This is a genomic window from Candidatus Schekmanbacteria bacterium (assembly GCA_016219965.1).
Lineage (GTDB): Bacteria > Schekmanbacteria > GWA2-38-11 > GWA2-38-11 > J061 > JACRJM01.
Genome location: JACRJM010000001.1, coordinates 1 through 57671 on the forward strand (window position 1 = coordinate 1; position 57671 = coordinate 57671).

Genomic DNA, 57671 nt, shown 5'->3' on the forward strand with positions numbered 1-57671 from the left:
CACAATTCCTTCTGGCATATCAGGGAACTACTACATAATAGCCAAAGCAGATGCGGATACCGCTAATCCTGTCGGCCCCGGAACTATTGGAGAAACCAATGAGAATAATAACGCGAAGTACAAGACCATAAAGATAAACCCGTGATTGTGAATTCGATTAAATAAAAATTGCCGGTGGAAGTAAATTGGCGTAGTGGATAAAATAATATGAAACAAAGAAGAATTATTCCACCGGTATATTTTTTGATTTCACTTTTATTGATGTTCCTTTTGCACTATCTTTTCCCCATTGCAGACATAATTCCCAGACCATATAATTATTCAGGGATTGTTTTTATAATTGTTGGAATTATTTTTGGTGCAACACCTCCGCGGCTTTTTATTAAAGCCAAAACAACACTCCATCCATTTGAGGAGCCGGAGCAATTGGTAACAGAGGGAGTTTACAGATACAGCCGCAATCCTATGTATTTGGCACTTGCACTTGTCCTTATTGGGACATCTCTCCTGCAGGGTTGTTTATCTTCTTTTTTCATTATTCCTTTTTTTGTATGGACAATTACGAACCGGTTTATAATCAATGAAGAGAAAAAACTGGAAAGAAGGTTTGGGGGAGATTATCTGAGGTACAAACAAAAAGTGCGAAGATGGATATGATGTTGTTCTGATTGAATTTTTTAACTGAGGAGGATGTCATGATGAGAATGATGAGAAAAACTTTAATCCTGTTGTTGTTGTGCATGTTTGTTTTTGCAGTAAATTATTCATATTCATCTGATGAAGTTATGGAGAATGCACAAAAGACATTTAAACCTATACCAAAGACTCCATCTGCAATTTCGGGAAATCCTGCTTCCCCTGCTAAGATTGAACTTGGTAAAGCGCTTTATATTGACCCAAGGCTTTCGGCGAGTGGAGTCTTCAGTTGTAATTCCTGCCACAACATCGGTCTTGCCGGGACAGATTTTCAGGAGACATCTACAGGACACGGCTGGAAGAGAGGTCCGAGAAATGCACCGACAGTCCTTAATTCAGTTTTTAATCTGACTCAATTCTGGGATGGAAGGGCAAAGGATTTAAAGGAACAGGCAAAAGGACCTGTGCAGGCTTCGGTTGAAATGAACAATAATCCTGACATGGTCGTAAAAACTCTAAACAGCATGCCGCGTTATATTGAGATGTTTAAAAAAGCATTTCCCGAACAGAAAGAACCGGTAACATTTGAAAATATGGCGAATGCCATTGAAGTATTTGAGGCTACACTCCTTACTCCTGATTCAGCTTTTGACAAATTTTTAAAAGGTGATGCAAAAGCGCTGAATTCCGCAGAGAAGGAAGGCTTGGGATTATTCATGGACAAGGGATGTTCAGGATGTCATGGCGGAATAAACATGGGAGGTGAGGGTTATTTCCCATTCGGCGTTGTCCAGCGCCCTGCGGCTGAAATTATGGCAGGCGATAAAGGCAGGTTTAAGGTGACAAATACCGAGGCTGATGAGTATGTATTCAAATCTCCTTCGCTTCGTAATATAGCTCTTACTCCTCCCTATTTCCACTCAGGGAAAGTCTGGAAACTTAAAGAAGCGGTAGGCATTATGGGCTCCGCACAATTGGGAGCTAACCTTACTGGTTCTGAAATAGATAAGATTGATGCCTTTTTACGGAGCACTACCGGAACTCAGCCCAAAATAGAGTATCCGATACTTCCAGCTCCGACAGATGAAACACCGAAACCTAAATTAGATTAAGAAAACTCTAGTGGGAGTTTGTACTTTGCACTTTAAAGGTGCTTCCGTGCAAACTCCCGCTGTTTATTTCAACCTTTAACAATCCCGCCTTCCCTGTATGCAAGAGCGCGGTAGGTTTTTTCAATCCTGTCCCAGTTTTCTTCGCGGTCAAGAGACCAGAAACGTCCTATAACATCCACAACTTTTCCTACGCCAAGCATTTTTGCTTTTTCCTCTACCTGCTTTATATAGATGCTTCCGCTTTCGGGGCGTTCTCCGCGCCGTCCAAGGAAGGAATGAATATAGACTTCATTTAATCCGTTCTCCTTTGCCATTTCCATTAAGGCAAAGAGATGTTTGATTGAACCATGTGAGCTGTAAAAAGAAACTATGCCGAGCAGATGGAGAGGTTTTTTATTTTCCTTTGATTCCTTCATTGCCTTCAAAAATGCAGGGTTCTTAAAAAAAGCTCGGTCTTCTATTGACTTATCTATCCTCAAACGATCTGAATAGAGTCTTCTTCCTGCGCCTATGTGAAGATGCCCCACTTCCGAATTTCCCACTGTTCCGTCAGGCATCCCAACTGCTTCCCCCGCAGCCTTTAGAGTTGTGAAGGGGTAATTGCTGATTAGATTGTCCATGTTTGGAGTGTTGCTTGCGGCAATTAAATTTCCATGCTTTTCATCCTTATGCCCCCAGCCATCAACAATAAGAAGGAGTACACGGTTTTTATTTTTCCCGGCATTTAAGCTTTTTCCCGCAATGATTGATTTTCCCGTCATTGATGGTGGAGTTTCAATTCCCATTATATCGAGTATGGTCGGGGCAATGTCTGTGAGTTCGCATCCTTCCCTCAATTTTATGTCATTTAAAGATTCATCTGATGGAGGAACCAGGATAAACGGTACTGGGCTGTCGGTATGTCCTGTGTCCACAGTACCTTCCGGATAAAACCATTTTTCTACTGTGCCGTGGTCAGCGGTTATGATGCAGTGATAGCCAGCCGAGCGCGCCGCCCTTATTACTCTCTCGATATTATGGTCAACTGCTTCTACTGCTTTCTTAACTGCATCTTCATTCTCAATGTGACCTACAACGTCAATGTTTGCAAAATTGATTATAAGGAGGTCAAACTTTTTCTCTCCAAGTCTTTTTTCTGCTTCAGATGCAACCTCGTCTATGGACATTTCAGGGCATGCATCGTAATTAGTGATATCTTTGCGGGATTGTATGAATATCCTTTCCTCGCCGGGGAAAGGCTCATTTCTTTTTCCGTTTAAAAAAAAGCTGAGGTGGACTGCCTTTTCCGATTCAACGATTTTGCCGACTTTTAAACCCTTGCCGCATATCACCTCGCACAATGTATCTCCAATTTTTTCTTCAGGAGGGAATGCCACATCTGCTTTGAGATTTCTGTCATACTCGACCATGGTGACAAACTTTGCCGTGCGGTTGTCAATGCGTTTGAATTCATGGAAGCCTTTTTCAGTGAAGCTTTTTGTGAGTTCTATCTCCCTCTCTCCCCTTATGTCATAAAATATGACGTATTCGCCGTCCCCGATTGCACCGGGCCTTGCGCCATTGACTTCAAGGACAAGAGGCTCTAATGCTTCATCTTCCTCACCGCGGTTGTATGCACCACGGACCGCTTCGCCCATCGGAAATTCTTTGGAATTATTGCCGTCACCCATCTTCCCTTATCTCCTGTTCTGATTATTGTTAAAAAATGTTACGGCCAATATGATATATTTAAAATGCTTTGTCAAAAGGGGTCTAAAGATGGATGTTGCTTTTGGTTAGATTAGCCTAAATATTGGTTGTTTTAGCTTAATTGATACTCTGATAGTTATATGAATTTCAGATTGTTAATTTTAATAAATTTAAAATTTTTTGTTGACAATAATTTCTTGTCAAGCTATTTTCTGTATAAAATAATCATTGAGGTGCAAACTTGGCTTTAATATTGCAATCAATCAATCAATCAATCAAATTTTCTATCTTACAATAGCTTCTTCTTTCCTTTTCAAAACCACAGTAATACGGAAAAATTCTGCTACATGTCATTTAAGGTATTTTATTACACTGGATACTTTATAATTAAGGAGGGTGTTGAATGAATATTTATAAACGTTTAAGCTTCTGTTTGCTGACCTGTTTAATGTTTCTATCATCTTATATTAATATTTCTCATGCAGACATCACTTGTGAAAGTTTTCAAGACAATGCAATAGTGCCTAAGCCTGACAGGCTTACAATAATGCACTTAGCGCTTACTCACGAGACTCAAAAAGGTCAATCAACTTTAATAGTAGGTCCAACAGGTATTACTGCGCTTATGGATGTTGCAGGTGATGCTAATAATAATGATGAGGATTACATTGTAAGTAAAATAAGTGCTGTAAATACAATTATAAATAATGATTTTAGAGATGAAAACAATAATACTATTGATAAAGATTTAAATGAAGTTGATTATGTTATTATCACCCACATGCATGGGGATCATATGGCGAACTTCGATGATTTGTTTGGTGGTGCAAATCCACGCCTGAAAATATCTAATACTGTTCCCGGAAAAACATATAAAGGGAAATTAGTTTATCGAGGATTTTATGATTGGTATGATGATTCAGCAGAAAGCGCAAAGTGGGAAATAATGTATGACACTGTTTACGGAGGTAATTTCACAGATAAGATTTTCAAATTATGCTCTGGAACGGAAGGAGAGTCTCCATCAAGCTCTGCCCGGTATCCTGCAACCAATTGTTATAATTTAGAAAGAGGAGATATTCAGCTTCCAGATGATACTGAAAGCTCAACAAACTTAACAAGTTTTATTGACTTGGGAATGACTAATACGGTGCAGTCAAAACTTTACATTTATGGTGCAGACCGTTGGATAAGGACAACAGCTACGAACAATAGCGATTGGCCACATGCCCCTTCAGCAGGGACTAATAAAGAGAATGAAGCAAGTATTGTAGGCATACTTAACTATGGAAATTTTCGATATGCTTTTGGAGGTGATTTGTTGGGCAATGGTGCCGGTGCCAATACCGAGCAATACATTGTTAACAATATTGCAGATTTAAGAGAAGAGGGGACCAGCTCGACCTCTCTTATTGGGTATGACAATGCATGTTATGGAGTTGATGTATATTTGGCGCATCACTACGGGAAGGATTCAAGTTCTCAAGAAAGTTTTGTTGATATGCTCTTGCCAGATAATACAAGCTCAAAACAAGTCATAGTAGGACTAAAGAAAGGATATGATGATGCCCCAGAACGAGCAGCAATATGGAGATTATTGGGTTATTCAGAAACAAATTGCAATGGACTACCAACGAATCCTGATAGATCTACTGGACCGAGAGTAGATACTTCTGGAAGAGTATGGTTAACGAGAGATGGTGGGAACACAACAGATTGTACTGGAAAACCTTATGTCGACTATGGCTCTATTGTGTGCGCCGAAAACGCTAGCGGAAATGGAGCAGACACAATAATTCAAACCGAGCCACCGACATCGTATGGTGGAACAAATAACGTGAAAAAATATGTTACTAAGTACTATGTAAGTTCTACAAAAAAAGCCTGCAAGGAGACTGTGACAGTTGAGCCGTAAAATTAAACAATATCTTTTCTTTTTTATTGTTATGTCGGTTGTTAGTATTCTTTATACGGAAGCTTCAAATGAATATCTAACCTGTTACTGGGATGAACTTTATCAGGGTTCAGGCTTAACAATCAAATATGGTTGTGAACTATGCCATACCTTGAAAATGCCGGCGAGAAATCCTTATGGCAAGGATATTGAAATAGAGATGCTTAAAACATTAGCTCGCCTCCAAAAGGAAAAAAAGGAAGACGTAAAAGACATAGTAGTGGAGGCTTTGTTTAAAGTTGAAGGCAAGGACTCTGATGGAGATGATGTTTTAAATATTGCAGAAATCCAGTCTGGAACAAATCCCGGCGAGGGTGAAAAGGCAGAAACTGATAAGTTTACAGAAGACTGGTTTGAGCCTGCCGGTTTCATGAATGTGCCGCGATATATGTTTTCTATGGAAAAATTGAATGATGGGATGGTCTTGATAACAGGAGGCATTTCCGGCAGGCTTGCCCCTCTTTCAACTGCTGAACTCTTTGACTCACGTAATGGGAAATTTCTTCCTACAGGCAAGTTAAATTCTGTGAGATGGGGACACACTTCTGTTTTATTACATGATGGAAGAGTGTTAATTGTTGGGGGTAGGGGAGACGAGAGTAAGAAAGAAGAGAAAGCTCTTAATTCTGTTGAAATATATGATCCGGTAAAAGGAGTTTTCAGTTTAACCGGGAAAATGCACTATGGCAGAAGAGGATGCACGGCAAATCTTTTACCAGACGGAAGAGTTTTGGTAACTGGTGGAATGGGTTATTCTGATGACGGGAATTTTACCACTCTAAAATCTGCAGAAATATTTGATTCTAAAACCAACAACTTCCAGATTTGTGGAGAGATGACTTCAAAGAGAGTTTTTCATAGAGCAATAACTCTTGATGACGGGAGGATATTAATTACCGGTGGCACGTCTAAATGGGGTGCTGAAGGGATAGATGTATTAAAAAGCTCTGAAATTTATGATCCCAAAACAGGTAAATTTATTGAATCAGCTATGATGAAGAATATGAGAATTTCACATGGAATTTCAAAACTCTCTAATGGGAATGTCATGGTTTTTGGGGCAATGAATAATCCATTGGTAAACAGACAGGCATTATCAGTGTGTGAGATTTTTGATGTGAAGAAAGGCGAGTTTGAAGATGCACCATCAATGAATGTTCCACGCGACCATTTTAAGCCAGAAGTCCTTGATGACGGACGAGTGCTGGCAGCAGGAGGCTCAAATCTTTATGATTTCCATTCGTCTGCGGAAATATTTAATCCTGAAAAGAAGCAATTCAACCTTACAGGAAGAATGTCGGTATGCAGGGATGATCCGGAGCTTGTCTTGCTTGATGACGGAAGGGTGCTGATGGCAGGAGGTATGAGCGCAGATTACTATATCCTACCACATGCGGATTATTTTAATCCGTCGTTTCTATCGCGAATCAATGGTTTAAAAGAAAAACTGTCAGAAATTAAAGATGACGAGTTTTCGAATGTTCCAATTCAGGGGAATATTTTTAAGAAATTATTGTCATGGATTTCCTCCTCTGTGCAGAAAAAATCAGCAAGAGAAATGATAAATGTAAAACTTGATGAGCTGGCCTTAAGCATAAAAAATCATAAGTCAGAAGAAACAAAAAACCTGATTCAGGGTACATTGAGTTTACTTGATAGAAAAGAAGGGACATTACTTGCATCTTTATTTATTCCACAATTAACTCTTATAAAAAACCAGCTAGAAAAGTTACCTGAGGAAACAAATATAGCTTTTGATATTAATTCAGAAACTTCCAATGAGATAGATAATAGGTATTCTTTTAAAATTGCTCCTGACAATAATCTTCCAGCCATAAAATCTATTCTCTGGGATTTTGGTGATGGCTCTTTTTCATCTCAGTTAAATCCCGAACATGAATTCTGTTCCGGAAAGCATGTTGTTATGACAACTGTTATTTTTGATGATGGAAGAAAATCAATTAATCGGGAATTAGTAAAAGTTCCTGGTGGCGAAGCGGGCGTTTCATATCAATGTGATATTCAGCCTCTATTTGATCGCAATTGCATTGGATGTCACGGGACTCTTGGAGGAATATCTTTAACCTCTTATGAAGGATTAAAAAAAGGAAGTTACAGGCATAAAGATGTTGTTTCAGCAACCAAGCCGGAAGAAAGCCCTTTGATAGACAGTCTGGTAGGCAAGAGCTACCTTATGCCACCATGGGCTAAATGGGATGATGAAAAAATAGAATTAATAAAAGAATGGATAGAAAATGGAGCAGAAAAGAATTAAATATTCCATCACTAAGGGGGTAATTATGAAAAAAAGAATATCAATATTTGAAATTTTGATTTTATTAATAGTCTTTTCTAATATTAATTATAAATGTATGGCGGCGGGGGAAGACCTCATCCCATATCAGGCAGGACCAATTAAAGAAGAAGATATACAGGGGTATGTAGAAGATGAAGGATTTATGCAGCCCATTATAACTCAGGATGCAAGAGATAGAATGGAAAATGAAAACATTGCATTTATTAAGAATCAAATTATAGATAAGTTTCAATGGAAATCTAACACAATCAAGGAAGATTTTATAAAGATTTCAGACGTGATCCCAAAGGCATATAAAGTTTCTTTTATGAAGGTAATGTATGAGTACTTGAAGAATGAACTAAAAAACAGCGATTATAAATATGTGGATGAGCAAAAATTAACAGGTTCAGTTGAGTATTTATTCAAATACTTTCATACATCCCCTGAGAGAGTTGCAAGACATAAGGCTGACATTGAGAAAGCCTTGGGTAGAAGCATTTTTTCAACAAACTAAAATGTGTATATATTTTTGAATTATACCGGAGGGTATAAGATGAACAAAAGAAAAAGTCTTCTTATCCTTTTAATATTTCCCATAAGCTTGTTTCTCTTAGGGTTTGATTATTCAACAGATAATATAACAGAACTATCTTCAAAGAAACTAATAGGGTCTTATAGTTATAAAGAGAAATACAATTCGTTTGGTACATTTGTTATGGTAAACAATATTGCTTATATATCAACTTGGCGCGATGGATTGCTAATTTTAGATATTTCAGACCAAACAAAACCTAAACGTGTGGGAATGTATATAGAAAACGATACTAGTATACAAGATGTCTATGTTGAGAATGGGATTGCTTATATTGCAGATTGGAATAATGGACTTCAGATTATTGATGTGTCAAATCCTTCAAAACTCATCCTTTTAGGAAGTTATAATACGGGAAATGCGAGCCATGTTTATGTCTCAAATAACATTGCATTTGTGACATTTGGAAGTAATTTAGAACTTATAGATATTTCAGATCCATCATTGCCATCTTTGTTTGGTAGCATTAATATTGGCAATGAGCCTAGTGGAATATATGTTTCCGGGAATTACGCATATGTTGGGGACAAAGCAGATTCCGGTAAAGGTTTTCAGGTAATAGATGTATCAGACCCTTCAAACCCTGTATTAGTGGGGCAAAAAATCCCTGCTGTCTGCCGCCAGTTGATGTATGTGGATGGCTATATATATGCTTTAATAGGTGTTGATGTATATAAAATTGATATAAGTAATCCAGCAGCGCCATCTTATGAGGCTCTTTTTGGCGGCGAATCAACTGGTCCTTTCTATATTGCAGATAATAAGGCGTATGTAAATGGAGATTGGGCAGGTGGCATAGACAAGGATGGAATACTTGTTGTTGATCTAATCTCAATGAAAATCATAGAATTATATACAACGGCAGGGGGAAATTTTCATTTTGAGGATATAAAATTTTCTAATGGGACTCTGTATATGTCCTTAGCAGGTCGTGGTTTTTATATGTATGATCCGAGCAAACCTGCTGTTATTTCTTCTTTAAGCAAAAGGAAAAGCGAGCCAGGAGGAGTGCTTGCGGTAAATGGCAAAAACTTCGGGGAATATCAGGGAGTAGTGCTTATCAAACAGAACGACAAAAACCAAAAGGCTGATATCGTTTCCTGGAGTGATGAAAAAATAGATATAACATTACCGACAAAACTTAAATCCGGCAGTGCAGTTGTCAGGGTAAAAAAATCTACAGATTTGAAATCCAGGAATTACAAGACTATTCAAATTAAAAAAAGTAATTGAAATTACTGTTAGTAGTATTGATATCAAGAAATTTAAAATAAAAGATGTTTAGTGCAGTAGGAGAAGGTGTGGTTCTTTATGCTGCGTAGCTTTAATAGTAACTAGCACACTGAATAAGTCGGAAAAGGAAATATGATTCTGTAACCTCGATTATAAGTTGCAGGCAAGATGCAATAAGTAAAATTTCAACTTACCTTCTTAACAAAGAAATAAATCCTGAATTATTAATTACTGTAAGAGAATGCTTTCCCCTGTTTTTTTCAAGTTGACAATGGTGCCTTTTAGACTGTAATCTCCGCTATCTTGAGCTATTTATTATTCTTATTATTTGTTCTTAATGAAATGATTGGGTGCGACTATGGATAATCTTGAAGGTTTGGCAAGAACTCATTACTGCGGTGATCTTCGCGGCAGTGATAAGGAAAAGAATGTTACCCTTATGGGGTGGGTGCAGAGAAGGCGTGATCATGGCGGTGTGATATTCGTTGATGTCCGCGACAGGACCGGGATTACACAAATGGTTTTTAATCCGGAAGCATGTGCACAGGCCCATGAGAAGGCAGGCAACCTCCGCTCTGAATATGTAATTGCAGTTAAAGGCAAAGTCAGGCCCCGGCCTGAAGGGACTGTGAACGCGTCAATGCCTACCGGAGAAATAGAGGTTATCGCCGATGAGCTGAGGATATTGAATACGGCACAGACTCCGCCGTTCCTTATAGAAGATGATTCGACGGTAAATGAAGATGTAAGGCTTAAATACCGCTATCTTGATCTTAGAAGACCATCGCTTCAAAAGAAAATAATACAGCGTTACAACATCACAAAAGTCGTGCGCGAGTATCTTGACAAGGAAGGTTTCCTTGATATTGAAACCCCGTTCCTTACAAAGAGTACTCCTGAAGGGGCCCGTGATTATCTTGTTCCAAGCCGGGTTAACCCGGGAAAGTTCTTTGCTCTGCCGCAGTCTCCTCAGCTTTTTAAGCAGATATTAATGGTGGCGGGATTTGAAAGATATTACCAGATAGTAAAATGTTTCAGGGATGAAGATCTGAGAGCAGACCGCCAGCCTGAGTTCACACAGATAGATATCGAGATGTCATTCATTGACAGGGAAGACATTTACCGGGTTATGGAAGGACTTTTCAAAGATATATTCAAGAGAGTTATGGGAATAGACATAAATACGCCATTCCCTAGACTTTCATACGCAGACGCCATGAGCCGTTACGGCAACGACAAGCCTGACACAAGGTTTGAAATGGAGCTTAAAAGCCTGACCGACATCTTCAAAGGTTCTGGCTTCAAGGTTTTTAACCAGACGGTTGAATCTGGAGGCATAATCTGCGGGCTCAATGCAAAGGGTTGTTCCGGCATGACACGTAAGGAACTTGATGACCTTACGGCATTTGCGATATCTGAGGGAGCCAAGGGACTTGTGTGGATGAAGGTTCTTGAAAATGAACTTCAGTCCCCTGTGACCAAATTTTTAAATGCTGAAGAGATTGCGAAACTGAGGGAAAGGCTTGATGCAAAGCCGGGCGATGTGCTTTTTATCGAGGCTGATTCGTCTGGCATTGTTTATCCCTCCATGTCATCGCTTCGTCTTAAGATTGCGAAGGACAAGGGTATGATTGACAGCTCAAAGTACAGCTTCCTCTGGGTAACGGATTTCCCTCTGCTCGAATACAGCCCTGAGGAGAAAAGATATATGGCGATGCATCATCCTTTTACATCTCCCGTTGACGCGGATATCGAATTGTTTAGCTCCGATCCCTCAAAGATAAGAGCCAAGGCTTATGATATGGTCCTTAACGGCTCCGAGGTCGGAGGAGGAAGTATCAGGATCCACCGCAGGGATGTGCAGGAAAAGATGTTCGATGCTTTAGGCATAGGACCTGATGAAGCGCGGCTGAAATTCGGATTTCTCCTTGATGCACTTCAATACGGCGCCCCGCCTCATGGCGGTATAGCCTTCGGGCTTGACAGGATAGCCATGATCCTCTCCGGGGCAAATTCAATAAGAGAGGTAATCCCATTCCCGAAAACTCAGAAGGCAACGTGTCTTATGACAGACGCACCGTCCGATGTGGACAAGAAACAGCTTGATGAACTTGGAATAAAAATAATATCGAGGAGTACAAAGTAAATGCTTGATTTAATGCGAAAGCACCGCAGATGGATTTCACCTGTTTTCTTTATAATAATAGTTTCTTTCGTTGCATATTACGGCTTGAGCAGTAAGGATGCTGCTAAAGGGGGCATGGTAGCTGAAGTCAATGGGAAGATAATTTCCTATGATGCATACAGACAACAGCTCGCACAGACTGAAAATTATTTTCGCAGCCAGCTTAAAGATAAAGCTGATGAATTCCTTGCACGCATGGATCTCAAAAAGATGGTACTTAACAATATAATAAACAAAGAGGTAATGGATCAGGCAGCCGTTGATATGGGCATTAAGGCAAGCGATTCAGAACTTGTTGAGAAACTTAAATCCTATGAAGTGTTCAGGGATTCTTCGGGCAATATAGATAAAAACCAGATGATAGCTATTTTAAAAAGAAACCGCATTGATCCCAAGAGCTTTATCGAGGATCAGAAAAAAGAGATAGCTTCTGAAAAGCTAAAAAGGATGGTTGAAGATTCCGCTGTGGTAAGCGATACCGAGCTGTGGGAAGAATATGTTAAGGAGAATGAAAAGGCGGAAGCCCAATACTGTTATTATCCACCTGATTTTTATATGGCTTCCCAGACTGTTCCCGAGAATGAACTGAAGAAATATTTTCAAGATAACGTGAGCAAATATAAACTTCCAGACGGCGCTGATATTGAATACGTTCTGGTAACGCCCAAAGATATAAACAGCAAAATATCAGTCACGGAACAGCAGGCAAGAGAATATTATAACTCCAATCAGAATGATTATAGCTCTGAAGATGAACAGATAAAAGCAAGTCATATTCTTTTCATTGTAAAGCCGGGAACAAAACCTGATGAAGAGGAGATGATCAAGCGCAGAGCGCAAAAGGTTCTTGATGAAGCAAAAAAAGGAAAGGATTTCAAAGCACTTGCCCAGTTACATTCCGAGGAGCCTCTTGCAACAGCAACCGGCGGTGATTTGGGATTTTTTGGAAAAGGAGAGATGGATCCTGAATTTGAGAAATCAGCTTTTTCATTGGCGGAAGGGGAAATAAGCGGCCTTGTAAAATCATCGTTCGGGTACCACATAATAAAGGTAGAAAAGAAAATTAAACCCGGGGAAGCTGAACCTTTTGAATATGTCAAAGATGAAGTAATAGACAGAATGAAAAGAGAAAAGGGTAAAGATGAGGTGCTTGCAAAGGCTTCTGAAATAAGGAAAGAATGGACTGGAGGTAAATCAGAAGCATCGCTTGAAATCAGACCGGTACGGACCAAGATCTATCAGGATGAAGATATCGAGGGGATAGAAAATGCGAAGAAATTTTACACTACAGCTTATGCCCTTAAAGATGGAGAAATAAGCGAGCCTGTAAGGCTAGGTGCATCATGCGCTGTTATAAAGCTTATTAAGAAAGAAAGCGCCCATGACCCCAAGTTTGAAGAGGTAAGGGTAAGGGTCGAGAAAAGATATAAGAGTGAGAGAGGAATGGCAAGCCTTGATTCCCATATAAAGGAGATAGTGTCGCGAATTAACAAAGGAGAGTCGGTTAATGATATTGCCTCCGCTGACAAGGTAACTGTAGAGACAACTGGAATGGTTTTGAGAAGCAATGTTTCTTCTGATATAAAGAATAGAGGTGCTTTTACAGCAGCGATGTTTGCTCTTAATAGTACAAAGAGAGCAGGATATGTAATTGATAAAAACGGAGCATACGTTATTGTTCTGAATAATAAACTCCCTGTAAGCCGGTCGGACTTTGAATCTCGCAAGAGCTCTATGAGAGCGTCTGTAATCCAGAATCAGACTGAGATGATTTTAAACAGGATTGTGGAGAACTATAAAAAGAAGGGCAGCATCACAGTCAGCAAAGAGTTTGAACAGCTTCTTTAAAACCTGAGTTACGAAAAAAATGCAGAGTTGGATACGCAATTTTTTTTGCCTTTTAATTTGCTATTTTTATATAATATTGGTTAATTATAACATCTATGGCGCAACGGCTGCCGGCATATTGCTTGGTTTTAATGGTGTCGTGACTATAAAAGGTGCCAATGGAGGGATGATTTTGAAGCCTGCATTAAGACAAAGGCTTTATAGCGGAGATAAAATAACCACAGGCAATGGAGGAAGCGCGAGGGCACTTATACGTAACGGCGATGTTGTAATGATTGCTGAAAACTCTCAATTCACATTCAGGGAGTCATTCAGAGATTCAGGGGATGGAGAAATAAAGCACCCTGATATGCTGGAGCTTGTTGCCGGGAAGGTCAGGATAATTGTGAAAAAAATTTCCGGAGAAGAATCGGATTTCGAGATTGTTACTCCTACTGCTCTATGCGGGGTAAGAGGGACTGATTTTATAGTATTGGTCCGGAATCCTCAGGAAACTGATGTGCTGGTTATCGAAGGCAATGTTGAAGTCAGGAATAGAGGGGCAACAGGGCCCGGAGAACCTGTCTATGCATCAGCTGGAGAGATGGCAGTAGTTAAAGAAGATATGAATGTGCCGGAGATTAGAAAAACAGATAAATCAGACATTGAGCAGTTCCTCGAAGGTGTTGAGCTTTTGAATTTCCGGAGAGAAACAGAAAATCCGGATATGATCTTTCCTGATAACACTCTCTACAAAGGTCTGGCAAAGGCCTCTGAAAGGGAGTCTCAACATGACGAACAACTTTATATGTATGGACCGTCCAAAGATATGCTTTTGCCCGGGCTCGTAGAGATGATATCGCTTAAAAAAAAGCTTAAGGCTCCTCCGCCAATTTCACCGCCTCCACCTCCGTAAATTTCACTATGACAATAACTAGTAAAAACAAGTTTAACATTTATGCTTCATGCCTCTTGTTAGTGCTGTTACTGTTTATTATTTTCTCCGTTCAATCATACGGCAGAACCCAAAGCTTAACAGAAAATAAATTATGCGGTTCAGCCGGAAGTTTAAGCGGCAAAACAATTAAGCTTGGCACATTCAGCATAACATTGCCGCGTGGATGGAAAAAAGAATCAGGAGGCGATGACTCCTCTGTCATGTTCATAAAGAAAAAAGGAACGTCTGTAATATCTCTTTCATTGATGAAGACTACAGAAGAGGGGACAAGCCTTTTGGAGACTGTGAAATTCCTGCGGCATACTGAGCTTGATTCAGGAAAAATATCCGTGTCATCTATAAGAAAATTTAATACGTGCAATGGAGAATGGGGCTACAGGTTTGCCCTTAGATGCAGTTTGGGAAAAGATGATAAGTTCTTTGAATGGCATATATATCTTGAAGGGAGTGACGGAAATCTCTTCCACATCATCTTCAGTACAATGTCAAAAAAGAATTTTTACAGGAGGGATTATGCTCGCATATTAAAGAGCATTAAATCTTTATGACCGGATTTTTTCAAAATCAGATAAAACTGAAACTTGCTGCGGCAATCTTTTTTCTTGTCATGATTTTTAATAGTGAAGCCTTTCCATGGACAGGCTTTAACAGATGGACAAATGCGAATCCTCCGGGGCAGGGTTACATCGTATCAGTTGACGTGGATATAAGAGGGGAGTCTGTATATGCAGCAGATGCGACTGAGGGGCTTTTCAAGAGCTGTGACAGGGGAAAGACATGGGATAATATATTTTACGGAGATACCGGGATAAAGAACCGCTCATGTACGGTTAGAACTTCAATCAATGCAGCAGGACTTCTCTATTATTCAACTGAGAGAGCGATTTTTAAAAGCACTGACGCAGGTGCTTCATGGGAAGAAATATTTTCTTCAGGAAAAGATAAAATCAAATCCTTTGATATTGCCCCTGATGATTCGGGGAAACTTTATATTTCTGCCGGAAAGGCAATTTATGAAGTTGCAAGCTACGGCAAAGTAAAACAAATCTATCACTTCAGCAGCAAGAATAGCGCTTCACTTTGCGTTGCAGATATTTACTTTCCGTCACGTATCTATGCCGCATTGAGCCGCGGCGGGATGGTTGCATTAGTTGAAGAAAAAAATAGATGGAAAGCAGGAGAAAAAAAATTAAGTGATTTCAAAATAACCTCAATTGCACCTGATCCATGGGTGCCGAATAAAATATATGCAGCAGCAGGAAATAATCTCTTTATCAGCGAAGATGGAGGAGAGAACTGGAGTGAAAAGTCCATAGCACCGCAGTATGACCTTAAAGGTGCGCAGTCAGTTTCAATACTTGTCTCAAAAAAAAAGAAGGGCCTTATCTTTGCCGCAGTTTTAGGTGGAGGGGTTTTCAGAAGTTATGACGGAGGTGAGAAATGGGAGAAAATAAGCAATAGAGAGCTTTTCATTACATGTCTGGCAGAATATCTTCCCGGTAGCCGGATTATAGGAGGCTCACTCGGAGACGGCATTTATGTGTGGAATAAGAAAGATATTGAATGGGAAAGACAGAACCTCCTTAAAGGTTATTTAAGAAGTGTTACTCATTATGGGAAAAATATTTTTGCAGTCACATATTCAGGGAGGCTTTTCAGAAGCAAAGATAACGGAAAAAACTGGAAGGAGGAAATAATTTCGCAATCGGAGATGATAGTCTCAGCAACATCTTTTTCAGCAGCAGATAAGATTTTTTATATTGCAGTAACAGATGACGGAACAGTTTATATAAGAGAGAAAAAAGACAGAGAGTGGAGAGCAACATCAGCAATCACAAATCCTGACAAGATTTATTCTCTTACGGGGGGAGCAGAAGGAGTATATGCTGTTGCTTCTGATAAGCTGTTGTTCTCTTCTGATGGTGAAGAATGGCAGGAGGTCATTGTTCTGGACGGTTCCGAAAGTATCAAAGATTTATTAACTTTTGAGTCTTCTTCAGGCGCAGCCTTACTTACGGAAAATGGTCTCTATAAAATCAATGGAGAGGATATTGTAAACCCTGTGTTGCCGCCTGAAAGTTGTGAAGGTATTTCATCTGTCTATTTTAGTAAGAAAGATCGTTTATATGCAGTATGCCCGGATGCAGGGTTTATTTATTCTTTAGGTGATGAACTCACATGGCAAGTCTTTGCAAGCCTTCCTGAAGGAGAGAAAGTTAGTTCAATTGCTGTTAATGAAACCAGTGAAAATAAAAAAGACATTTATGCAGTCACAGAGAGTAACAAAATCCTCCGGTCATTTTATTACGAGGGTGATTACAGCAATAGCTGGTTTGAAGTTTTGAATGATTCAGAGGGTGAAGCCGCTTACAGGATATGGTGCGGGGAAGATGGTGAAATCTTAGCCTATAATGAAGATTCAGGTCTGATCAAAAGCAATCCTTATTATTCAATTGCGCTTGGCGCGCCTTTGTCAAAGTGGAAGTCAAAGATGGTTTCCTTCCCGGTTAATGCAGATGAAATGAATAAAGAGAACTCAGTTCTATTAAAAGATTATATCAAAGGGCGCTTCAGGATATACCGCTTTAATGGTGGTGAAACTTCAGAGTATGAAGAAATAAAAAACATAGGAGATCTGAATTCTAAAGAAGGTTACTGGCTTATGTATTCCGGAAATATCGAAGGTACAATCCCGGGGAATCCTGCTTCATCCTCAGAGCCATCTTCGATAATTCTTGAGTCAGGCTGGAATCTGGTCGGCAATCCCTTCCCTCTCTCCATATCTGCTGACAACCTCACTATCAGCGAAGATGAGAAAAATATTCCTGCAAAAAGTATCTTTATATGGAATAACAAACAGCAAAAATATGAATCCGCTGAAACCATAAAATGCGGTGAAGCCTTCTGGATAAAGAATACTACAGAAAGAAAAATCAAACTTGTTATTTCCCCTTCCGCACAAAACCCCAATTACATATTCTCTCCTTCAGACCTCCCTCCATCACCCATTTGACTTTTCTCAGAATCTCATTGCATTTTTAAAGTCAAGCTGACAAGCTATTGTCATGTTTCCAGCGGATTCGAATAAACTAGGGTATAGAGCGGGCTTAGTTTTTTTACTATTCACTGCCTTTGCCCTGATTTTATTTTCTGGAATCTCTACTGCAGCAGAGAAGAAAAATGATGTCCCGCAGAGCGCTGAGCAGAAATCTTCACAAGAGAAATTGCATGTTGTAACCCATGTTATTGATGGCGATACCATAGTTTTGAATAACTCTGTGACAGTAAGATATATCGGAGTTGACACCCCTGAAATCGGCGAGCCATTCTATAACGAGGCGAAAAGCTTCAATGCTTCTTTGGTTTCGGGAAAGAAGGTGAGAATAGATGTTTGTGAAGAGGAACCTTTTGATAAATATGGAAGAACACTTGCCTATGTATATTTAGATAATGTCTGCGTCAATGAGGAGCTTTTAAAAAAAGGATTAGCCAGAGCACTTTCCATCCCGCCATGCGGCATCAAAAAATATAAGGAATATGCGAAACTTGAGGCTCAGACTCGTACACAAGAGGCAGGGTTATGGGCAGATGAAAAAGTCATAAAAGCAGATAATGCAAATTCAGTTATGGGTCAGAAGGCAAGTGTAAGGGGAAAGATATTGAGCGTACATCGCGGCAAAAAAGCCATATTCCTGAACTTCGGTACAGATTATAAGCATGATTTTACTGCTGTTATTTTCATAAAAGATCTTCCAAACTTTACCGCCTTCGGGATTAACCCTTTGCTTACATATTCAGGAAAAGATGTGATAGTGCGTGGAAAAGTAAAAGAGCATAATGGGCCTGAGATAATCCTTTTATACCCTTCCAATATAGAAGTTTTGAATTAATATTATAATATTAGGGGGTAAAGTTTATGGCTACCGGTCTTGTTTACAGTGATCCGTCTGTTTTATATTTCAGCATCCATGAATATCCCCATTACCCGGGAACAGGATCCAAAGAAGAAAGAGGGCCGGAGGCTCTAAAGAGCAGTGCAGCAGAACATGTAAAAGCATTATTGGGTGATGGATAAGATGGGATTATTCTGGAACAAAAATAGTGGTGAGAAGGATTTTGCCATTCTCAGAGAAAAGATGGTAAAGGATCAGATTGCAGCAAGGGGGATACGCGACAGAAAAGTGCTGGATGCAATGCTTAAAGTTGAGCGCCATCTTTTTATTCCCAATTCATATTGGGAATATGCATACCTTGACCAGCCTGTTTCAATAGGTTACGGACAGACTATTTCACAGCCCTATATCGTTGCTTTCATGACGGAAGCTCTGAAGCTTAGAGGTGATGAGAAAGTTCTCGAAATCGGGACCGGCTCAGGTTATCAGTCTGCAATATTATCGCTCCTTGCAGCAAAGGTCTATTCCATTGAGATAATCAATGACCTTGCTTTGGTAGCTGCGGCAAGGTTGAAAAAACTTAGGTTTCTTAATGTCGAAGTTAAAGCAGGTGACGGATACGACGGATGGAGTGAGCACGCCACTTTTAATGCAATTATCCTTACTGCAGCTCCGGAGAAAATCCCTGAACCATTGATCGACCAGCTTGCTGAAAACGGCAGACTTGTTGCACCTGTTGGCAGAGTGTTTCAGGACCTTGTACTTCTGGAAAAAGGGAAAAGCGGGAAGATATCAATGAGAACAATAACAGGAGTCCGGTTTGTTCCAATGACTGGGAAAAGTGAAAAGAATCAATAAATTAGCCCATAATCCAATCCCTCAAGTGTCTATTTTGTGTTTATCACTTCAATGATGAGTATCTGGGTCCAGATTAAAAAAAATATAAAAAATACTTGTCCACCAAAGCTGTTTGATATATAAGAGTTTTTTTAATATGTAGATGCTTCAGAGATTGAAGGAAGAGAATCAGGAATAAAATAAAAAACTGATAAGAACTGTTATTGGAGGATTGTAAGATGTTTAGAGATTGGCGTTTTCTGTTGATTGCGGGCATAATGCTTGTGGCTTTTGCCGGGTGCGCAACCGGTCCATCTGTGCCAGACCCGACCGGATACTATCTTAAGGCAAAAATTGATTACGACAATAAGAAATATGATCAGGCTATAGTGTCATACAAAAAGGGTCTCGAGATTAAACCGGACGATCCCGAAGGACACATCGGTGTTGCTCTTTCTTATTTTGAAATAGAAAATCTTGTTGAAGCAGAAAAGGAGTTTAAAGAGGTATTAAGGTTGAAACCAGATTTTCCTGAGGCCCATTATAATCTGGGTAAGGTTTACGTAAAGCAGAATAAGATGGCTGATGCCTTGGCTGAGTTTCAGCAGGAGCTTGCACTTAATCCAAACATGTCAGAAGTGGAATATTTCGTGGCTACAACTGCATATCAGGAAAAGAAATATGATATTGCCAGCGTAGCCTTCCAGAAGTATATAGACGCACTCACAAAGAAGATTGATGAGTCGAAAGCTGAGCTTGAAAAGAAAAAGAGTGACAAGGCGGCTGTTGAGTCGTGGAATAAATATATAGAAGACCTGTCAAAAGAGAGAACTAATTTCCATCAGTATCTTGCTTATTCGTATATCAATCTTGGAAAACTTGATGACGCGATTGTAAATCTGAAAAAGGTTCTTGAAGCCAATCCCAATGATATTTATGCAATGCTTAACATTGGCCAGATTTATTTCAGCAAAAGGGAAAATGATAATGCTCTCGAGTATTTCAACCGTGCATTAACCGTTGATCCTAAAAACGAAACAGCGCTCTTTAAAGCCGCGTCAGTATATTATGATAAGAGTGATTATGATAAGTCTCTGGAACTTTTTAACAGAACTCTTGAAGTAAATCCCAATATGGTTGAAGCGCACAGACTTCTTGGCTGGATATATTTTAAAGAGAAAAAGGATTTACCTAAAGCGCTGGAACATCTCAAAGCCATTAAGACGATAGACCCTCAGTACAAGGAAATGGATGAACTTGACAAGCTTATAAAGTTCATTGAAACTTCTCAGGACAAATAATAAACGAGAAGTCAAGGGTGAGTTATAGTATATCAATAGACATTAGAAGAGGTTGACTAGGATATAAAATTATCGAAAAAAGTCTACCAGTAAACTTAAATTTTATTGCCCGTTCTGGTAGTCTGTTTTTCTGTTTCAATGATAATGTCCAATGATCCGGATGTGAAGTTAACCCAGCTACAATTCTGACGGACTGTTTGTATAAATATCAAGAAGTGTCTAAAACGGTTGCAGGAAATTATTCTGTGTCTCAGGATTGGAATGAATAATAGCACAATTAGAAAATTATTTGTCTTTGATAAACTGATCTTAGACTGCCTTGCAATAACGATATCTTTTATAATAGCCTATATTACAAGATATATCATCCAAATCCCGTTTGTTTTCCAAAGCATTGACAACTACTATGATGATTTTACTGTAGGAATTATTGCCTGGATTTTTTTCCTGATAAAAGCTGACCTTTACCGCCACAAGGCACAACTTTGCAAGTTTGATGAATTTTTTTCAATAGTTGGGGCAGGGATTTTTGCAACACTTTGCATGTTTGCCTACATGTCATTGATTAAGGAGTCAACATATGCGAGGCTGACTTTCATATACTCAGGTGCGCTCGGGATAATACTTATCCCTATTATGAGGTCTGCTCTGCATTCTGCCCATAACAGGATGAGAAGAGAAGGATTCGGGATCATCCATACATTGATAGTGGGAGGCGGCAAATCCGGAGAGATGCTTGAAAACAAAATAAGAAACCATCCTGAGATCGGGTATCGTCTTGTAGGTACCATAAAAGAGGAACAGGTGACGAACAACCCTGATGCTAGCAGCAGTGGAGCAGATAAATATCCTGAGATGATAAAGAAGCTTTTTAATGCCACATTTGATTTTGTAAATAAAAACCACGTAGATGAGATCATTTATATCAGGTCGCGTAGCCACAGGGAAGACATGATGAAGATCGTTTATTTTTGCCAGGACAAGAATATTACTCTTACACTTGTTCCCGATCTTTTTGAGATAATGACAAAGAAGATAGATTATGCTGACCTTGGGAATATTCCTCTGATACGCCTCAAGCAATCGCCAATACCTGCATGGCAGAATGCTATTAAAAGGATTATTGATTTTATCCTTTCTCTTGCAGGATTAATAATCCTTTCCCCTCTCATTGGCGCCATAGTGCTCTTGATCAAGCTTAATTCCCGAGGGCCTGCCATATTCAAGCAGGAAAGAATAGGGAAGGATGGTCACCCATTTATCATGTACAAATTCAGGTCTATGAAAACATATGCTTCTAACCTGCCTCCTACAAGGGCTGAGGAAGATGATCCAAGACTCACAAGCATAGGCAAGTACCTAAGAAAATTCAGCATAGACGAACTTCCTCAGCTTTACAATGTGTTAAAGGGGGATATGACAATGGTTGGCCCCCGCCCGGAAACAGCCCTGTATGTGGACCAATATAACAGTTGGCAGAGAAGAAGGCTTGAGATGATACCCGGGATTACAGGACTTGCCCAGGTTAACGGAGTGCGCGGGAATATCGACTCTGTGGACGAACGTGTCATGTATGATATTGAGTATATAGAAAATCAGAATATCTGGCTCGATATTAAGATACTCTTTGCTACGCTTCTGGTTTTCCCATTTCAAAGAAAAGCGGGATGAAAGCTTTTCTTCTTGCCGCCGGTCTTGGTACACGCCTGCGGCCTCTTACTGACAATATTCCAAAATGCCTTGTTCCTCTTGAAGGCAAGCCTCTTCTTTATTACTGGATAAGGCTCTTTGAAAGGTACGGAATAGATGAACTGTTAATCAACCTGCATTACCATCCTGAGGCAGTGAGAGAGTACGTAGAAAATGTTAATACCAGGCTAAAGATAAATCTGTTCTATGAAAAGGAGCTTATGGGGAGTGCAGGTACGGTTTTTGCCAACAAGGAATGGATTGGAAATGACACGGAGTTTGTAATTGCCTATGCTGACAATTTAACCTGTCTTGATGTAGGAAGTATGCTTAGAGCCCATAAAGAACATAAAGGAGTTATGACAATCGGACTTTTTAAAGCTGCAAAACCAGAGGAATGCGGAATAGTATCCATGGGCTCTGATGGCCTTATAACCGGTTTCCATGAAAAGATAAAAAACCCTCCGGGGAATTTGGCCAATGCAGGAGTATATATTGCTGACAGGAAAATATTTGATATAATCGGACAGGAAGGAAAAATGGACTTTGGTTTTGATGTGCTTCCAAAGTTGACTGGGAGGATTTATGGATATAAAATCAATGAATATTTTATTGATATAGGAACTCCTGAGAATTACAGTAATGCCTGCAGGGAATGGGGAAAAGTACTAGAATCATACAGCTTTTTAAGGTAATGGATTGATATGATTATTTCACAGACACCTTTACGTATCAGCTTTGCCGGAGGCGGTACGGATTTTAAGGATTATTATGAGAATTTCGGAGGCGGCATTGTCTTAAGCTCAGCAATAGACAAGTATATATACGTTATCATAAAAAAACGTTTCGACAAGATGATAAGGATTGGCTATTCGACGACTGAGATGGTGAGCCACGTTGACGAGATAAGGCATGACCTTGTTCGGGAAGGGCTTAAGAAAGTGGGGATAGACGGGGGTGTTGAAATATCTACGATGGCTGATATCCCCTCCACGGGTTCAGGGCTTGGATCTTCAAGCGCTGTTATGGTGGGGCTGCTCAATGCCATGTATGCCTACAAAGGGATTCTTAAAACTGCCGAGGAACTTGCCCGCGAGGCTTGTGAAATAGAGATAGATATCCTCAAAAAGCCTATCGGCAAGCAGGACCAGTATATAGCTGCCTATGGTAACCTTCGCCAGATAACATTCAAGGAGAATGGCAGTGTGATTGTTGAATCCGTTGAAATCGATGAGAATGTCAAAGAGCGCTTTAACAGTAACCTGCTTCTTTTCTACACCGGGAAAAAAAGGGAAGCGAGCAATATCCTCTCGGAGCAGAAAAAAAACATAAACACATTCTGCGACACTCTTAGCAAGATGAAAAATATGGTGTCGGAGATGAAGGAGAGCCTGCTGGAGGAAAAGATTGACGACTTCGGCCATCTCCTTCAAAAGGGTTGGAATTTTAAGAAGAACCTTGCAAGCAAGATTACCAACAGCTTCATTGATGATATTTACAAAAAGGCTCTTGATGCAGGGGCTCTTGGCGGAAAGATAGCAGGCGCGGGCGGAGGAGGTTTTTTACTTCTCTACTGTCCTTATGACAAACAACCAAAAGTGCGGAAAGCTCTTCCAATGCTGCAGGAGCTGAAGTTTAACTTTGAACGTGGCGGCACAAAGATAATTTTCAATATCAATCATTAGAAAAGGAAGGACATACCTAAAATCATGGATACAAGAGAATATCTTGAAGATGTTTCTTCAATCATAAAGAAAATACCGGTTGAAAAGATTGAAGAGATGATAACGCTTCTCACGCAGGCATACAGAAATGACAATACTGTATTCCTCTTCGGGAACGGGGGAAGTGCTGCTACAGCTTCGCATATGGTCTGCGATCTTGGCAAGGGTACGGTTGTGGACGGAGAAAAAAGATTTAAAGTCATATCTCTTTCCGACAGCATCCCTCTTATGACTGCCTATGCGAATGATTATGATTACCAGTATATCTTTTCAGAACAGCTTAAGAATCTCGTAAGAAAGAATGATATTGCCTTTGGATTAAGCGGGAGCGGCAACTCCCCGAATGTTCTTAATGCCTTTAAGACGGCACGGGAGAACGGTGCAAAAACCGTGGGACTCACAGGGTATGAAGGCGGGAAAATGAAAGACCTCTGCGATCTTAGCATAATCGTGCCGAGCAACAATATGCAGAAAATAGAGGATCTTCATCTGATTATCTGCCATGTGATTTTTTCGCGCATAAGGGATTCCCTTAAATCCTGATGTTTGTTCTCGTAGACAGAGACGGAGTAATCAACAGGAATCTCGATGGAAAATATATTTCATCATGGAATGAATTTGAGTTCCTGCCCGGCTCAATAGAGGCGCTGAAACAACTGGCAGAAAACAATATCAGATGTGCCATTGTTTCAAATCAATCCGGAGTAAACAAGGGCGAGCTGTCTGAAAGTGAACTTTATGAGATAGATAGCAGAATGCATGCTGAGCTTAGGCTTGGCGGATGCAGGGTGGAGAAGACTTTTTATTGTGTCCACAGGGAAGAGGAAGGATGTGAATGCAGGAAACCCAGGCCAGGGCTTCTTATCGCGGCAAGCCGTGAACTTAACTTCGACCTCTCAAAAACCTTCTTTGTCGGCGACTATATGACAGATGTGGAAGCGGGCGTTGCAGCAGGAACAAAGACTATTCTTGTCATGACCGGAAGGGGAGAAAAAGCAAATTTGAAAAGAGATGAATGGAAAGCAGAACCTGATTATATTGCTGCTGATCTTAAACATGCTGTAGATATTATTTTAAAAATAAGGGAGAAAATGAAATGAAAAGGGCGCTTGTTACGGGTGGTGCCGGCTTTATAGCATCACATGTTGCTGATGGTCTTATTGATGATGGTTTCGAAGTTTCCATAGTTGACAACCTTGCAACTGGGCATGAAAGGAATCTCCCCCCGAAGGCAAGATTTTACAAGATGGATATAAGGGATGAGAAACTGGCTGATGTGTTCGACAGGGAAAAGCCTGAAGTGATTTTTCATCATGCTGCACAGATGGACGTGAGGAAATCTGTTGACGATCCACGCTATGATGCTGATGTTAATGTGCTTGGTTCACTAAACCTTCTCGAGAACTGCAAGAGGACAGGGACAAAAAAAATAATGTTTGCATCCACAGGAGGCGCTGTGTACGGCGAAGTTCAGAAGTGTCCTGCCGATGAAAGCCATCCTGTCGCACCGCTTTGCCCTTACGGTCTTTCAAAGTTTGTTTTTGAAAATTATCTCTCCCTTTATGGCAGGCTTTATGGGATGAAATACACAGTGTTGAGATACCCCAATGTTTATGGGCCGAGGCAGGATCCGCACGGTGAAGCGGGAGTTGTTGCAATTTTTTCCCAGCAGATGCTCACTGGCGTGACGCCGAAAATATTCGGTGACGGGAACAAGACACGCGACTATGTCTTCATTGCTGATATCGTAAGGGCAAACCTGCTTTCATTAAGCAAGGGGGATTGCGAGGTTATAAATCTCGGCTGGGCTAAAGAGATAAAGGATATAGAAATATTCGAAGCTGTGCGTGATGCCGCAGGAGTTGATATAAAACCTATATTTGCTGACAAACGGTTAGGCGAGATAGAAAGAATCTGCCTTGATGCCGGGAAGGCTAAAAAAATCCTCGGATGGCAACCGCAGGTTCCTCTCAAAGAGGGAATAAACAGGGCGGTAGAATTCTATAAGAAACTTTTTAAAAAATAGAAAATTCTATACGCTATTATTTTTATTTGATTTCTTCAGGCAGTTGAGTAAGGTCATCGGTTTCGTAAAATGCTATTACCCGCACATGCTGGTATCTTTGATGTTCATCCATAGTTGCATTTTTAGGACTGTAAGTATCGCCGATACTGAAAATCTTGTAAAACTCGTGTGATACATTAATGAGATACTTGTCAACTATATCGATTGGGAATTCGGAACGCTTCTTGGAGAGAAACTGATTGAGCTTACTGTCACCAGTTGCCGAAGCGCTTCCTATGGAAACAAGAAGCACTTTTCTGCCTGCGCTTTCTCTTGCCAGATAATCTGTGAAGTTTACAAGGCGCTCATATTCAAAAGATTTATCCTCTATAGTGCATTCTCTTATGGGGAAAAAAATGGTTATCTCCCCTGTTCCCTGCTTTTTTGATAACTGCTCGATGATGCCTAGAGCCTTTTGAGCAGTCTCAAAGTTCTTGTTGGTTGTTTCAAGAGTTTTCTTGTTTGACTCTTCAATTCTCTGTGTGGAATCTTTTATTTTCTGGTTTGATGTTTTCAGGGATTCAAGCTCTTCCATCCCCATGTTATGGGAGTCAACGAAAATCTGGGCGAGCTTACTTGCCTGACCTTTTGATGCTCCTCCAATGATAGTTCCATTCGGGAAAGTTATTGTCCTTGTGCCCCCTCCAGTAGTATCAACCATTTGAAGATCTTTTGGTTGTCCTGCACAGCCAATAATAAGACAGACAGTAAGCAATAAAGAAAACAGAGCGGCAAATGTCTTAATCATAATTATATTCCTCCTTGAATTCTGCATTATAACATTGACAGTCTGCCAGCTCCAAGTTTTTTTTTATTTTCCCTTAAAAATAGGTTCACGCTTCTCAAGGAATGCCGTTGTCCCTTCAAGCTTGTCTTCCGTTGCGCAAAGTAGGCTTACGTTGTTTATTTCAAATGAAACGGCATCCTGAAATGACATCTCAGAACCTTTAATGATAGTCTCAATCGCATATTTAAGGGCGACAGGTGTACTAGCTCAATAATTTGGTAACTTTTTGGAGCTTATCAAAAGGTGTTTCATAGTTCACCCCACCATGCTTTCTTAAATGATTATATTCAAATAAAAAGTTTCCAAGGTTCATAATAAGGTCTTGCTCAGAGTCAAATGAATTAGGATAAAAGAATTCATTCTTGATAATCTTCCAAAAGGCTTCTATCTTGCCATTAGTTTGAGGTCTATAAGGTCTGGTACAGATGTGTTTTATACCTAATTCATTACACATTGTTTCAAATGGATGCTCTCTTTCAAGTGTTCCTTTGAACTCAGGTCCATTGTCAGACATTATAGCATCAAACTCAAAATTATATATTTGTTTAAACCATGATAAGGAACGTGCCATAAAGTAAGTCAAAGTTGATGCCTTTTTATCTTTTAGTATCTCAACATAAGTCAATCTTGTACAATCATCACAAACAGCTGCAGCATAAAGTTCTTTGGTTTTAAAAAAGCACCTTATGTCTTTGGGAACCTTTGTCATATCAATATGAGCAAGCTCTCCTGGTGCTTGCTTTTCATAACGTTTAATTATCTTTTTCTGTAATTCATTTAGAGGATAACGTGCCTTTATCCTGTCCATTGTAGCAGGAGAAGGTGTCTTGTCGAGATAGTAAGGCTTGAACAGAAAAACAAGTTCATATCTATTGGATCCAAATCTTCTGTAAGCCTTTACAATATTGCGCTCTATATCCTTAGGAGTTCTCCTTGAACCTGGTCTGGCGCCTCTCTTTTCTGGCAGAAGCGACTCATCAGATTTCTCTCCTCCATGCCATTTATTATAATAGCGCCTTAGCTCTTTAGTGCTGATTTGATGTGCTTTGCAAAGGTCTTTTACAAATTTGAAAGAACGCGGAATAACCTTTGCTTTTGTCTTCTCATATTCTTCTAAAATTGGTTTCCAACGTTTGACAATAACTTGATTCTTAATTTGCATTCAGGCCTCCTTTGATTATATATAACATCCTACCAAAAGAGTTACCTAATTAGTGAGCATAAACAACAGGTCCTCTTTTTGATATTGTGCCTGCCAGCATTTGAGCTTCACTCATCAGGGTTTCCTGCTTCACTATGCGGGTTACGAGCGATATCCTCTGCGCCTCAGTAGAGCTGATTATCTCTCCCGTAAGTATCATCTCAAGGGCTTTCCCTCTTCCCACAGTTCGCGGCAGCCGCAGTGTTCCGCCGTAGCCCGGGATTATGCCAAGATTTATTTCAGGCAGGCCGAAGCTTGCATTTTGAGATGCAATGCGGATATGGCAGGCAAGGGCAAGCTCGCAACCGCCTCCGAGACAAAAACCGTTAATCGCGGCGATGACAGGTTTGCCGAGCATCTCTATGGAATTTAACATATCATGACCGCGCCTGAGATATGCCTGTGCAGAGGAAGGTGTGAGCGCCATTATTTCTTTAATGTCTGCTCCTGCGGCAAATGCGCGGTCTCCAGCTCCGGTGATTATTACAGTGAGAACAGATGGGTCACTTTTTATTTCTTCGATGAGAGAAGCAAGTTCTTCAACTGTCTCGGCATTGAGTACATTTAAAACCTGCGGCCTGTTGATGGTAATTATCCCGGTCTTTTCTTTTATTTCATAAAGGAGGTTCTTATAAGCCATATTATTATCCCTTCCTCTATTTATAATGTCTTGTTTATACCGCCTTGTCCCCTAACACTTCGCTGGTTTTGAAAAGCGACGCGAATTTGTAGCCGGCTTTTTCGATATTTTCCCTGCCCCCTTCTTCGCGGTCAATGACTGAGATGACCATTGCAACTTTACCCCCTTCGGCTTCGACTGTCTTTATGGCATTGAGGGTCGAACCTCCGGTTGTAACAACGTCTTCGACTACAACGACATTGGCACCTTTCCTGAAGCATCCCTCAATAAGCTTTCCTGTGCCATGATCCTTTTTTTCCTTGCGGATTAAGAATCCGCCAAGCGGTTTGGAAGAGTTCCCGCTTACCAGGGCAACTCCGCTTACAATCGGGTCTGCACCGATTGTAGGACCTCCTATGAACTCAACATCAAGGTCCTTTATAAGCGAAAAGACCAATTGTGATATAAGGTTGATTCCTTCAGGGTGGAGAGCAGTTTTTCTCGTGTCCATATAGTATTTGCTTTTTTTCCCTGATGCCAGAGTGAAGTCACCGAACTGTAAGGATTCTCGTCTTAGAATTGCCAGGAGCCTGTCTTTCATCTCATCATTCCTTTCTTCTTTAACAATTTAGATTGTATTTGACAGGATTACTTATTGTAAATAGGAGTTCAAGTCAATTTGATTCAGTCTCAAGCTTTTCCTCGAATTCTTTGGTTCTTCTTTCACGCTCCTCAAAAAGGACTTCAAGCTCAGCGAAAAGTTCTTCGATCTTTCCCTGCGATTCATGGATTGACTTAGAGAAATTCTTTATGACTTCGGCATCGCCTTTCTGGCAAGCTTCAAGATATTCATCGTTGTCATGTTTTAACCCTTTTTCAAGGTTCATTATTGTGCTCTCAATTTTTGAGATCCTGTTTTTCAATGCGCCAAGTATCTTAGAGCGTTCAGCGATTATCTCAGCCCTTGCGCGTCTTTCATCTTTTCTGCTTAACGGCTTGTTTTGTGATTTCCAGCTTTTTCCGTTGCTGCTTTTTAAGACAGTCTCTTCATCTTCCCATCCGACCCTCTCAAGGAAGTCCTGATAGGTTCCTTCGAAGAGAGATACCCGTCCCTTATCAAAAACAATGAGTCTTGTAGCTATTGAATTTAGTATGAGTTCGCTGTGTGTTACAACTATCACTGCCCCGTCAAATTCTTTTATGGCTTCGAGCACCGAGTCAATTGACTGCATGTCGAGATGGTTGGTCGGCTCATCAAGGAGGAGGAGATTTGAAGGGCTTACAAGAAGTTTGCCGAGCAGGACGCGGCTTTTCTCTCCTCCTGAAAGTACGCTTACTTTTTTTAGCGCCTTGTCGCCGTCAAACATCATTAACCCGCAGATACTGCGTGCAGCCCTGCGGTCATGGTCAGGGTGAGTATCGAGCAATTCCTCTTCCACTGTTTTTTTCGGGTTCAGACGGTCTATGTTGGTCTGCCCGAAATAGGCAGCCTTCATCTTTGGATGACTTGTAATAGTGCCGTCAATTGGGGAGAGTTCTCCGGCAAGCAGATTTAAGAGTGTGGTCTTTCCTTTCCCGTTCTTTCCTATTACGCCTATCCTGTCGCTCTTTGCGACTGAGAAACTCAATCTCTCGATTAACAGAGGAGAATCGGAGTTGAAAGAGAATGATATGTCTTCAACATCCATAAGCCGCTTGCCAAAAAAAGGAGTTGATTTGAAGTTGAAATCAAGATTTTTTACATCTCTCAATTCTTCAAGCTTTTCTTTCTTGTCAAGCAGTTTGATCCTCGACTGCACTGCGCGCGCTTTGCTTGCCTTTGCCCTGAAACGATTTATGAATTGCTCATCTTCTTTCCGTTTTTTCTCTATATTTACCCGTGTCTGTTCGTAAACTTCTTCCTCCATGACAATCTGGTCATATAGCTTCTGTGTCGAACCAGGAATCTTCTTTATCTTGTTTCTGTGGATTGACATAGTGTGGGTTGTAACACTATCCATGAATAGGCGGTCATGTGTGATTAGCATAAGCTCTCCCTTCCATGCAAGAAGAAACCGTGTAAGCCAGCGGACTGAGACGATATCAAGATAGTTCGTAGGCTCATCAAGAAGTATCATGTCAGGCTCTGAGACAAGAACCTTTGCGAGGTTAAGCCTTATCTGATAACCTCCCGACAGCTCGTAAGGGTTGCGGTCGAAGTCCTGCGTGGTAAAACCAAGACCGCTAAGAATGGTTTCGACCTTGTAAGTCTCATCCCTGCCGTCATTCTGGCTCTTGAGGCTTAGACATCCTTCCTTGAGGATAGTGTCTTCAGTGAAACTTATGTGCTGTGAAAGGTGGGCTATCCTGTACCTGCTGGGAATGCTGATTACTCCTGAATCCTCGTTTTCTTCGCCAAGTATCAGTTTAAAGAGAGTGGTCTTCCCGTGACCGTTTCTGCCTACGAGGCCTACACGTTCGCCCGGATTGATTGCGAAGGTGACGGAATCGAATAGGATCTGGTCGCCGTAGCTTTTACTTAAGTTGCTTACCTGTATCATAATAAAAGCAGATGCAAGATTTGGCGTTATGCGTCGTCATCTGCCGACTCACAAATCCTCACGTACGGGAAGAGTACGCTCCGGTTTGCTCGCCGTCAGCTTCCTCGCCTAACATCCAAATCTTGCATCTGTTAAAAAACTTTTCCTTATTAATAACATTGTTGGTTTATTTTAAAAGTTGGGCAGTAATTAAACAAATTTTCTCTATTTTGCAAGGTATTCTCTTATTGTGTTGAAACAGGAGATTGAATTTATAGCTTTAATAAAAGCTTATGTAAAATTGAGTAGCACGGTTTGAGCTGTTTTATTAATCTCTTGTCTGTGGTTTTGAATCAGAATTATTTTTATAATTATCTTCGTGAACTTTCCCATGTTTCCATTTTAAATGTCTTCCTAAACCATCTGGTCCCGGAAAAAGGGTTTCTCTGTTGATACCTAAGCAGTATAATATCCACTTCATTCCTTCTCGATGCTTATATGGTATTATAATTTTCCGTAATGCTGATTTGTCTTCAATGACTTCATTGAAAGGTATATTTGGATTGCCCCAAAAAGCAAAAACTGACGATTGAACTGCGGCTCGTGAGAAAGTATGGCTTGGTATGAAAATATGGACTTTTTCATCCTGTTTATCAAAACAAATATGATTAAGCGCCTGATTGTAAGATGCATTAAATTCATGCAAACGTTCTAAGCTCTGATAATATGCCCATACAACTGCATCCCTGTTTTTTTCTTTATTATCTTCTTCTACAGCAAAGTATAATGCGGCGAGGGGATTCATCGTCCAATCAAGGAGTCTTGTAGGAGCCTCATAATGCTGAGCTAATATAGCTAATTCTAAATCTGTTAATTCTATTGTGTTCTTTGTTAAATCATATTTAGCTGCAAAACTTCGAAAGTCTTCAAGTATATTTTTTTCTTTATTCCTCCAAAGTTCCCCTTCTCCTCGACCTATGTCGCATGGTCCATTTTTTCGTGATAAAGTCGGTAATAATTGCCAATCAATATCGCTTTGTCCTCGATATATATATGAACCTGTGTGTTCACGTTCAACAATCCTTACCAAATCGCTGACTGTAGAAATTGTGGCTACAGTCATAGATTTTTTGTAACTGTAATTTGTAATGTTTTTTTACTATGCATAGACTAATTTTCTGCCTTTGGGCTGAGGAATTGGATCACCAAATTCTTTGGCTGTTTTAATCCATAGGTCAATTGCAGATTTGATATTAGTTAATGCTTTGGCATGTGTTTCTCCATGAGCCATACATCCCGGAAGCTCAGGGACTTCAGCGATAAACGCTTTGTCATCATCGCTCCAATAAATTATTATTTCATACTTGTCCATTAGTCAGTGCCTCCAAGTTTGTATTTCAAGATAATGTTGCGTACTTGACGTACCTGATATGGTTTAGCTTTGTTACCATCTCTTTGCAAATTAATCTTTTCTTCAATATCCATTCTTCTGAATACATTATGGCTTCCACTTATCCGCTTATCAAAGCCTAAACGATCAAGCAGATGACACAAGTCATCAAATGATATATTTGCATCTGCCTTGCCGCTTAATATTTGTTCAAGTAGTTTTTCGTACTTGCTCATAGTGTTATAGTTAAAATTATTTTACAACATTTTAGCATTTTAACTTACTGTTTCGCAATCTCTTCGAATTATCATCTTAGATCATCAATGCAGATTGGTTTTTGATATCATCACGCGGCATGTTAAGATTGGAAATATGGAACGTCGTGTAAGTTATATTAAAGAGTCAGAGGAGCTTTGGGTTAAATCTTTAAAGTATCTCCTGCTGACCATTTCAGTCCTCTTTCTGCTCTCCTACATTGCCACAGCCTGTCTTCGCATTAACTACAAATATGAGCTTGAATGGATGGAGGGCGGCTCGCTCGACCATGTATTGCGGGTGTTGAACAATCAAGCTCTTTATCCTGAGCCTGATGTGGATTTTATCCCTTTCATATATACGCCTCTTTATTATTATATCTCTGCGGTATCGGCAAAGATGTTCGGGTTGAATTTCTTTGCCTTAAGGCTGGTCTCTTTTATCTCATCGATTCTATGCTTTTTACTTATTTACAAAATGGTATGGCATGAAACAAAAAACAGATTCTGCGCATTTTTATCAGTTTCTCTTTTTTCTGCTACTTATGGGCTTAGCGGATACTGGCTTGATATTGCAAGGGTCGACACCCTGTTTCTCCTGTTTTTTTTGGCAGGGGTTTATTTTGCGGCCTTTAGAAAATCATTCTTCGCTTTTTTTGCGGCAGGCATCTTCTTCTCACTTTCATTTTTAACAAAGCAGATTGCCCTCATCATGGTGATACCAATCATAATTTATTGCCTCTTTAAAAGCTTGCGGCAGGCAATGTTGTCATCGGGAATTATGCTTGCCGTAATTGGCAGCTCAACGCTGTTCTTTAATTCACAGAGCGGCTGCTGGTATAATTATTATATCTTTAAATTGCCTTCAGAACACCCTTGGGTGCAGGATGAATTTGCTAGTTACTGGACTGAGGATATATTATCTTTCTTGCCTCTTGCTTTTTTCATCGGGCTATTCTGTCTTGTGCGCAGGATGTATGTTAACCGCAGACTGGACATCTGGCTTTTTGCGTTTCTGTCTATGATCGGCGGTTCATATTTTTCTATGCTTCACAGCGGAGGATGGAAGAATGTGTTACTTCCTGCTTATGCAGTAATATCAATTCTCTTCGGGATAGGGATTAACGAGCTTCTTAAACTCTCAATGCAATTGACCGGGAATAAACTGCAAGCCGCTAAAGCCTGCATTTACCTTCTCTCTATATTCCAGATGAGCTGGCTTGTCTATAACCCTGCGGCTCAAATTCCGTCAAAGGAAGATGAACAATGCGGTGAAAAACTGGTTCATTTTATTTCTGAAATAAAAGGGGAAGTTTATATCCCTGCTCATGGATATCTTTCGATGTTTGCCGGGAAAAAGGCATATGCACAACGCATGGCAGTTGAAGATGTTATAAGCGGAGATGACAAAAACAGAAGATTATTTGTAAGACATCTCACCACTGCCATAAGAGAGCAGAGATTTGATTTAATGATATTGGAAGAGGAAGACTCTTTTTTTGAAAAAATAGTGGATGGCAATTACATTTATATAGGTGATTTTTTTAAAGAACCAGACGGGTTCTTCCCTGTGACCGGAGCAAGAACAAGACCGCTGCGAATGTATATTCCGAGGAAGCTTGTTGAAGGGATTAAAGGGATGGACCGCCTTAATAATTTATGACAAATCAACGGTCACTCTGTTTTTCCCGGTTTTTTTGCTCTCGTACATAAGTTTGTCTGCCCTATTTATTGCGTCTTCCGGGGTATCATCTGGTTTAATGAGTGTTGCTCCCATTGAAACAGTAACTGAGATATTTGTGCTCTCATTGATTATATAGGAATTTTCTATTAACAGGCGAAGCTTGTTTGCTACGGATTCTAATTGAGTTTTGTCAACATTATATATAATCCCTATAAATTCTTCTCCTCCCCAGCGTCCGAAAACATCGAAGGGTCTTGAATTCTTTGTAAGTGTCTGAGAAATTATTTTTAATATCTCGTCTCCTGCATTATGGCCGTACGTATCATTGATGTTTTTAAAATTATCAATGTCTATGAAAAGCACTCCCGTAGAAGCCCCATAGCGTTTCATTGCCTGATACTGTGCAAACATAGTCATTTTAATATACCTTCTGTTTGCAATGCTTGTTAACGTATCAAGAAGAGAAAGCTTCTCCAGTTCTTTATTTCTTTCTATGATTGCTGCTACAGGTGTCTCGTCGTTGAAAAGTTCTGAAGCTCCTATGATGTTCCCATTTTCATCCCTGATTGGGGATATGCGGACAGAGACCGGAAGTCTGTGGGAGTCCTTATGATGAAGATAGACCGTTGCTTTCCGCTGTTTGCCGTCAATGAGTGTTTGAGCCAATGGGCAGAGGCTTTTGCAGAGGTTCACACCATCTTCATTAACATGTTTAAGAATATTATCAGCGCAGCATTTGCCTAAAACCTCACTGCTGGAAAAGCCTGTGATTTGTTCTGCTGCGCTGTTCCAGTAAGTGATCTTCCTGTCTTTATCAACAAAATAAAGACCGTCGAACAGGTTGTCCATTATGTCTTTATAAATGCTCATAAGTTTTTTTAGTTTAACCTTTACAGTATATATTATAATGTTCCCATAGGGCATTACAATAATATTTACTTAATGCCTCTTTGGTCATAAACATATAAGAGAACTCCATTGGCTATTTTATTGTAGAGGGGAAAACTGATGATACTTCTTATAAATCCTCCGTACTTTGAGCGGGACGAGCTTAAAGATCGGTTTGAACGTTACCGTGAATGGATAAAAAAAGGGAACATGTATGCCGTAGCCTTTGAGCCGCCCATCGGAATCGCAGAACTTGCCACATTCCTTCGCTCTAAGGGCAAGAAGGTAGAAATAATGGATATCCCCGGTGATTTTATCTCTGATGCTGAGATTGAAAAAAGGCTTATCAATCTTAAGCCTGAAATCGTGGGGATAACAGCCATGAGTTCGACCTTTGCGGAAAGCATCAGGATTGCAGGGATAGTCAAAAAAATACTTTCCGGTACAACCATAGTTTTAGGTGGTGTCCATCCTACAATTATGCCGGACGAGGTGCTTTCCTGTCCTGATGTTGATATAGTTGTCCGTGGAGAAGGAGAATATGCACTTCTTCAGATTGAGGAAGTTTTATCGAAAGGTGAGGGCTTTGGCTCTCTAAGAGGTATTGATGGGGTTTGCTTTTCTAATGAAGGAAAGAGAATATTATCAGAGAAAAGCCATCTTATTGATAACCTTGATGACATTCCTTTTCCGGATTATAGCCTGTTTCCTGTTGAAACTTACATTAAGTACAATGAGGAGCTCCGGAGCATACGCGGGATTTCCATGATAGCGGGACGGGGATGTCCATATAACTGCTCATTCTGTGCCGTAAGAAATACTATGGGAACTATTGACAGGAGGAGAAGCCCTAAAAAAGTTGTGGATAAGATGGAGGAGCTTGTCTCACGTTTTGGTGTTGAGGGGATATGGTTCAAGGACAGCACATTTAACCTTGACTCAGGGTGGCTGAGAGAATTTTGCAGCGAAATTAAAAAGCGTCTTCCTGAGATGAAATGGCAGATAAATACGCGTGTCGACCTTCTTAAGGAAGACGAATTGATGATGATGAAAGATGCAGGACTCGTGCAGATTGACGTGGGGATAGAATCGGGTGTTCCTGAAACTTTAAGACTCATGGGAAAACGATACAGCATACAGGAGGTAATTCAAAACATTGCTATGGCAAGAAAATATGTCAGGGTTGCCGGTTTCTTTATGATAGGACTTCCAGGAGAAGGAGAAAAAGAAATTGATATGACATTCAGTCTTGCGAAACGTCTTGACCTTGACAAATACTCTTTCAGTATTTTTCTTCCTCTTCCCGGAACCAAATTGTTTGATGACCTAGCAAATGAAAATAAAATCAACAAAAAAGATTTCAGGTACGGTACCGGGCATTTTACCAGAACAAATGTTTCTTTTTGTAATATGAGCGCTGAAGATCTCAATAGAAAATATTTCATGATAAATGATTTTTTTGCAAAGTGAAGGTTAAATAAAATGTCAAAATTCGTAATTTTTTACATAGTCTGGATTATCACCCGCAGTCCTCTGCTGGCTATTGCAGCAGTGATAGCTGCCTATTATTACTTTGATAAAAGATATCTTGGTCTTTTTCCGCGTGTTACCGGTATGTTCAGGGATTCACGAGAACTTGGCGAGCTAATGAAGGAAGTAAGGATAAATCCCCATAATGCAGCATCGCATAATGATATTGGGCGCATTCTTGTAAAACGGAAACGATTCAATGAAGGCAATGAACATTTAAAGCTTGCCATAGCGCGAATGGATGAATCCGCGGAGGCAAATTATTATTATGGCGTTTCCCTTGTCGAAACCGGAGCGACAGATGAAGGCGTTAAGCATATAATGCGTTCTCTTGAGATAAATCCCCGCTTCGGATATGGTGAACCATACCTCTATCTTGCCAGAAAATATGCTGAGGCAGGTGAAAATGAGAAGTCACTTGATATGCTTAAAAGACTTAAACAGGTTCACACATCCAATGTTGAGGGGTTCGTGCTTGAAGGTGAAGTGCTTTCCAGAATGGGGAAAAAGGATGAAGCTGTAAAATCGTATCAAAATGCCATTGATTTTTACCGAACGTCACCGGCATATAAAAAAAGGGAACAAAGAAAGTGGAGGGTCATGGCAGGTATAAATTTGAAGCGGTTGTAATTGTATAGATAAAGAAGAAAATTGCGGGGAAGCTCTTTTATTGTATAAGATATATGAGAATTTTTTTGGATTCTAATTTCATGGAGGCAATATGAAGAACTTTAAAAAGCTGATATTTACATTAATGGTTTTTGTTTTTTTCGTAACTGTTTATTCATGGGGAGAAGGCACTCTCAAAAGATCATTTTCTGAAAAGCTGCTGGCAAATATTGACAAAACTACATGGATAAAAGACAGCACTGTAGTCAGTCCTGATATTAAAAATGTGGCTTACATCATCCGCAAGAATAAAGATGTTGCGGTAATGGTGAATGAGAAGGAAGAAAAGGCATATGAAGGTATTGGGAAAGATACCATAGTATTCACTCCTGACAGCAGCAAAGTAGCCTATGTGGCAACAAAAAGCGGAAAATGGTTTGTCGTTAAAGGTGGTAAGGAAGAAGAACATTTTGATGGAGCAGGAAGCATAATATTTTCTCCTGATGGGAGCAAGATGGCTTATGTTGCCCAACAGGCTAAAACATTTTTCATTGTTCTTAACGGGAAGAAAGAAAGCACCTATGATTATGTTGGAAAACCGGTTTTTAGTCCTGATGGCAAAAGGCTTTCCTATCCCGCAAAGAAAGGGAAAGATGCTTTTATCGTAGTGGACGGAAAAAATGGGAAACCCTACGAAGATATAGGAGAGTATCCTGTTATGTTTAGTCCTGACAGCAGCAAGTTATCTTATGCGATTAAAAAAGGGAGCGGGTGGTTTATGGCTATTGATGATGGCTATACCGATGGTCCCTATGATGGTTTAAGCAGTATAGTGTTCAGTCCTGACAGCAGACATTTTGCTTACAAAGCTAAGAAAGGAAATACATTTATCCTGGTTATTGATGGCAAAAAATCACAAGTGTATGATGCTGTCGGTAATATAGTGTTTAACGCCAATGGCAGTAAAGTTGCCTATACGTTCCGGAAGGAAGGGAAGTGGGGTGTTAACATAGACGGGAAGGAAGTAAAACCCTATGACCTGGCTGCAGATTTGATATATAGCAATGATGGGAAGCAATATGCCTTTGTTGCTTTTAAGAATGATACATGGGCTGTTGTGGCAAACGGCAGGGAAGGAAATAAGTATGATTCCGTAGGAAAATCAATTCTTGCTTTCAGTCCTGACAATAAATATTTTGCCTATAATGCCAAAAAAGGAGACTACTGGACAGTGGTGGTTAATAACAATGAAGGCGGTCTCTACAACGGCATCGTCACTCTTGGCGGAGGAGGGATTGCTTTTGATGGTTCAGAAGGGATTCATTATATAGCATTAAAAGATGATGCCTACTATCTTGTGGAAGAATCATTCGAATAGGAATTAATAAGAGGAAAATAAAAAAGCCCATCGGAAATCGATGGGCTTTTTGTTTGGTTTGAGTTTTATATCTTACTTCTTTCTAAACCTTGCTATTCCTAATCCAGCCAGCGCTGAACCGAGAAGAATAAGTGTTGATGGTTCAGGGACCGGGTTTTCGACCGGGGGTAATCCTACGCCTTCAAATGCAAATATGAAAGTGTTAGGAATTCCTAAGTCCGGTCCACCGGTAACGTTTGCCTGACCAAAGGAATAAGTCTGTGCTCCCACTGCTGTGAGAGCTGCATAAGCTGCCGCTTCTGTTGCTGTCGCACCGTAGTATGTGTTGAAAGTCTTGGATTCACCCGAAGCAAGAAGCCCAAAGTCAAAATCAAATAAAGCACCATGATCATTGGGACCTGCGTCAACAACCGGACCAGGCTGATAGCTTGAGAAACTAAAAGGATTTGCTGAGTTGAAACCATTCGTATCAGTCCTGATGAGATTGCCGCCGCTGTAATCAGATATTGTTACATATTCATCAAACGGAGTCGGATAAATATCCCAATCCATAACGCGTCTGTAGAGAAGGTTTGTTACTGAATCGCCTATGTTCTTTACTGTTACAGTAACTTCGTACAGGTTTGCCGAAGCGCTCGGATGATAATCATGCGTAACTTCGTATGTGTTTCCAACCTGCACAACCGATACTGCCGTAGAAGCGGTCTGCGTGAAAGAAATAAGAGTAAGATTTACTGCTCCGCCATCAGAAGAAACGTTTGCATAACCGGTGGCTCCTGATATTGAATCCGCAGCTCCCCATCCTTCACACTGACAACCTGGCTCAGTTGATGCTGCGCCTGTGGGTACATACCTTAATCCCATGTAACCGATGCCAAGCGGGTCGTTTGATATAGGAGTATTCAGATGTCCTTCCTGGTTTACTCCCATTTCGATGTTCCCATTGCTGATTACAGCACCGCCATTGTCTGAAACATAGGACCATGCAAATGGATTTGCCATAATGATGAATAAAAACGCCAGTAATACCTTTTTCATTGTTTTACCCCCCTCTAAATAAATGTTATTTTTCATAGAATTGATATCCTTTAAGTTTTTTCATAATTTCTTACTGTCCAATGTAACGCAAAAATTATGCCACATGCAATTTTTTTTAAAATAAACTTTTATCATCTTGAATTATAATAACAAAATAAATTATGATTAAAAAAGTCTTGTTTGTGGAATATTTTTTTTCTTTGAAAAATGTCCAAAAAAACAACATGGATGTTTTATAATTTATTGGTATTTTAATTTGCTAATAGAGTTTAATTTATTAATTAATGTATTTAATTTATTGTTATCAATACAAAATAACGTCCAAAAATCCGACAGTTTGAGGTGAGAATTCTCAGTTCCAACAAACTTATTCAGAAATTCTTGAGTTTTAGTTTATTCATGAAAAAATCCTTGACAGATGCTTATTATCAATATAATTTCCCGTGGATTTTCAAGGAACTTAGGACGAGTTGCATTCAAACCAGATGTATGAACCAAGTTTAGAGGAAATGTGAAATGAGACTCTTTGAATATGAAACTAAAAAGATATTAACGACTAATGGAGTTCCGGTACCAAAAAACGAAGTTGTAGAATCCGCGGCTGAGATTAAAATAGCAGGGCCGTCTGTCTTAAAAGTGCAGATACCTTCTGGTGGAAGGAAAAAAGCCGGCGGTGTCCTTTTTGCTTCTGATGGAAAGGATGCGGCTGATAAAGCGGCATCTCTTCTGGGGAAGGAGATCAAAGGTTATAAAGTAAAGAAAGTGCTTGTAGAAGAACAGCTCAAAATAAAATCTGAATATTTCATGGCTATAACCTATGATTCAGCAAGGAAACTTCCGGTTGTAATATTTAGTTGCGAAGGTGGGATAGATATAGAGGAGCTTGCAGTAAAGTCTCCTGAAAAGATAGTACGCAGAGATATTAATACTGCTGAAGGCCTTCATGAACATCAGATGCGGGAAGTGGCTGCTAAAGCCGGAGTTGAATCAAAAGACATCCTGAAAGTGGGTGGAATACTTTTTAAGCTTTTAAATATTTTCTTCAAATATGATGCAACACTGGCTGAAATAAACCCTCTTGTGAAAACTGAAGGGGGAGATTTTTTTGCTGTGGATGGTCATATGGAACTTGATGATGATGCTCTTTACCGCCAGAAATCGCTTATTGAGTCCCTTGGGAAAAGGGAGGAATCGAAAGGAAAGGCTCAGACGGAGTTTGAAAAAAGAGCCGCAGAGATTGATGAGCTTGACCACCGCGGTGTTGCCGGCCGCATGATCGAGTTTGACGGGAATCTTGGACTTTTAATAGGCGGAGGCGGTGCAAGCCTTACAGCCTTTGATGCGATAAGAAAACATGGCGGCAAGCCTGCAAACTACTGTGAGATAGGCGGCAATCCGAGCGTTTTTAAGGTTAAGGAGCTTGTGAAACTGATCCTTTCAAGAAAAGGGATTGATAAGATCGCAGTTATAATGAATGTTGTAAGCAATACCCGTGTTGATCTTGTGGCAAGGGGTGTGGTTAAAGGTGTTATAGAGAGCGGCAAGAATCCGGCTGATGCAATAACAGTTTTCAGGATTCCCGGAGCATGGGAAGACGAAGGGTTCAGGATATTGAAGAAACATGGCGTACAGTATTGCGACAGGACAGTTTCTATTGATGAGGCGGCGCAAATAGCGGTTCAGAAGAGCAAGTGACGGTTGAGTTGAGTGAAAAATAAAAAAAGTGAAGAGGTAAAATGTTATGGCAATCTTAGCTGATGAGAACACGAAGATAATAATACAGGGCATCACCGGCAGGGAAGCGACAACCTTTACAAAAGATCTGCTCGATTACGGGGCAAATGTAGTAGGCGGAATTACCCCGGGCAAAGGTGGATGGGAGGTTTACGGTGTGCCGGTTTATGATACAGTTAAACAGTGTATTGAGAAAACCCCTGCCAATGCGTGCGTAATCTCAGTGCCGCCAGGAATGGTCAAAGGCGCGGCATTTGAAGCTATTGACAACGGGATAAAACTTGTCGTGATAGTAACTGAAAGAGTGCCGCGAAAGGATGTAATAGATATAGTTTCTTTTGCGAGATTAAAGGATGCAAGAGTCATAGGTCCTAATTCTCTCGGCCTCATATCTCCTCATAAAGCAAAGGTCGGGATGGTAGGAGGAAGGGCGGCTGATGTAAGAAAAGCATACAGCGAAGGTTCAGTCGGGATTATCTCCCGTTCAGGAGGAATGACGACCGAGATCGCAAACCTCCTTACGTTGAATGGCATAGGGCAGAGCACATGTATAAGTATAGGCGGAGATGCCATAGTAGGTTCCAATTATCTTGATCTGATCCCGCTTTTTGCAAAAGACAAAGGTACAAAGGCTGTAGTGATTTTCTGTGAACCGGGCGGAAACGTTGAGGAATCACTTTCTGAACTGGTTATAAGGGAAAAGATAAAACTTCCTATCGTTGCATTCGTGGCAGGAAGGTTTGCCGATGAAATGCCGGGTGTGAGGTTTGGACATGCTGCCGCAATTGTTGAAGGAAACAAGGGGACCACAAAGGGTAAGATAGAGAAGTTCAGGCAGGCTGGTATTATGGTTGCTGAAGAATTCAAGGATATAATAAAGCACTTAAAGAGCGTAATGTAACGAGCTTAAATGATGGGAGTGTGAAATGGCAAGTCTCTTTATAAACGTTAAAATAAAAAATGGTTGTCTTGGAATTAAAAAATGCGGAGAGTGCGTTAAAGTTTGTCCTGTCAATATATTTGAAGCAAAGGATGACAGCGTTCTCATTGTTGAGGGGAACGAAGATGAATGCACTCTCTGTGATCTTTGCCTCCAGAAATGTCCTGTTAATGTAATTGATGTGATAAGGTTGTATTAAAACTTGTAACAGGATTCCCCTCGCATCATGGATATGGTATCATTCCTATTAAATTCTGAGGGCCGTTATTGAATAGTTTTAAAAATCTTGAAAAGATCCATGAAGAGGCAAAGCGATATTTTATTCCCTTTTGTGAAGACCTTCTTTCATCTATTGGCGGAGAAATAGCTTCCATATCTGTATACGGCAGTGTTGCAAGCGGAGAATTCATTCCGTCCAACTCGGATATAAATTCAGTTTTTGTTTTAAATAATCTTGATTTCAATTTTCTCAGAAAATCCCATCAAGCTGTAACTGCCGGTATAAAGAGAAAAATCACAGCTCCTCTTTTTTTAACCGGACAAATGATCCAGAACTCGTCAGATGTCTTCCCTATGGAGTTTTCTGAAATTAAGGAAAACCATGTCCTGATTTATGGAACGGATTTTTTTAGCAGCCTTGTTATTTCAGAAAAGGCTTTAAGGCTTCAATGCGAACAGCAGATAAAGGGGAAAATCCTTCTCCTCCGCCAAGCATATCTCGAATCAGGGGGTAAAAGCAAACAACTTGAAGCAATCATGGTTAATTCCATATCTTCTATATTTCCTCTGTTCCGCTCTGCATTGAGATTAAAGGGACTTATCCCTCCAGTTTCAAAAGATGAACTGATTGTCAATGTGGGGCGCGAATTCGGCATGGATTCTTCAATATTCATTGACATCCTACGTGATAAAAAAGGAGATGCCAGAATAGGAAAAAGGGAATGTGATTCCGCGTTTGAGACATATATGGAAGAACTTCAGAAACTGGCGGATATTATTGATGCGCTGTAAAAGCATTAAGTGTGCGGCAGGGATTGTTTTTTTCCTTGTCATTTTTTGGGTTACTTCAGCCTCCTCGTCTGTTGATTATAATTTTCCATCACCCCGGGGATTTATTAATGATTTTAGCGGAGTACTTTCCAGGTCAGCAGTGGCTTCTCTCTCCGGACTGTGTCAGGATATAAAAAATAAGACAGGTGTGGAAGTTTCTGTTGTAGTAATAGACAGTGTTTCTCCCTTTGAACTTGAAGATTATGCTGTAAAGCTTTTTGAAAAATGGGGTATTGGTGAAAAAAACAAAGATAACGGAGTGCTTTTCATTTTGGCAGCAAAAGACAGGAAAATGCGGATAGAAGTAGGATATGGGCTTGAAGGAATTTTAACTGATGGGTATTGCGGTGAAACTCTTGATATGGTTATTCCCTATTTCAAAAATGGTGAATTCGATCAGGGAGTGATGACAGGTGTTGCGCGGATCGCTGCACCTATAGGGAAAGAATATAATGTTGAATTTACTCCTCTTCCAACAAACAGCAGAAATGTTTTGAGAAAAAGGGGAGGAGGAAACCCTTTCCAGTTATTTGGCATAGCAATATTTGTAGTGATATCTTTGCTGAACAGGTTTCTTGTCAGTCCGGCTCAGCGGAGAAAAGGAAGGGGTTATTGGATGGGAGGAATCGGTTCAGGAGGATTTGGAGGAGGAGGTAGTTTCGGCGGCGGTGGTTTTGGAGGGTTTGGCGGGGGTATGAGCGGTGGCGGTGGTTCCAGCCGTTCATGGTAGTTCATTACAAGTAAGGAGATCTTGATTATGAAAGAAAGCACAAAATATATCCTTGGGGCAGTTGGAATAATTGTTGTACTTGTCTTGATCGGTGGCAGTTTTATTGTATCGGGAATCAATAAGGTTGTCGGATTCGATGAGAATGTAAAAAAAGAATGGTCTCAGGTTGATAATCAGCTTCAGAGACGCTATGACCTGATCCCAAACCTTGTTGAAACAGTGAAAGGCTATGCTTCTCAGGAAAAGGAAGTATTTATAAAGGTTACTGAAGCACGCTCAAGGGTGGGACAGGCAAAAAGTATTTCGGAAAAAATTGATGCAAACAATGAGTTGACCGGAGCGCTTAGCAGACTGCTCGTTGTCGTTGAACGCTATCCGGATCTAAAATCTAATCAGAATTTCATAAGGCTCCAGGATGAACTTGCCGGCACTGAAAACCGCATAGCTGTAGCAAGGATGAGATATAATGATTCTGTCAATGAGCTTAATGCTCATATAAGAAAAATCCCCGGAGTTGTTTTTGCAAGAATAGCAGGTGTTGAACAAGCGTCTTATTTTAAAGCTGTGGAACCTGCTAAAGAGGTGCCTAAAGTGAATTTTTAGTCAAAAAAATAATATTGTTAAATGCAGTAAAAAAAAGAGGTAGTAAATAATATTTTACTACCTCTTTTTAATTTTTTAGATCAAACTTTTTTAAAACTCGTCTAAATTTCCTTCTCTTGTGGTCAGCCACTCATCAATAGAGGTCTGTCTGAAGCGCCAGCGGTTTCCTACACGGAATGCCGGTATCTTCCCGCTTCTTACAAGACGATAAATAGTCGCAGTGTTCACTCTCATATAGTCTGCTACTTCTTTTAATGTTAGGATATCTGATTTGCTCGATGCCATACTCTTTCCTCTCTACAGTTATAGGTTTTGTTTTTATTGCCATTGCTTGATTCCCTTCTTCCTATTAAATCATATCATACTTAAAATACTTAACATTCCTATGCAAATATTATTAACCGGAGTATAATTTGTCAACTAATAAATTTCAATTGAATATCTTTTCGTACCTTTAAATTGAATCTTAATATAACTTATACTCTGTAATTTTTAAAGTAACTTCTTGATTGTAAAAGGAATGTTGAGTGGTTTTAATCAATATTCTATGAAATGTTATCTTATCTGGCATATTTCTTCTTTTTATCTGTATTTAAATCTCAGAGACATGAAACTTATCGTCTATGGAAAATGATTTTGGAAAGATGTTAAGCTAATTAAGCTCTTGCAATTGTATGTTTTTTTTTATATTAAAAAAAAGCTTTTACTGAGTGCGCTGTCGAAGTTCAAACAAGATAGATTAAACTATATTAGAGGAGATGTGATGGTTGTAGGAGATATTTTAAGGAATAATGCAAGGAATTACCCAAACAAGACAAGTTTTATTTATGAGAATTTCAGATTTACGTGGTCGCAGACTGATGAAAGGGTCAACAGGCTTGCAAATGGTCTTCTGTCCATGGGCTTGAAAGTGCAGGAACCTGTTGGTTTACTTTCCAGAAATTGCCACCAATGGTTTGAGGCAGCTTTTGCAGTAGCTAAAGCTGGACTTAAGCTTGTTCCTCTCAATATGGCATTTGTCGCAGGCGAAATAGAACAGATAGCCAATGACTGCGGAATGAAATTTATTATAGCAGAGGATACCAAGTTTGAACTTGTGGAAGCAGTAAGGGAAAAATGTCCTTCCCTTAAGGGTGTCATTGGACTTAGCCATGACAAGAAACACAGTTTTGAATTTGATTTTGAAAAAATAATTGAATCCAACCGTTCAACCGACCCTGAGATCCCGGTTTCAAAGGATGACACTTTTCTTCATATTTACACCAGCGGCACAACCGGTGTTCCCAAAGGTGCATTGCTGACCCATCATAACAATGTAAACCAGGGTCTTTGCGCAGGTTATGAATTCAGGCTTCTGCCGGACTATGTTGCGATGACAACACTTCCGCTTTACTTTATAGGCGGATGGGGCGGTACGGCACTTCCTGCTCTTGTTAGGGGATGCAGCCATGTGATAATCAACTTTGACCCGGAGAAATTCCTTTCAACGGTACAGAAGGAAAAAGTTTCCTATACGATCCTTGTCCCCACGATAATCAATGTGCTTCTTAATCATCCGACCGTTGAGAATTATGACCTGTCAAGTGTAAGAGTTATCCCGTTTGCGGGTTCACCTCTTCCGGTCCAGCTCTGGAAAAAAGCGATTGTGAAATTCGGGGATGTTTTCCAGTCTATATATGGTTTGACTGAAGTTTGTGCCACAATAACTGTGCTTCATCGTGAAGATGTCGCTCTTGACGGTGACGAGAAAAAAACAGCTAGACTTGCATCAATCGGGAAAGCCATGGTCGGGTCAAGTGCAAGGGTTGTAAACCAGGACATGGATGATGTAAAGCCTGGAAGCGATGAAGTCGGCGAAGTAGTTCTAAGAGGAAACACGGTTATGAAAGGCTATTGGAATTCCCCTGAGGTAACTGCTGAGGCATTCAGGGGGGGATGGCTTCATACCGGAGACCTTGCAAGGGTTGACGAAGAAGGATTTATATTTATAACTGACAGACAGAAGGACCTGATTATAAGCGGCGGAAAGAATATTTATCCCCGTGAAATAGAGGAAGTCCTATATCGCCACCCGGCAATAATGGATGTATGCGTTGTTGGAGTGCCTGATGAAAAATGGGGCGAGACAGTCAAGGCTGTGGTAGTTCTGAAAAACGGAATGAGCGCAACTGAAGAGCAGATTATAGATTTTTGCAAGCAGCATCTTGCATCTTACAAGAAGCCGACATCCGTTGACATAGTAAAAGAGCTTCCGCGTACTTCTTCGGGCAAGATACTTAAACGTAAAGTGCGTGAAAAATACTGGGAAGGAAGAGATTCTAAACTGATTTAAATTTTGGCAATATTTGATTATATCATTTATTGTTAATCTGGTTTTTATATTGAATTAAGAATAATTAAATGGAAGACCAGAAAAAGTTACTAATAGTTGAAGACAGCCCATACCTCCTTAAACTCTATAGTGATGAGTTTGAGGAGGATGGGTATGTTGTGACCGGATGTTTAAGCGGCATTGAAGCCCTTGAGATTGTCGAAAAAGACTCTCAGTTTGACGTGATAATCCTTGATGCAAGACTTCCGGTAATGGATGGAATAGATTTCTGCCGCGTTATAAAAAAATATCTTCCCGGTGTTCCTGTAATAGTCAATACAGCTTATGATCATCTTGAAAATGAATTCAAAGATGCCGGCGTTGATGAATATGTAGTTAAATCATCAGATCTCACTGTTCTGAAGAAACTTGTCAGAAAATTTTCAAACCCTGATAAAATTGATCCTGAAGGCCAAGAAGCGATAGTAAGATGTTATGAATTTTTTAATTGCCCGGAGGATATAAAGGCAAAGTGTCCGGCCTCCAAAGAAGGGGAGTGGAGATGCTGGATGATTAATGGCAATTGCATGAAGCAGTACGAAATTGGGAACAAGGGCTTGCCGAAGGATATTATCTGCGCAAATTGCGATTACTTCCTCACTTACAAAAATCTGAATAAAAAATAGTCCGGGGATCCTCTGAATACAGGGATCCCCGGATTACAAATCCTATTTAAAATCCTTATTTTCCCATATCTGGTAAGGTGAGTATCCGTTTTTCATGTTTTCGGAGTTAAAGACAATGATTTTCTTGATACTTATCTTCAGCATATCGAAACGTTTCCTCGACTGATCCATGCTTGTCCTGGCAGGTTTATATTTTATCAATGATTCTTCGAATTCAGCTGTTCCCGGTTCAAGCACTGTTGCCTTTCCAAGAACCTGAACGCTTTGCCAGTACCTTTTCTCCGGGGCTTTTGGCCCTTCAATGGAACCTACATAATGGACCATACTGACCCAGGGGTTTTTCATCAGCTGAATGACTTTTTCAGTCCCTTTTTCATTTACGCAGAGTAAAACTTTTTCTTCAGGTACGAGGACAAAATCAATAGTTGATGCAGTCGGGATTGAGTCTTCCCCAACGGTTGATACTACAAAGCGCTCTCTGTCAGGAAGGAAATCCACTATCCACCGCCAGACTTCTTCTTTTGAGAAGAGTTTATAGTTGTTTATCCACATCTTCGTGGCATTTGATTCTGCATCATAGCTTACATCATGGCATTCTGCGCATGTGACCTCTGGCGGGACAGGCTTGTGGTCTTTGTTAAGTACTGCGTTTCCGCTTATCGGGAGGGTAAGTTTTGCTTGTTTTCCTGAACGAGTAGTGCATGAAAATATTATTACGATACACATGAGCAACGGGAACGGGAGCAGGAACTTTCTCATCATAGATCCTCCATTTTGGAATTAATGCATCAGGGTCTTTCCCATCTCAACATCAATTTTTTTATATTAATCCTATAGGCATTTCATGTCAAATTGTTAACCCTGCTTTTTCTAATATGTGGGGGACGAGATTATCCCATCCAAGAGGCATGAAATGTATGCCCTGGCACCTGGAGCGTATATTCCTTATGATGGAGGCGGCTATTTCAACTGACTCATTTTTTTTGTCTTCAGTTTTTTCCATTCTTTTTATGATCTCTTCAGGAACGTTAATACCTGCAATTTTCTCGTTCATGAAACGTGCCATTTTTGATGATTTAAGAATCACGATTCCAGCCATGACAGGCGTGTTGAATTCTTTCATCCTGTCCATGAAGTCGTTAAATCTTTCCGGATCAAAAACAGCCTGGGTCTGAAAAAATTTCGCCCCTGCCCGTACTTTCTTTTCAACTTTTATAAGTTCAAGATCCAGGTTATCTGCGCCGGGATTCACAGCTGCTCCGAGACAGAATGAGGGGGCTTTGTTGAGATTGTTTCCCGCCATGTCAGTGCCTTCCATCAGCTTTGAAGCAGCCTGAAGGAGCTGAACTGAATCAAGGTCGAATACAGCCCTCGCATCAGGATGGTCTCCGAGATGAGGATGGTCTCCTGTAATTATAAGGACATTTTCTAGCCCTGATATTGCCGCGCTTAAAAGATCTGACTGAAGTGCGATACGGTTTCTGTCCCTGCATGCAAGCTGAAATATAGGTTCCATGTTTTTATTTTTCAAAATCGTGCAGCCTGTGAGAGAACCTGCGTGCATTACTGCGCCCTGCTGGTCTGTTACATTGAAAAAATGAACTTTATTTTTTAATGATTCAGCAGTGTTTATAAATTTTTCTATATCTGTACCTTTTGGGGGCTCAATCTCGGAACTTAAAACAAAAGTATTCTTGTCAAAAAAATCAGTTATCTTCATAGGATTTATTATATGGAAGGCCCTTTATAACATTGCATCTTCACGGATTATCTTTCGCGGAAAACCGTTATCCTTTTCTCCTCTTGCTCTTGCAGGCATTATTTCTCTCATAAGGTGAAGCTTGTTCAACTGTTTCAGCCTCTTGTATATTAGCTGCCACACACAGTCAATATCCTGATTAACTTCACACTTCTCATTTTTACTCCCTCCGCAGGGACCGTTCAAAAGACTTTTTGAACATCTTGCTATAGGGCATAACCCCCCTGTAAGATCAAGAATACAATCACCGCAGGAACGGCAAGTTTCCATCCAAACGCCATGCTGTGCAGGTGCTCCCATAAATGTAGTATTTAAGCCGGGATAGGTTATGGTGTGCGGATAATGCTGAGTAAGAGTCTGAACTCCGATGCCGCAGGCAAGAGAGATGATTGCATCGTGGTTTGGAATAAGAGTCTTTATTTCCTCAATAAACTCTTTTTCACACTGCCTTTCCACTGTTATCTCTGTTACTTTAATTGGCTTTCCACGTAATTTTCTTGCCAGCCGTAAAGCGCTCGCTATTACGCGAACCTGTTTTTCTCCGCCTGCAAGGCATACTGCTACGCATGTACCGCATCCTGCAACAATCACATTGTCGCATTCAGCAACCATTTCCATGATTTCTTTTAATGGTTTTCTTTCACCTATTATCATTTGTTTAACCTGTTTTCCTGTTTGCCGGCTTTACTATAGTTGATAGATAAAATATTGCTTAAAATCCAGAAGATTTTAAGGTTTGGCGTTTCTAAAACAAGAGGGAAAGTTTGTCAACGGTATTTAAGACGCAGTGTTAATGATTAGCGATCACAACCTCAATAGTCCTCAAGAATACCGAGCTTATACCCTTTTGAAACAAATCTGACCCTTGTCTATAACGACAATGAGTTTAAAAAGTGTCTATTTTTAAGACATATTGAAGCTAAATAAATCAATATGTTAGAGAAAAATGTTATAAAAGTGTCGTTTTTTTAGACAATAATGAAGTATCGCTTTAAAAGTACAGTTATCTTTACTGTTAATTTTATTTTTAAAATACTTAATAAAACAAATGGTTATGCTTTGTTTGTTAAATCTGCTATAAAATGGCATGAAATTTGCTAATTATTTATAACAAGAGTAAACTACAATAACAATTAACTGGTTGGGGTAAATAATTTCATGAGAACTAAATTAAAGGTTTTATTTATAGTTTTAACAGTTTCTTTAATCTGCTTTTCGTACGGCAGTTCGGAAGCTACTATACTGGATACACATTTTGGTATTAACCTCAGTGTAAGCGGTACAGAATTCAATAATTCCTGGGTACCTGACCCGTTTACAGCTCCGGGAGCAGACTATGTAGTTGCTAACTATAATACAGGTGGCATAAACCCGTCTCCCATGGGTGCAGCTGGAGAGGCTTTTGATGTCGAAGCCATTTATCTTGATGATGATGGTTTAAATATCTATTTTGCAATTGTAACTTCAATGCCCCAGTCAGGGTATGCCGGTTCTATGTTCGGATGGAGCGGATATCATTTTGATCCGGCTGATATCAGAATTGGATTGGGAAGCGGCAGTATATACGAATATGGAATTGAAACAGGTGCATCGACAAATATAGGGAATCAGGGGATGATAAGGAAGAATGCCTCATGGTCATATACTAAGGGATCAGCCGGTTATATCAACGGCTATCCGAATTCAGGCGGCCCCATGTATAATACTATGAACGATAGCTCTGGAACATTACAGGGATATGCAAGCTCATTTTCATATTACGATGCGTCAGTACCGGACAGAGGTTATGCCACTTATGTAATCGAGGGAATAGTTGATAAGAACATGCTTGGTAATCCGGCTGCCGGGACAACGATTACGATGTTGTTTTCCCCTGATTGCAACAATGACTGGCTTCAGCTTAGTGGAGATATAGAACCATATAGCCCGCCTGTTCCTGAGCCTTCGACTCTTCTTCTGCTTGGTCTTGGATTAACAGGCGCAGGTCTGTTACGTTTCAGGAAAAAAATATAGTAACGATTAAATAAGGAAAATTATTGCTGCGGGGCTTTGGAGAAAGTTATCCAAAGCCCCATTTTTATTTGTAAGGAACTTTCCCTTGACTTGGCATTTCTTTTTTGGAAAACTTCAAACCGGTTTAACATTTCTGTTTACAGTTGAACTGTATGTATATCTTCCTGAATAAATAAATATTTTTTATGGAAACATGGCGCTGAACCCTGAGAGGAATATTCATAATGGCAAAGAATGAGTTTTTAAAAGGAAAAGTAATCAATCCGGATCCTATAACAACTGATCTCTCTGTTACAAAGCTGATAGAAGATCATTTCAACGCATATAATGGTGCAAGACTGCAGGAAGCCTGTCTTTTGCTTACTTCTAAAGTGCTTAATGAAAATGTTACTCTCGGTATGAGTCTGACAGGTGCGCTTACACCCGCCGGACTCGGCAGATCCTGCATAGTTCCTCTCATAGCTAATGGTTTTGTTGACTGGATTACATCTACCGGAGCGAATCTCTATCATGATGCACATTTCGGTCTTGGCCTTACCCTGCACAAGGGAAGTCCTTTTACTGATGACGTGGAGCTTAAAAAGAATAATGTAGTAAGGATATACGATATCCTGATGAGTTTTGAAGTCCTCCTCTCGACAGACAGTTTTTTCAGGGAGATTATCAAGGCACCTGAATTTCAAAGAAGTATGGGAACTGCAGAATTTCACCACCATGTGGGGAAATATTTAAGAGCAAGGGAGAAACTGGCAGGCTTGCCTCCTTCTACGGTTCTCTCTGCGGCATATGAATATGGAGTTCCTGTTTATGCGCCGTCACCGGGAGACAGCTCGATAGGCATGAACATTGCAGCATCGTCTTTGACCGGTAATGCGCTAAGAATAGACCCGATAGTTGATGTTAATGAAACAGCGGCAATAGTCCTGGATGCTAAAAGAAATAATAGCAAAAGTGCAGTTCTAATTATCGGCGGCGGGGCACCTAAAAATTTTATGCTTCAGACAGAGCCGCAGATTCAGGAAGTGCTGGGTCTTGAAGAAGAAGGACATGATTATTTCATACAGATTACTGATGCCAGACCTGATACCGGCGGGCTTTCAGGGGCTACTCCTTCAGAAGCCGTGTCATGGGGTAAGGTTGCTCCGGAGATGCTTCCAAACGCAATAGTATCTTATATTGATTTCACTGTTGCTCTTCCTTTAATTACAGCTTATGTTATGGGTAAATGCCGTCCAAGAAATCTTAAACGGATTTATGATCGAAGAGATAAAATAATGGGAAACCTGAGAGATGAGTACCTGACGAAAAATGCGAAGAATAGTTAACGAACAGCTAACAGCTAAAAGGGATACTACTATGGAATACAAAGCATGGTTCCAGTGCATAAACGGTTGTCCGGGCAAACATGAGCTTAATGAGATCATTTATAATTGTCCCACATGCGGGGACCTTCTGGAAGTAGTGCACGACACGAACAAGCTCAAAAAGAAAAGTGCATGGCAATGGATGAAGCTTTTTGATGACAGGTACAGAAGGACCGACTGGCCTTTCGGAAGCGCAGTATGGGGCAAAAAAGAAATGGTTTGCCCGGCAGTTGAGACTAAGAACGTAGTTTCAATGTATGAAGGGGGAAGCAACCTCTTCTGGGCTGAAAGATTAGGTCATGCAGTCGGTCTTGAGGACCTTTGGGTAAAACAATGCGGGAACAGCCACACAGGTTCTTTCAAAGACCTCGGTATGACAGTCCTTGTCTCCATGGTAAAGCAGATGATATCGGAAGGAAAAGATATACTTGCCGTCGCATGTGCCTCGACTGGGGATACTTCGGCAGCCCTTGCATCATATTGTGCGGCAGCAGGAATACAGGCAATAGTCTTTCTTCCCAAGAACAAGGTTTCCACGGCACAGCTTATTCAGCCTATAGCAAATGGAGCGTTAACACTTTCACTTGATACTGATTTTGACGGGTGCATGAAGATAGTTAAAGAGGTTACATCTAAGAATAATATTTACCTTGCAAATTCGATGAATTCGCTTCGCATAGAAGGGCAGAAGACGGTAAGCATTGAGCTTGTTCAGCAGTTCGACTGGGAAGTGCCTGACTGGGTCATAATACCCGGAGGGAATCTGGGCAATATCAGCGCCATAGGGAAGGGGTTTCTCATGATGAGAGATTTATCGATGATAAATAAATTTCCCCGTCTTGTCTGTGCCCAGGCAGAACATGCAAATCCTCTTTACAGAAGCTATGTCAGCGGTTTTGAGGAATTCAAACCGGTAAAGGCTAGAAAGACTCTTGCGAGCGCGATTCAGATCGGAGACCCGGTAAGCATTAAGAAGGCGGTAAAGATACTGAAAGAATTTAACGGGATAGTGGAACAGGCAAGCGAGCAGGAACTCGCGGATGCAGCGGCACTTGCTGACAGGACAGGGCTTTTTAACTGCCCTCATACCGGAGTTGCTCTGGCTGCCCTTTTTAAACTTGTCAAAAAAGGTGTTATTAAACGTAATGAAAAGGTTGTTGTGATATCAACTGCCCATGGTCTGAAGTTTACTGATTTCAAACGGCGTTATCATGAAAGCAAGATCAGAGGCATCAAACCTCACTATGTAAATCTTCCTGTAGAGACTTCTGCAAAGTATGACAAGGTGAGGGATGTTATTTTGAGAGAACTTGAGAAGCGGTCACACTCACTGGAAGATCTGCAAAAATAAGTTTACGGACGGGTTTATTAATATTCCCGCTGTCAGATGCCCCGCGATCGAGTTGGCTGACAGTGTTTACAGCACCTTTTTCAGCGCTGATATGAACTTGCGGTTGTCCTTCGCTGTACCGATTGTGACACGAAATGATGTTGGAAGTCCATAACCTGCCATGGGTCTTACTATTACTCCAAGCTTTAAGAGCTTTAAAAAAATCTCATTGCAGTCAATCCCGCAATCAACAAGTATGAAATTAGCCTCGGTTGGCACATAGTCTAATTCCATGCGTTCGAATTCACCGTAAAGATATTCTTTCCCTTCAGCGTTAAGCGTTCTGCTGCTCTCAACATGTTCTTCATCAGACAATGCAGCAAGAGCTGTAATCTGGCCGGCGGAATTTACGTTGAAAGGCTGTCTTATCTTGTGCATGATCTCGACTATCTCTTCATGTGCAATTCCATAGCCGACCCTCAGTCCTGCAAGTCCGTATATCTTTGAGAATGTCCTGAGTATCACAAGGTTTTTTCTCATTGAAAAAAGCTCTATTGAGTTCGGATAATCTTCATCCATGACGTACTCTGCATAGGCCTCATCGAGAACGATCAGTATATCTTCAGGAACTGAGTACAGGAAATCTTCAAACTCCTTGTTCCTGACTATCGTTCCCGTAGGATTATTCGGATTTGCTATGAATATCATCCGCGTATTATTTTTTACGGCTTTACGCATCGCCTGTAAATCATGGGTGTAGTTTGAGAGAGGAACAATTATTTTTTCGCCGCCAACGACCTGTACCAGCATCTGATAAACTGCAAATGCCTGGTTTGCAATTACTGCACTCACCCCCGGCCGTATGAATGCCCTGGTCAGTATCTCGATCAGCTCGTTTGACCCATTCCCGATGATGAGGTTGTTCTCAGAGACTTTGAACCGCAGGGCAAGTTCCCGTTTGAGATAAAAAGAGTGGCTGTCAGGATAAAAGGACATCTTCTTGAGCTCTCCTTTTAAACTTGCCACTGCCTTTGGCGATGGCCCTATCGGATTTTCATTGGATGCAAGCTTTACCGCATCCCTGATGCCGAACTCCCTTTCAACCTCTTCAATGGGTTTTCCGGGATTATAGGGACTGATATCCAGTATGTATTGCGGCACAAATTTTTTCATAGCGAAAGGTTTTAACTTTTTAAAATCCTTGTTGTCAAGCTCTGTGTTGACATGGATGCAGTTTTACTTTAGCTTTGCTTCGATATGATTATTTCTTCTTTAAAGCCTTTGAAAATTGTCTACGCTGCCGCAAGCAGTGTATGTTTTATTCTTAGCTTCCCTGATTATAACTTATTTTTTCTTGCATGGATTTTTCTTGTTCCTTTGTTCAGGGCAATTGATGATGAAACTCCCTTAAACGCTTTTTATATTGGCTGGTTCTCAGGAATACTCGCCTTTGCAGGTACAGTTTACTGGGTTACGAACTCAATGACGAATTACGGCGGCATAAACCCTGTTCTCAGTATCTTTTTCCTTTTCCTTTTATCAGCCTACCTCGGGCTTTACACCGGATTATTCTGCCTTGTTTACCGGGAGTCTGAGATTAAGCTGGGAACATTGCCTGCTCTTTCTTCTGCTCCTTTTCTTTGGGTCTCCCTCGAATATCTGAGAGGGCATCTGTTAACCGGTTTTCCCTGGTCGCTTATTGGGTATTCGCAGTGGGACATGACTTCTTTTATACAGGTCGCAGATATAACCGGAATCTATGGAATCTCTTTTGCACTTATAGCTCTTAATGCGGTCATCTATTATGTTTTTTCCCCGGCGTCATCAATTGTCCATCTTGCAACTCTGAAAAAGCGGGCTCTGATTTTATTTGTTCCCTTTGTCATGCTTTTATCCTTCTGGATATACGGGAAATCCCTTGAAGGGACTTATAAGGATAGCGCTTTGAAGGATAGAGCTTTGCCTGAAGATTCTGTTAATGTTGCCGTTGTTCAGGGGAATATAGAGCAGAGCCTTAAATGGGAAAGAGGCGAGCAGATTGAATCCATTGAAACCCATAAGAAGCTTACAGAGAGGAGCCTTGATTGCACCCCTTCTCTTGTAGTCTGGCCTGAAACAGCTCTTCCATTTTATCTTGAGAAAGAGCCTGCTTATCTCCAGGCAGTAAGCTCCTTTGCAAAGGAAAGAAATATTTATCTTCTTGCCGGAAGCGTAGGTTTCACAAAAAATCAGTCGGGAAGGGATGATGTATATAACAGCGCTTTTCTGATTAGCGCTGATGGTAAAATTAATGGAAGATATGACAAGAGACACCTTGTCCCGTTCGGCGAATATATACCCCTTGAATGGCTTTTCAGGATAACGTACTTCGACAGGATTATAGGCGACATAGGCAGCTTCAGCGTTGGCAGCGAGAGCAGGGTTTTCAAGGTCGACAAAGGTGCGTTTTCAGCCATCATCTGTTATGAACTGATATTCCCTGAGCTGGTGCGGACTTTTGTTTCCTCAGGAGGAGAGCTTCTTGTGAATATAACGAATGAGGGATGGTTCGGGAGGAGCTCGGCTGCAGAACAGCATTTTACAAATGCAGTCTTCAGGGCGATAGAGAACAGGGTCTACGTGATCCGGTCTGCAAATACCGGCATATCAGGTTTTATAAGCCCGGCAGGGGAGGTGCTTCAAAAGACGGAAATGTTTGAACCTGCCTCGTTTTGCAGAAAGGTTTATTTTTCAAAAGTCAGGACTTTTTATACCAGGTTCGGTGATATCTTTGCATTCTCATGTATTGCCCTTTCTTTGCTCTTCCTGATTTTACCGGCAGGTAAAAATCCTGATAAATAGCCCAAATAAAGAGATTGATAATAGCAGGTCTTTAAAGTATAGTTTTTACAAATATTCCCTTCCTCAAAGGGGGGTGGGGGAGATTTAGAAATTATAAAAATGAAGAAAAATAAAATCATAAACAGCAGTCTGTTTTTTCTCCTGGCTTTTTCGTTTTTTGCGGTTTTCCCGTCTGCTGCAGCCGAGAAACCTCTTACCTTTGTTGAGCTTGCAAAGATAGTCAAACCATCAGTTGTGAATGTCTATACTACAATAATAAAATCTGAGTCTGAAGTGAAAAAGAATTTCCATGATGATGAAGAGTTTGAGTCGCAGAAAGATTTTTTCCACAAATTCTTCAATGAGCCGCCTATGAGGGAATACAACAAGAAAAACCTCGGGTCGGGCGTTATAATTGATAAATCAGGATATATACTTAC

General features: G+C 40.4%; 55 protein-coding genes (1 of these 55 running past the window's edge). 39 read left to right on the top strand and 16 right to left on the bottom strand.

All coding sequences use genetic code 11. From position 1 onward, the window contains the following. The 3 genes from HZA77_00005 to HZA77_00015 all read left to right on the top strand — a co-directional run. On the top strand, positions 1 to 145 hold a 145-nt coding region (locus HZA77_00005), incomplete at its 5' end, for a hypothetical protein (GenBank protein ID MBI5373785.1). Positions 146 to 207: 62 nt separating this feature from the next. Then, the gene (locus tag HZA77_00010) at positions 208 to 657 is read left to right on the top strand and encodes an isoprenylcysteine carboxylmethyltransferase family protein (GenBank protein ID MBI5373786.1); all 450 of its coding nucleotides are present in this window, start codon (positions 208 to 210) and stop codon (positions 655 to 657) included. A gap of 50 nt (positions 658 to 707) precedes the next feature. Next, on the top strand, positions 708 to 1748 hold the full coding sequence (locus HZA77_00015; GenBank protein ID MBI5373787.1) for a cytochrome-c peroxidase: 1041 nt from the start codon (positions 708 to 710) through the stop codon (positions 1746 to 1748). A 68-nt stretch (positions 1749 to 1816) separates the two neighbouring features. Here the strand turns inward: HZA77_00015 and HZA77_00020 are convergent, their stop codons facing one another. Further along, entirely contained in the window at positions 1817 to 3418 is a 1602-nt protein-coding gene (locus HZA77_00020) for an alkaline phosphatase family protein (GenBank protein ID MBI5373788.1), read from the bottom strand. A 422-nt stretch (positions 3419 to 3840) separates the two neighbouring features. On the opposite strand from HZA77_00020, the gene HZA77_00025 reads away from it, so the two are divergent. The 19 genes from HZA77_00025 (at position 3841) to HZA77_00115 (ending at position 25955) form a co-directional block, all read left to right on the top strand. Then, positions 3841 to 5352 carry an MBL fold metallo-hydrolase gene (locus HZA77_00025; GenBank protein MBI5373789.1) on the top strand — a complete coding sequence of 504 codons (1512 nt, stop codon included), beginning with the start codon at positions 3841 to 3843 and terminating at the stop codon, positions 5350 to 5352. Then, positions 5342 to 7666 (top strand): hypothetical protein, encoded by a 2325-nt coding sequence (locus tag HZA77_00030; protein ID MBI5373790.1) that lies wholly within the window; start codon positions 5342 to 5344, stop codon positions 7664 to 7666. Before HZA77_00025 ends, HZA77_00030 begins: the two co-directional genes overlap by 11 nt. 25 nt (positions 7667 to 7691) lie before the next feature. After that, positions 7692 to 8204: a hypothetical protein gene (locus HZA77_00035; protein ID MBI5373791.1), complete on the top strand. Its 513-nt coding sequence runs from the start codon at positions 7692 to 7694 to the stop codon at positions 8202 to 8204. A gap of 39 nt (positions 8205 to 8243) precedes the next feature. Beyond that, complete coding sequence (locus HZA77_00040) at positions 8244 to 9515, top strand: hypothetical protein (GenBank protein ID MBI5373792.1); 1272 nt, start codon at positions 8244 to 8246, stop codon at positions 9513 to 9515. Between the two features lie 358 nt (positions 9516 to 9873). After that, complete coding sequence (gene aspS / locus HZA77_00045) at positions 9874 to 11661, top strand: aspartate--tRNA ligase (GenBank protein MBI5373793.1); 1788 nt, start codon at positions 9874 to 9876, stop codon at positions 11659 to 11661. Next, entirely contained in the window at positions 11662 to 13548 is a 1887-nt protein-coding gene (locus tag HZA77_00050) for a SurA N-terminal domain-containing protein (protein MBI5373794.1), read from the top strand. A 19-nt stretch (positions 13549 to 13567) separates the two neighbouring features. After that, entirely contained in the window at positions 13568 to 14443 is an 876-nt protein-coding gene (locus HZA77_00055) for a FecR domain-containing protein (GenBank protein MBI5373795.1), read from the top strand. A gap of 8 nt (positions 14444 to 14451) precedes the next feature. Continuing rightward, entirely contained in the window at positions 14452 to 15033 is a 582-nt protein-coding gene (locus tag HZA77_00060; protein ID MBI5373796.1) for a hypothetical protein, read from the top strand. Beyond that, the gene (locus tag HZA77_00065; GenBank protein MBI5373797.1) at positions 15030 to 17498 is read left to right on the top strand and encodes a hypothetical protein; all 2469 of its coding nucleotides are present in this window, start codon (positions 15030 to 15032) and stop codon (positions 17496 to 17498) included. Before HZA77_00060 ends, HZA77_00065 begins: the two co-directional genes overlap by 4 nt. A gap of 52 nt (positions 17499 to 17550) precedes the next feature. Further along, positions 17551 to 18375 (top strand): thermonuclease family protein, encoded by an 825-nt coding sequence (locus HZA77_00070; GenBank protein MBI5373798.1) that lies wholly within the window; start codon positions 17551 to 17553, stop codon positions 18373 to 18375. Between the two features lie 26 nt (positions 18376 to 18401). Next, positions 18402 to 18560, top strand: coding sequence for a hypothetical protein (locus HZA77_00075; GenBank protein ID MBI5373799.1), 159 nt, complete (start codon positions 18402 to 18404; stop codon positions 18558 to 18560). After that, a complete protein-coding gene (locus HZA77_00080) occupies positions 18553 to 19236 on the top strand; it encodes a protein-L-isoaspartate(D-aspartate) O-methyltransferase (GenBank protein ID MBI5373800.1) in 684 nt (227 codons plus the stop codon). The genes HZA77_00075 and HZA77_00080 overlap by 8 nt, the downstream gene beginning before the upstream one ends. 218 nt (positions 19237 to 19454) lie before the next feature. After that, entirely contained in the window at positions 19455 to 20516 is a 1062-nt protein-coding gene (locus HZA77_00085) for a tetratricopeptide repeat protein (GenBank protein ID MBI5373801.1), read from the top strand. 261 nt (positions 20517 to 20777) lie between these two features. Next, on the top strand, positions 20778 to 22187 hold the full coding sequence (locus HZA77_00090; protein ID MBI5373802.1) for a sugar transferase: 1410 nt from the start codon (positions 20778 to 20780) through the stop codon (positions 22185 to 22187). Further along, positions 22184 to 22900: a nucleotidyltransferase family protein gene (locus HZA77_00095; protein ID MBI5373803.1), complete on the top strand. Its 717-nt coding sequence runs from the start codon at positions 22184 to 22186 to the stop codon at positions 22898 to 22900. The genes HZA77_00090 and HZA77_00095 overlap by 4 nt, the downstream gene beginning before the upstream one ends. A gap of 9 nt (positions 22901 to 22909) precedes the next feature. Then, positions 22910 to 23890, top strand: a complete 981-nt coding sequence (locus HZA77_00100) for a GHMP kinase (protein MBI5373804.1) — start codon at positions 22910 to 22912, stop codon at positions 23888 to 23890. Positions 23891 to 23914: 24 nt separating this feature from the next. Beyond that, complete coding sequence (locus tag HZA77_00105; protein ID MBI5373805.1) at positions 23915 to 24472, top strand: SIS domain-containing protein; 558 nt, start codon at positions 23915 to 23917, stop codon at positions 24470 to 24472. Then, positions 24472 to 25029, top strand: a complete 558-nt coding sequence (locus HZA77_00110) for an HAD-IIIA family hydrolase (GenBank protein ID MBI5373806.1) — start codon at positions 24472 to 24474, stop codon at positions 25027 to 25029. The genes HZA77_00105 and HZA77_00110 overlap by 1 nt, the downstream gene beginning before the upstream one ends. Then, on the top strand, positions 25026 to 25955 hold the full coding sequence (locus HZA77_00115) for an NAD-dependent epimerase/dehydratase family protein (GenBank protein ID MBI5373807.1): 930 nt from the start codon (positions 25026 to 25028) through the stop codon (positions 25953 to 25955). Before HZA77_00110 ends, HZA77_00115 begins: the two co-directional genes overlap by 4 nt. Positions 25956 to 25977: 22 nt before the next feature. Here the strand turns inward: HZA77_00115 and HZA77_00120 are convergent, their stop codons facing one another. The 8 genes from HZA77_00120 to HZA77_00155 all read right to left on the bottom strand — a co-directional run bounded on the left by HZA77_00120 (position 25978) and on the right by HZA77_00155 (position 32746). Then, complete coding sequence (locus tag HZA77_00120) at positions 25978 to 26742, bottom strand: hypothetical protein (GenBank protein MBI5373808.1); 765 nt, start codon at positions 26740 to 26742, stop codon at positions 25978 to 25980. Positions 26743 to 26983: 241 nt separating this feature from the next. After that, positions 26984 to 27943 carry a transposase family protein gene (locus HZA77_00125; protein ID MBI5373809.1) on the bottom strand — a complete coding sequence of 320 codons (960 nt, stop codon included), beginning with the start codon at positions 27941 to 27943 and terminating at the stop codon, positions 26984 to 26986. A 49-nt stretch (positions 27944 to 27992) separates the two neighbouring features. Beyond that, entirely contained in the window at positions 27993 to 28622 is a 630-nt protein-coding gene (locus HZA77_00130) for an enoyl-CoA hydratase/isomerase family protein (GenBank protein ID MBI5373810.1), read from the bottom strand. A gap of 34 nt (positions 28623 to 28656) precedes the next feature. After that, on the bottom strand, positions 28657 to 29202 hold the full coding sequence (locus HZA77_00135) for an orotate phosphoribosyltransferase (protein ID MBI5373811.1): 546 nt from the start codon (positions 29200 to 29202) through the stop codon (positions 28657 to 28659). A gap of 73 nt (positions 29203 to 29275) precedes the next feature. Continuing rightward, positions 29276 to 31141: an ATP-binding cassette domain-containing protein gene (locus tag HZA77_00140; GenBank protein ID MBI5373812.1), complete on the bottom strand. Its 1866-nt coding sequence runs from the start codon at positions 31139 to 31141 to the stop codon at positions 29276 to 29278. A 307-nt stretch (positions 31142 to 31448) separates the two neighbouring features. After that, positions 31449 to 32243 (bottom strand): FRG domain-containing protein, encoded by a 795-nt coding sequence (locus tag HZA77_00145; protein ID MBI5373813.1) that lies wholly within the window; start codon positions 32241 to 32243, stop codon positions 31449 to 31451. 36 nt (positions 32244 to 32279) lie between these two features. Continuing rightward, positions 32280 to 32492 carry a type II toxin-antitoxin system HicB family antitoxin gene (locus HZA77_00150; GenBank protein ID MBI5373814.1) on the bottom strand — a complete coding sequence of 71 codons (213 nt, stop codon included), beginning with the start codon at positions 32490 to 32492 and terminating at the stop codon, positions 32280 to 32282. Further along, positions 32492 to 32746, bottom strand: a complete 255-nt coding sequence (locus HZA77_00155) for a type II toxin-antitoxin system HicA family toxin (GenBank protein ID MBI5373815.1) — start codon at positions 32744 to 32746, stop codon at positions 32492 to 32494. The genes HZA77_00150 and HZA77_00155 overlap by 1 nt, the downstream gene beginning before the upstream one ends. Positions 32747 to 32882: 136 nt before the next feature. Here HZA77_00155 and HZA77_00160 point away from each other — a divergent pair, with 136 nt between their 5' ends. Then, the gene (locus HZA77_00160) at positions 32883 to 34427 is read left to right on the top strand and encodes a glycosyltransferase family 39 protein (GenBank protein ID MBI5373816.1); all 1545 of its coding nucleotides are present in this window, start codon (positions 32883 to 32885) and stop codon (positions 34425 to 34427) included. Here HZA77_00160 and HZA77_00165 read toward each other — a convergent pair. Further along, positions 34422 to 35318 (bottom strand): diguanylate cyclase, encoded by an 897-nt coding sequence (locus HZA77_00165; protein ID MBI5373817.1) that lies wholly within the window; start codon positions 35316 to 35318, stop codon positions 34422 to 34424. The two genes, HZA77_00160 and HZA77_00165, sit on opposite strands and share 6 nt — an antisense overlap. A gap of 138 nt (positions 35319 to 35456) precedes the next feature. On the opposite strand from HZA77_00165, the gene HZA77_00170 reads away from it, so the two are divergent. The 3 genes from HZA77_00170 (at position 35457) to HZA77_00180 (ending at position 38853) form a co-directional block, all read left to right on the top strand. Further along, the gene (locus HZA77_00170; protein ID MBI5373818.1) at positions 35457 to 36806 is read left to right on the top strand and encodes a B12-binding domain-containing radical SAM protein; all 1350 of its coding nucleotides are present in this window, start codon (positions 35457 to 35459) and stop codon (positions 36804 to 36806) included. Positions 36807 to 36818: 12 nt separating this feature from the next. Beyond that, positions 36819 to 37496 carry a hypothetical protein gene (locus tag HZA77_00175; protein ID MBI5373819.1) on the top strand — a complete coding sequence of 226 codons (678 nt, stop codon included), beginning with the start codon at positions 36819 to 36821 and terminating at the stop codon, positions 37494 to 37496. Positions 37497 to 37587: 91 nt separating this feature from the next. After that, complete coding sequence (locus tag HZA77_00180) at positions 37588 to 38853, top strand: PD40 domain-containing protein (GenBank protein MBI5373820.1); 1266 nt, start codon at positions 37588 to 37590, stop codon at positions 38851 to 38853. 72 nt (positions 38854 to 38925) lie between these two features. Here the strand turns inward: HZA77_00180 and HZA77_00185 are convergent, their stop codons facing one another. Further along, entirely contained in the window at positions 38926 to 39717 is a 792-nt protein-coding gene (locus HZA77_00185; GenBank protein ID MBI5373821.1) for a PEP-CTERM sorting domain-containing protein, read from the bottom strand. Positions 39718 to 40407: 690 nt separating this feature from the next. On the opposite strand from HZA77_00185, the gene HZA77_00190 reads away from it, so the two are divergent. The 6 genes from HZA77_00190 to HZA77_00215 all read left to right on the top strand — a co-directional run bounded on the left by HZA77_00190 (position 40408) and on the right by HZA77_00215 (position 44948). After that, positions 40408 to 41586, top strand: coding sequence for an acetate--CoA ligase family protein (locus HZA77_00190; protein ID MBI5373822.1), 1179 nt, complete (start codon positions 40408 to 40410; stop codon positions 41584 to 41586). A gap of 46 nt (positions 41587 to 41632) precedes the next feature. Continuing rightward, positions 41633 to 42526, top strand: a complete 894-nt coding sequence (locus HZA77_00195) for a succinate--CoA ligase subunit alpha (protein MBI5373823.1) — start codon at positions 41633 to 41635, stop codon at positions 42524 to 42526. 25 nt (positions 42527 to 42551) lie between these two features. Then, positions 42552 to 42764, top strand: a complete 213-nt coding sequence (locus tag HZA77_00200) for a 4Fe-4S binding protein (protein MBI5373824.1) — start codon at positions 42552 to 42554, stop codon at positions 42762 to 42764. A gap of 68 nt (positions 42765 to 42832) precedes the next feature. Beyond that, positions 42833 to 43576, top strand: a complete 744-nt coding sequence (locus HZA77_00205) for a hypothetical protein (GenBank protein MBI5373825.1) — start codon at positions 42833 to 42835, stop codon at positions 43574 to 43576. Continuing rightward, positions 43566 to 44345, top strand: coding sequence for a TPM domain-containing protein (locus HZA77_00210; GenBank protein ID MBI5373826.1), 780 nt, complete (start codon positions 43566 to 43568; stop codon positions 44343 to 44345). Before HZA77_00205 ends, HZA77_00210 begins: the two co-directional genes overlap by 11 nt. A 27-nt stretch (positions 44346 to 44372) precedes the next feature. Beyond that, the gene (locus HZA77_00215) at positions 44373 to 44948 is read left to right on the top strand and encodes a LemA family protein (protein MBI5373827.1); all 576 of its coding nucleotides are present in this window, start codon (positions 44373 to 44375) and stop codon (positions 44946 to 44948) included. A 90-nt stretch (positions 44949 to 45038) separates the two neighbouring features. On the opposite strand, the gene HZA77_00220 is transcribed toward HZA77_00215, so the two are convergent. Continuing rightward, on the bottom strand, positions 45039 to 45233 hold the full coding sequence (locus HZA77_00220; GenBank protein MBI5373828.1) for a helix-turn-helix domain-containing protein: 195 nt from the start codon (positions 45231 to 45233) through the stop codon (positions 45039 to 45041). Between the two features lie 478 nt (positions 45234 to 45711). On the opposite strand from HZA77_00220, the gene HZA77_00225 reads away from it, so the two are divergent. Then, the gene (locus tag HZA77_00225) at positions 45712 to 47280 is read left to right on the top strand and encodes a long-chain-fatty-acid--CoA ligase (GenBank protein ID MBI5373829.1); all 1569 of its coding nucleotides are present in this window, start codon (positions 45712 to 45714) and stop codon (positions 47278 to 47280) included. A 68-nt stretch (positions 47281 to 47348) separates the two neighbouring features. Next, the gene (locus tag HZA77_00230) at positions 47349 to 47945 is read left to right on the top strand and encodes a response regulator (GenBank protein MBI5373830.1); all 597 of its coding nucleotides are present in this window, start codon (positions 47349 to 47351) and stop codon (positions 47943 to 47945) included. A gap of 42 nt (positions 47946 to 47987) precedes the next feature. On the opposite strand, the gene HZA77_00235 is transcribed toward HZA77_00230, so the two are convergent. The 3 genes from HZA77_00235 to HZA77_00245 all read right to left on the bottom strand — a co-directional run bounded on the left by HZA77_00235 (position 47988) and on the right by HZA77_00245 (position 50358). Continuing rightward, complete coding sequence (locus tag HZA77_00235) at positions 47988 to 48707, bottom strand: pyridoxamine 5'-phosphate oxidase family protein (GenBank protein MBI5373831.1); 720 nt, start codon at positions 48705 to 48707, stop codon at positions 47988 to 47990. An 85-nt stretch (positions 48708 to 48792) separates the two neighbouring features. Continuing rightward, positions 48793 to 49665, bottom strand: coding sequence for a methylenetetrahydrofolate reductase (locus HZA77_00240; protein ID MBI5373832.1), 873 nt, complete (start codon positions 49663 to 49665; stop codon positions 48793 to 48795). Positions 49666 to 49689: 24 nt separating this feature from the next. Further along, complete coding sequence (locus HZA77_00245; GenBank protein MBI5373833.1) at positions 49690 to 50358, bottom strand: methylenetetrahydrofolate reductase C-terminal domain-containing protein; 669 nt, start codon at positions 50356 to 50358, stop codon at positions 49690 to 49692. Positions 50359 to 50862: 504 nt separating this feature from the next. Between HZA77_00245 and HZA77_00250 the strand changes: the two genes are divergently transcribed. The 3 genes from HZA77_00250 to thrC all read left to right on the top strand — a co-directional run bounded on the left by HZA77_00250 (position 50863) and on the right by thrC (position 54432). Beyond that, complete coding sequence (locus HZA77_00250) at positions 50863 to 51717, top strand: PEP-CTERM sorting domain-containing protein (protein ID MBI5373834.1); 855 nt, start codon at positions 50863 to 50865, stop codon at positions 51715 to 51717. A 224-nt stretch (positions 51718 to 51941) separates the two neighbouring features. Continuing rightward, on the top strand, positions 51942 to 53042 hold the full coding sequence (locus HZA77_00255) for a deoxyhypusine synthase (protein ID MBI5373835.1): 1101 nt from the start codon (positions 51942 to 51944) through the stop codon (positions 53040 to 53042). A 31-nt stretch (positions 53043 to 53073) separates the two neighbouring features. Continuing rightward, a complete protein-coding gene (gene thrC, locus HZA77_00260; protein MBI5373836.1) occupies positions 53074 to 54432 on the top strand; it encodes a threonine synthase in 1359 nt (452 codons plus the stop codon). A 66-nt stretch (positions 54433 to 54498) separates the two neighbouring features. Here thrC and HZA77_00265 read toward each other — a convergent pair whose 3' ends face one another. Continuing rightward, the gene (locus tag HZA77_00265; protein MBI5373837.1) at positions 54499 to 55584 is read right to left on the bottom strand and encodes a histidinol-phosphate transaminase; all 1086 of its coding nucleotides are present in this window, start codon (positions 55582 to 55584) and stop codon (positions 54499 to 54501) included. Positions 55585 to 55692: 108 nt separating this feature from the next. Between HZA77_00265 and lnt the strand changes: the two genes are divergently transcribed. After that, positions 55693 to 57252, top strand: a complete 1560-nt coding sequence (gene lnt / locus HZA77_00270; protein ID MBI5373838.1) for an apolipoprotein N-acyltransferase — start codon at positions 55693 to 55695, stop codon at positions 57250 to 57252. Positions 57253 to 57351: 99 nt separating this feature from the next. Beyond that, positions 57352 to 57671, top strand: partial view of a Do family serine endopeptidase gene (locus HZA77_00275; GenBank protein MBI5373839.1) — the 5' portion only. 1069 nt of this gene lie beyond the right edge of the window; 320 of the gene's 1389 nt are visible here — the first part of the coding sequence; its start codon is at positions 57352 to 57354; the stop codon falls past the right edge of the window.

Excerpts from the sequence above, each read along its gene's own strand:
- HZA77_00010 (MBI5373786.1), top strand. The coding sequence starts at position 208 with ATGAAACAAAGAAGAATTATTCCACCGGTATATTTTTTGATTTCACTT.
- HZA77_00015 (MBI5373787.1), top strand. The coding sequence starts at position 708 with ATGAGAAAAACTTTAATCCTGTTGTTGTTGTGCATGTTTGTTTTTGCA.
- HZA77_00020 (MBI5373788.1), bottom strand. The coding sequence starts at position 3,418 with ATGGGTGACGGCAATAATTCCAAAGAATTTCCGATGGGCGAAGCGGTC.
- HZA77_00025 (MBI5373789.1), top strand. The coding sequence starts at position 3,841 with ATGAATATTTATAAACGTTTAAGCTTCTGTTTGCTGACCTGTTTAATG.
- HZA77_00035 (MBI5373791.1), top strand. The coding sequence starts at position 7,692 with ATGAAAAAAAGAATATCAATATTTGAAATTTTGATTTTATTAATAGTC.
- HZA77_00040 (MBI5373792.1), top strand. The coding sequence starts at position 8,244 with ATGAACAAAAGAAAAAGTCTTCTTATCCTTTTAATATTTCCCATAAGC.
- aspS (MBI5373793.1), top strand. The coding sequence starts at position 9,874 with ATGGATAATCTTGAAGGTTTGGCAAGAACTCATTACTGCGGTGATCTT.
- HZA77_00050 (MBI5373794.1), top strand. The coding sequence starts at position 11,662 with ATGCTTGATTTAATGCGAAAGCACCGCAGATGGATTTCACCTGTTTTC.
- HZA77_00055 (MBI5373795.1), top strand. The coding sequence starts at position 13,568 with ATGCAGAGTTGGATACGCAATTTTTTTTGCCTTTTAATTTGCTATTTT.
- HZA77_00060 (MBI5373796.1), top strand. The coding sequence starts at position 14,452 with ATGACAATAACTAGTAAAAACAAGTTTAACATTTATGCTTCATGCCTC.
- HZA77_00065 (MBI5373797.1), top strand. The coding sequence starts at position 15,030 with ATGACCGGATTTTTTCAAAATCAGATAAAACTGAAACTTGCTGCGGCA.
- HZA77_00070 (MBI5373798.1), top strand. The coding sequence starts at position 17,551 with ATGTTTCCAGCGGATTCGAATAAACTAGGGTATAGAGCGGGCTTAGTT.
- HZA77_00075 (MBI5373799.1), top strand. The coding sequence starts at position 18,402 with ATGGCTACCGGTCTTGTTTACAGTGATCCGTCTGTTTTATATTTCAGC.
- HZA77_00080 (MBI5373800.1), top strand. The coding sequence starts at position 18,553 with ATGGATAAGATGGGATTATTCTGGAACAAAAATAGTGGTGAGAAGGAT.
- HZA77_00085 (MBI5373801.1), top strand. The coding sequence starts at position 19,455 with ATGTTTAGAGATTGGCGTTTTCTGTTGATTGCGGGCATAATGCTTGTG.
- HZA77_00090 (MBI5373802.1), top strand. The coding sequence starts at position 20,778 with ATGAATAATAGCACAATTAGAAAATTATTTGTCTTTGATAAACTGATC.
- HZA77_00095 (MBI5373803.1), top strand. The coding sequence starts at position 22,184 with ATGAAAGCTTTTCTTCTTGCCGCCGGTCTTGGTACACGCCTGCGGCCT.
- HZA77_00100 (MBI5373804.1), top strand. The coding sequence starts at position 22,910 with ATGATTATTTCACAGACACCTTTACGTATCAGCTTTGCCGGAGGCGGT.
- HZA77_00105 (MBI5373805.1), top strand. The coding sequence starts at position 23,915 with ATGGATACAAGAGAATATCTTGAAGATGTTTCTTCAATCATAAAGAAA.
- HZA77_00110 (MBI5373806.1), top strand. The coding sequence starts at position 24,472 with ATGTTTGTTCTCGTAGACAGAGACGGAGTAATCAACAGGAATCTCGAT.
- HZA77_00115 (MBI5373807.1), top strand. The coding sequence starts at position 25,026 with ATGAAAAGGGCGCTTGTTACGGGTGGTGCCGGCTTTATAGCATCACAT.
- HZA77_00120 (MBI5373808.1), bottom strand. The coding sequence starts at position 26,742 with ATGATTAAGACATTTGCCGCTCTGTTTTCTTTATTGCTTACTGTCTGT.
- HZA77_00125 (MBI5373809.1), bottom strand. The coding sequence starts at position 27,943 with ATGCAAATTAAGAATCAAGTTATTGTCAAACGTTGGAAACCAATTTTA.
- HZA77_00130 (MBI5373810.1), bottom strand. The coding sequence starts at position 28,622 with ATGGCTTATAAGAACCTCCTTTATGAAATAAAAGAAAAGACCGGGATA.
- HZA77_00135 (MBI5373811.1), bottom strand. The coding sequence starts at position 29,202 with ATGAAAGACAGGCTCCTGGCAATTCTAAGACGAGAATCCTTACAGTTC.
- HZA77_00140 (MBI5373812.1), bottom strand. The coding sequence starts at position 31,141 with ATGATACAGGTAAGCAACTTAAGTAAAAGCTACGGCGACCAGATCCTA.
- HZA77_00145 (MBI5373813.1), bottom strand. The coding sequence starts at position 32,243 with ATGACTGTAGCCACAATTTCTACAGTCAGCGATTTGGTAAGGATTGTT.
- HZA77_00150 (MBI5373814.1), bottom strand. The coding sequence starts at position 32,492 with ATGGACAAGTATGAAATAATAATTTATTGGAGCGATGATGACAAAGCG.
- HZA77_00155 (MBI5373815.1), bottom strand. The coding sequence starts at position 32,746 with ATGAGCAAGTACGAAAAACTACTTGAACAAATATTAAGCGGCAAGGCA.
- HZA77_00160 (MBI5373816.1), top strand. The coding sequence starts at position 32,883 with ATGGAACGTCGTGTAAGTTATATTAAAGAGTCAGAGGAGCTTTGGGTT.
- HZA77_00165 (MBI5373817.1), bottom strand. The coding sequence starts at position 35,318 with ATGAGCATTTATAAAGACATAATGGACAACCTGTTCGACGGTCTTTAT.
- HZA77_00170 (MBI5373818.1), top strand. The coding sequence starts at position 35,457 with ATGATACTTCTTATAAATCCTCCGTACTTTGAGCGGGACGAGCTTAAA.
- HZA77_00175 (MBI5373819.1), top strand. The coding sequence starts at position 36,819 with ATGTCAAAATTCGTAATTTTTTACATAGTCTGGATTATCACCCGCAGT.
- HZA77_00180 (MBI5373820.1), top strand. The coding sequence starts at position 37,588 with ATGAAGAACTTTAAAAAGCTGATATTTACATTAATGGTTTTTGTTTTT.
- HZA77_00185 (MBI5373821.1), bottom strand. The coding sequence starts at position 39,717 with ATGGGATTAAGGTATGTACCCACAGGCGCAGCATCAACTGAGCCAGGT.
- HZA77_00190 (MBI5373822.1), top strand. The coding sequence starts at position 40,408 with ATGAGACTCTTTGAATATGAAACTAAAAAGATATTAACGACTAATGGA.
- HZA77_00195 (MBI5373823.1), top strand. The coding sequence starts at position 41,633 with ATGGCAATCTTAGCTGATGAGAACACGAAGATAATAATACAGGGCATC.
- HZA77_00200 (MBI5373824.1), top strand. The coding sequence starts at position 42,552 with ATGGCAAGTCTCTTTATAAACGTTAAAATAAAAAATGGTTGTCTTGGA.
- HZA77_00210 (MBI5373826.1), top strand. The coding sequence starts at position 43,566 with ATGCGCTGTAAAAGCATTAAGTGTGCGGCAGGGATTGTTTTTTTCCTT.
- HZA77_00215 (MBI5373827.1), top strand. The coding sequence starts at position 44,373 with ATGAAAGAAAGCACAAAATATATCCTTGGGGCAGTTGGAATAATTGTT.
- HZA77_00220 (MBI5373828.1), bottom strand. The coding sequence starts at position 45,233 with ATGGCATCGAGCAAATCAGATATCCTAACATTAAAAGAAGTAGCAGAC.
- HZA77_00225 (MBI5373829.1), top strand. The coding sequence starts at position 45,712 with ATGGTTGTAGGAGATATTTTAAGGAATAATGCAAGGAATTACCCAAAC.
- HZA77_00230 (MBI5373830.1), top strand. The coding sequence starts at position 47,349 with ATGGAAGACCAGAAAAAGTTACTAATAGTTGAAGACAGCCCATACCTC.
- HZA77_00235 (MBI5373831.1), bottom strand. The coding sequence starts at position 48,707 with ATGATGAGAAAGTTCCTGCTCCCGTTCCCGTTGCTCATGTGTATCGTA.
- HZA77_00240 (MBI5373832.1), bottom strand. The coding sequence starts at position 49,665 with ATGAAGATAACTGATTTTTTTGACAAGAATACTTTTGTTTTAAGTTCC.
- HZA77_00245 (MBI5373833.1), bottom strand. The coding sequence starts at position 50,358 with ATGATAATAGGTGAAAGAAAACCATTAAAAGAAATCATGGAAATGGTT.
- HZA77_00250 (MBI5373834.1), top strand. The coding sequence starts at position 50,863 with ATGAGAACTAAATTAAAGGTTTTATTTATAGTTTTAACAGTTTCTTTA.
- HZA77_00255 (MBI5373835.1), top strand. The coding sequence starts at position 51,942 with ATGGCAAAGAATGAGTTTTTAAAAGGAAAAGTAATCAATCCGGATCCT.
- thrC (MBI5373836.1), top strand. The coding sequence starts at position 53,074 with ATGGAATACAAAGCATGGTTCCAGTGCATAAACGGTTGTCCGGGCAAA.
- HZA77_00265 (MBI5373837.1), bottom strand. The coding sequence starts at position 55,584 with ATGAAAAAATTTGTGCCGCAATACATACTGGATATCAGTCCCTATAAT.